Genomic DNA, 57405 nt, shown 5'->3' with positions numbered 1-57405 from the left:
TAGTAGAGTAGCTAGTTTGTGTGGGATAAGACCCTGGTAGGGTCTTATTGATGAGTAAAAGGTGGTTGGATGCGAGGGAATGGTGAGTGCGGGGTGGGATAAGACCCTGCGAGGGTCTTATGTGGAAGTGTAGTAGCTAGTTTTGGGACAATAAGACCCTGGCAGGGTCTTATCAGTGAGCAAAAGGTGGTTGGATGCGAGGAAATGGTGAGTGCGGGGTGGGATAAGACCCTGCGAGGGTCTTATGTGGGAAGAGAGTAGCTAGTTTGTGTGTGATAAGACCCTGGCAGGGTCTTATTGATGAGCAAAAGGTGGTTGGATGCGGGGAAAGGGTGAGTACGGGGCGACATAAGACCCTGCGAGGGTCTTATGTGGGAAGAGAGTAGCTAGTTTGTGTGTGATAAGACCCTGGTAGGGTCTTATCGGCGAGCAAAAGGTGGTTGGATGCGGAGAAATGGTGAGTGCGGGGCGACATAAGACCCTGCGAGGGTCTTATCGTCTGTAAAGAATGGAAACTAGTTCGAGATGGACGTAATGATATGTAGTCTATAAGCCCGGACGCGGTGATCAGTGACTTTTGCAGGCTGCAGATGACGTTGTTCTACCATTTCTATGAGAAGTTTACGGGCATACTTTGTGCTAACGTCCAACAGTAAGCTGATATCTTTAGGAGTAGCCGGCTTTCGAAGGAGTTTCATGTATCGCAGGATCTCCTTCTGCTCCAGAGTAAGGTCGGTGTCGGGCTTTAGGCTGTAGAGCTTGCCAAAGAGCTGTTGGATGAATTGTTGGCATTGGCGCGGTTTGCTCTTGACGTCGTCATAGGAGAAACGGATCACGATCCATCCATCTAGGATTAGATGATTCTGCCTCATCAGGCTGTCTGCGAATTGCCTTCGGTCGGCATCACGGCAATGAGGGCCGTAACCGTCGATCTCGATACAGAGTTTGTAGGGCTCACGTATGTAGGCATAGTCTAGAAAACGTTGACCATCCTTATAGTCACTTGCCTCGTATTCACCGTGCAAATGCTCGAATTGTCCAACTGCCGGCCACCAAACATTTTTGAGGAATAAATCCTCGGCATGACGCTCCTCCTCCAATCTTCGTTTGCGTTCGCTGCTGCTGGATGCAAACTGTGCTTTTAACCATTCTTCGTATTGAGCTTCGAACATAGCTAACTCACTCCTTATAGAAAATAAAAAAAGCACACGGCTCTCCCGTTAGAAATGGGATAAGAGCGGTGTGCTTCACACGCGTTTTTGTATTGTATTTATTTTACATCAGGTGAAATGACCTGTCGATCGCACATTTTGTCCTCCTTGTCCAAATGGCCGGAACCACTGGGCGCATAACGGCATATATTGTCACAAAGAGGAGGTGGCCGACCTGATTGCGATTTTACTTCTTGTGATTGGTTGTTATGCTTTGGCCGCCGCATCGGTGCATGTGGCTTATAGGCTTCGGCGAGGCAAGACCCGTGAAAGTAAGCATTATGTTCTTGTTGCTCATGATCAGCATATGAAGATGGAAATGTTTATTCGCCAGTTTTCAGCGTATTCACGCCGAATGGGGACGGATGTTCATTTAACCGTTGTAGATGGTCACTCTGCAGAACAGACTGCAGAAATCGTCGAGAGGCTCCGTGAAGGTAACCGGAATATAACGGTTTATGCGGATGAAGGTTTAAATGATCGAAAGCGCTCTCAATCGGAGAACCCTTCAGCAGATCTGATGTGGACGTTACGAAGTGAGGGAATTGTGAGCAGGCCTGACCAGGCTATTCTTGTAGATTTGCAGAATCCTTCAGATTTGTCGAAAATGCCATTTTGAGCTATAATGGAAATTAATTGAAAGCACGGAGTGAAGCACACCCCGATGATGCGATAAGCGTCATTGAGGTGTGCTTTTTTGCGTGCGGGAGAGGCGGGGACTGGTGAAGGCTAATGTGTATCTCATCCATATTGCAGGGCAATGGTTTGCTCAGATGACTATTAATCCGGAAGTTGATAGGGAGTTTTGGATGGAGGAGGGGCTGGCAGAAGCGGCTTTGCGAGCTGATAGAGAGCTAGGTATAAAGAGAGAACAGAGAGAACGGAGTAAGGCGGTAGAGTTTAGATTGGGAGGGGTAAAAGCGGAAGCTGGTTTGCTATGGAGAGAAGCTATGCCTTTGGGCGACGCCATACGTAGTGTGCAGCTGTGGGAAGAAGCTGAGGCTGAGTGGGGGAGTACGATGGAAGGGCCGCTCGCTCAGCTTGCGGCCTGCATCGAGCAGGCGCGCCGCGAAGCGGCCGGCGCGCCACTAGGGCGCCCGGGCAAGCAGGCTGCTGGCGATGCCAGCCTGCTTGCCCGGCGCTGGGCGCGAGCCGCCGCTGACGCGGGCGGCTCTAGCCCTAACCCCGCGCGCGCAGCTGCTCGCGCGCGGGAGGCCTTGGCGGCAGCTGCGCTGCTGGCCGCCAAGGCCATGCAGGGCCGTGCGCTGCTTCGCAGCGAAGCGCACGCCCTGCTTGATGGCGCCGCCGCAGACATCGGCGGCGCACTGCAGTTGGCGCAGCTGCTAAGCTGGCTGCGCCTTACAGGCGCTGTTGCCGCCGAAAGCGGCCGGCGGCGACAGCGCGAGTGCCGCTGCAAGCGATGCGGCAGCGGCGAAGCGCACATGCACCGCACGGCTTGCGCAGCGTGCGGGCGCATGTGCGCCTACTGCTCGGCATGCCTCACGATGGGGCGCAGCCGCGAATGCGAGCTGCTGGTGCTGGGCATGCCAGCCCCACAGCTGCCGGCCGGCTCCATCCCGGCCGACCTGCCCAAATGGCAGCTCAGCCCCGCACAAGCTGCCGCCACCGAGTCAGCGCTTCATTTCATCGAAGCGCGACTGCCGCAACAGCGCCAAAGGGAGTTCCTCCTATGGGCGGTCACCGGAGCAGGCAAGACCGAAATGATTTTTCCACTTGTTGAATCCGTCCTCGTACGCGGCGGTAAAGCTTTAATTGCAACTCCACGCCGGGATGTCGTAATCGAGCTTGACCCACGGATAAGACGAGCTTTCCCCAAAGCTAGAGTTGTCACCTTATATGGCGGCAGCGAGCAGCGCTGGGAAGCGGGAGATATTACGCTGGCGACAACCCATCAACTGATGCGATTCTATCAATCTTTTGACTTGGTCATTATAGATGAACTGGATGCCTTTCCTTACCACGGCGATCCGATGCTGCATTATGCAGCAAATAAAAGCTGCGCCCCTCACGGACCAAAGCTGCTGCTCTCTGCCACACCGCCAGTGGAGCTTCAACGCAGAGCGAGAAGAGGCGAACTGCCTCATGCAAGGGTGCCTGTCCGTTATCATCGCCATCCACTGCCGGTGCCAAGACTGCTCCGGACGCCATCAGTCGCCAAACTTTTGCAGACTAAGTCTTTGCCAAAAACACTGCGTACAGCTCTACATCACTCTTTGGAACGTGGTGCCCAACTGTTTATTTTTGTACAGCGTATTGTACAGGTTGAACCAATGGCTAAGCTGCTGCGTGCTGTATTGAAGATCGCGGCTATCGAAGGAACTTCATCGCAAGATCCTTATCGAGCAGATAAGGTAAGCCGATTCCGTACAAGTGAAATTCGAGTTCTGGTAACAACCACCATCCTGGAGCGAGGCGTAACGATACCACGCAGCGATGTGTATATTCTGGATGCGGACGGGCGTTTATTCGACGAAGCTTCCCTTGTCCAGATGGCCGGCAGAGCGGGGAGATCTGGGGATGACCCTAATGGTCATGTCTTCTTTTGCGGCAGGGAACGTACCCGATCCCAAATTGCAGCTGTCCGCCATATTCGTGGAATGAACCGAATCGCGGGCAAACGAGGATATCTGATTCATACCGAGAATTCCCAATCATGGTGGAGCCGCTGGCTCAAGCAGCGAAACCCAATCATCAAAAAGGGATGAGTACACCCCACAATATCACCGCATTATTAATTACATAGCTCTCCTGCCCTACTCAACACAACCAGCTTTCATATCACACATAGTCACTCAACGGCCTGATACTAACTCAACAGCAGTCATCTTCACCATTCATTACAGAAGGAGGCATCCCATGCGACAGTTCTTCAAGCATCTTTTTCAGCGAACTTCCCATGATCTTCATCAAACCATTCGCCTGCTCAGCAGCAGCGCCTCCTCATGCCCTTTCTGCGGGAAAGAAGCAGGGGCGGCGCCTCATTCGAAAAGATCAGCGAACAATAGTCAGCTTCAAACTTACCTATCCTATCTGCCGTCCTCTTTTGCAAAATCAATCTGTTCCTCCTGCCAAGCGGCCATACCATGGCTTACTCCGATCAAATGCCGGATATGCGGTCGAGGGATCACATGCACGGACTGTATCCGCCGTTCAGATGCAAAGTTTATTGCCAATCGCAGTGCTGTGGAATACAGCAGTGAAATGCGAGAGTGGCTGGCCCAGTACAAGTACCGCGGCAATGAGAAGCTGGAGCAGCTGCTAGCCGAAATGATGTTCCCTGCATTTGCCGCACTGACAAAAGAAGCCCTATCGCGAAGCGGAGGCTCTCAAGCTGCCAATCCATCTTATGGATGGGATGCTATAACCTTCGTTCCGGTAAGCATGGAGCGGGCAGAGGAGCGGGGGTTCAATCAAGCGCAGCGGTTTGCATCTATTTTAGCCAGTCAATATCACATTCCCCTCCACGATATGCTGATCCGAGAAAGGCATACCGAGAAGCAAAGCTTTAAGACCCGCCCAGAGCGTATGAAGGATACCCGGCACTTATTTCAGGCAAAACCCGAGGTGATCGCTGGTTTGAGCGCCGCTTCGGCTGCACCCTACGAGTCTAGTATTAGTAAGCCGCATGCCCTTCCACAACCAGCACGATCCATCCGTCTTCTCCTCATCGACGACATCTACACGACGGGCAGTACCATTCAGGCCTGCGCAACAGCACTGCATCAACAATCGCAGATTCCGCTCGAAATCTATGCCCTAACCTGGGCCAGATCCTAGCTTTAATCCTCTTTTACAAGATTACTAGTGAAAAAAATCCCTTAATCCGTTAGAATAACCCTAACTACTTTGATTGCTGGAATGGGGAATCGATGATGAATTTGGACAATTGTCCTCGGTGCGGCAAGTTGTTTGCCAAAAATTTTCGTGATGTCTGCCCAACTTGTATAAAGGATATCGATAAAGAATACGAGTTGTGCTCTACTTTTTTGCGTAAAGAAAAGGGTGCCATTATAACGGAGCTGTCCGATGCAACAGGCGTCTCGATCAAACAGATTACGAAATTTATTAAAGAAGGCCGGATATCGCTGTATAACGCCCCGAATCTCATGTATCCTTGCGAAGTATGTGGTACCCTGATTCGTGAGAATAATATTTGCAACCCTTGCCGTTCCCGCCTCATCAAGGATACTCAGAAAATGCATGAAGACGAAGCCAGGGAAGCATCCAAGAGTGCAGCGGAGAAGGTCTATTATAAAGGGATTGACCAGTATAAAAACCGGTAAAATTAATCTTTTAGCCCATAAGTTGGCCTATTCATTTTCAAACTTGCTAAACCGATAATACTGTTAAAGGTTATCGGTTTTTTTCTATTGTTTAACTAAAGAGGTGATTATCCATGAAGATAAATGAGACGAATCGGATCGGCGCATATAACAACTACCAGAAGCAAATGGATCAACGGGTTGATAGCGCGAATAAGAAGAAGCAGAAGGATATAGTAGAGATCTCCGCGGAGGCGAAGGAAATGCTCTCCACCAGCCAAACGAATAGTCCAGAACGGCAGAAGCGTATCGAAGAACTTAAACAATCCGTATCTGCAGGCACATATAAGGTTGATGCCGGCAAAATCGCTGACAAGCTGCTTCCATACCTGAAGGGATGATGAGTAAATGAACGAACATGTACGGCAGATTTTGCTCACCCTGCAGGAATTGCTTAATGCTCACCAAGAGCTCATCCAGTTCGCTAATGAGAAGACACAGGCTATCCGCACAGAGAATGTAGAGATGGTATCACTCATTACAGGCCGGGAGAAAAAATGCGTGCAGCGCATTGTGGAGCTTGAGCAAACGCGTCTTCTCCAGGTTGGGCGGTACACCGTGGAGCAAGGACTGCGCAATATGCGCTCCTTGAAGATGGAGAAGCTCATCCAGATGGTTTACCATGCCGAGCAGAAGCTGGAGCTTCAGCATATGTGGCGGGAGCTGTCCGCAGCCATTAAGACACTTCAAGACGTTAACACGTTTAATCAGCAGCTTGTTCGGATGAATCTGGACTATCTGCAGTTCACGCAGGACTTGCTTCTTGGTGCCCCGGAGGACGAGGTTACCTATCACCGCGCCGTACAAGGAATGAATGTGCAGCGTGCTAGTCGCTACAATCTCAAGACTTAAGCAGAGAGAGGACAAGATACGATGACATCTACATTCCATGGTCTGGAGACCGCGAAGCGAAGTATATTCACGACACAGACGGCGCTGAACACAACCGGCCATAATATCTCGAATGCCAACACGGTCGGCTACTCCCGTCAACGGGTTAACTTTTCTGCAGCTCGTCCTATTGAAGCCTACGGCTATTCACACTCCACTGCAGCGGGCCAGCTTGGTACCGGCGTAGAAGCAACTTCGATCACACGGGTAAGAGATAAATTCCTGGACAGCCAGTACTACAGTGAGTACAAATGGCTGGGCAATTACACGGTACAGACGGACACGCTGGAAAAGCTGGAGACGATCGTGAACGAGCCAAGTGATACTGGCTTGCAGACGGTTATTTCGAACTTCTGGAACAGCTGGTCTGACTTAAGTAAAACGCCAGAAAGCTCAGATGGCCGCGCAGTATTAGTGGAACAGACGAAGGCGATGATGGATGCTTTTAACTATACATCCAAGCAGCTTAGTGATTTGAAGATGGATTTGACGGAAAATGCGCAAATCAACCTGGATAACCTCAAGTCGATCTCCAGCACAATTGCTAACTTGAACGGGCAGATCCAGCGAATCGAAGGAATTGGCGATGATGCCAATGACCTGCGGGACCAACGTGATGCGCTGGTTGACGAATTATCCGGCCTTGCGAATATCAAGGTGTCGGACTTATCTGACGGATATACGATTACGATGGGCAGTATGACCCTGGTCGCAGGCAAATCCACCGAGGCGTCACAAGGATTGACCCTGGATGATATGACTGCTGCAATTACCAGTGGTGACTTGGATAATGGAGCTATCTACGGCACTATTCAATCCCGTGATAAATATGTCCAAGGCTATGTGGATCAATTGAACCAAATGGCGAATACCATTGCCAATGGAGATATTGAAGTTACGATTCCCAAGGGTTCTGTATTGCCGGATGGAACTGTACTGAATGGTGTTACATACAGCACTGCCAATGGCAACCGTGAAATAACGGAAGATTTGAAAGTAACCGTACAAGGCTTGAACGGTCTGCATCAGTTAGGTTATACGATGAATGGTGAGCAAGGTGAACCTCTATTCACTGATGCTGATGGCAATACAGATAATTTAACAGCGGATAATATTCAGCTTAATCCGAAGATTGTTGCAGACCCTACCCTGCTAGCAACTTCTATGAAAGTGACTTTTAACTCCGATGGTACCGAATCAGTTGTAGCTGGCAATAACTCGATGGCTGTTCTTATGTCTCAAGCACGTGATACGAAATTTGCTTTTGATGGGACGGATAGCAACTCGATCAGCGGCTTTTTCCGCTCGATTGTTGGTCAACTTGGTGTCCAATCTCAGGAAATGCAGCGTCTGCAGTCGAATCAGAAAACCATCGTTGAACAGGTGGATTCTCGCCGGATGTCCGTCAGCGGGGTATCGCTGGACGAAGAGATGTCTGATCTCGTGAAATTCCAGCATGCCTATAACGCATCGGCACGTGTGATGACCGTTATCGACGAGACGCTTGATCGCATTATTAACAGCATGGGCCGCGTCGGCCTATAATCTACTAGATAAAGCCGGAGGTGCAGCCACATGGCATTACGCGTAACGCAAACAATGATGTCTTCCCAGATGATTAGTAATATCACAGGTAATTTGAATAATATGAGCAAGCTGCAAAATCAGATTTCTACAGGTAAAGCAATTAATAAACCTTCAGATGATCCAGTTGGTATTACTTTTGCTTTGCGCTATCGCGGTGAGATAGCTTCTAATGATCAGTATACAGACAATGCAGATGCGGCCTTGTCTTCCCTGGAATATATGGATACAACGATTGGACAAGCTACCGACATTGTTCAACGATTTCGTGAATTGATGGTTAAAGGTGCTAATGGTACGCTCGAACAAACAAGTCTTACAGCTATTCAGACAGAGGTCTCCCAGCTGTACAACCAAATGGTTGAGATAGGAAACAGTCAGTTCAACGGCAAACAGATGTTTAATGGCGAACAGACAGGTGTTAAGCCTTACTCCACTCTTGGTTTGGATCAAGCATCCGATCCCTTGGCAGATCCACCAGTGTTGAAAGCAATCAGCAACCAGACCGACACCGGAAGCATTCAATATGAGCTTTCTCCAGGAATGACAATGGATGTGAATATGACCGGAAATGATGTGTTTGGTGCTAGCAATGAGTCAGATACAACAAGTGATAATTTGTTCCAACTTATGCATCGAGCTTATAATATGTTGGGATCTGGGGATCAAGAAGGTCTTAATGGACTGCTCGGACAGATTGATACTCGAATGAACAACATGCTGACAGCAAGAGCTCAGATTGGTGCGCGAGTTAACCGTGTTGAAATCATACAAAGCAGGCTGTCGGATGTGGATGTTAATCTCCAGCAGATGCAGCAAAAGGTAGAAGATGTCGATATGGCGCAAGCGATTACGAATATGACCACCTTGGAAAACGTTTATCAAGCGTCATTATCCGCAGGCGCTAAAATCATTCAGCCTAGCCTTGTAGACTTCTTGAGATAGGAAGGGATCTAATGGCGATTGGTCAGATTCAAATTCATCAGCAGCCAGCCTTAATTGGTATCCAAGTGAGACCTGCAGAGCAGCGTATTGAGCAGCCGCAGGCCACCATCGATATGCGGCAGATTCCAGCGAAGTTGTCTATTCAGCAGCCTATGGGGGTGCTTGAGGTTAATCAGGACCGGGCATGGGATGCATTGGGACTAGCTAACAACCTGGAAGTATCAAGCAGGATTTATTCGCAAGCCAAAGAAATTGCGCTTCAGGGCGTGGCCCGTCGGATGGAAGAAGGCCGGCAGCTCGCTGATCTTGCGCATGTGAAGAGTAATCCCGTCGCAAGCCTGTCCAAAGACTGGCGGATCGAAGGACCGCCGATGCCCGTTACGGGGATGGCTTCTATCGATAATGTAGATGTATCTTTTACACCAGGCAAGCTGCAGATATCCGTTGAGCAGGGTGGCGTTGAATTGAATGTCACGCCTAATCGTCCGATCCATGAATATACGCCGGGAAAAGCAGAGATTTATATGCGACAATATGCATCCGTGCAGATCACACCGCCAAGTATAGATACTGTTTTGTAGCTGTGATTTTACAAGTCTCATAGAATTAGGTTTAATAAACTATAGGCCAACAACGTATATGCTTTATATATACGAGGTCTGTAGTTTTCTTTTTTATCTTGAGGACGAAGAGGGGATTCGATTGACTACATACCAGTTCGATAATGGAATACCGGGCTTTGAACATTTGCAACAATTTACACTGTCTGAGGTAGAGGGAGAAATGCCGGTAAGGCTAATGCAATCCGTAGAGGATGAGAGTATCACGTTTCTTATTGCTAACCCCTTTTTCTTTTATAGTGACTATGAATGGGATTTGCCAGAATCGGTCATACAAGAATTAAGCCTTATTGGTGAGAAGGATGTAGAGATATGGTCGATCATTACGTTAAATCAGGATCCTATGAAATCGACGATAAACCTGCTAGCACCGATCGTTCTGAACAAGTCGACAAATCGCGGCAAACAGCACATCATACATGATCATACTTTTAGTTCAAGAACGCCTTTATATCAAGCCTAAGGAGGAACGACATGCTTGTATTATCCCGAAAGATAGATGAGTCGATTATGATCGGTGGAAATATTGAAGTCGTTGTGCTTGGTGTCGAAGGTGACAATGTGAAAATTGGTATCAGAGCCCCTAAGGATATAGAAATATTACGCAAAGAGCTCTATGCCAATATTCAATCTTCTAATCGTGAAGCGGTGAGCAGCCTGAAGTCTTTGAATGATGTAGTCCTATTGCTTAAACAAAATCGAAACAAATAAATAAAATTAGAAATTTTTGTTTTTCCTCTATAAAATTCCTCGAATGCTGTCGATATAAATAATAAGCGCGGGGGAGGGGCGGCCGACCCTTTCACCGTAAGCTTCCGCAAGGATGCGGAACTAACAGACATTCAGGGAGGAAATAACAATGCGTATTAATCACAACATTGCAGCTCTTAACACTTTGAGCCAATTGAACAACGCTTCTAGCGCTCAATCCAAATCGATGGAAAAACTGTCTTCCGGTCTTCGTATCAACCGTGCAGGTGACGATGCAGCTGGTCTGGCAATTTCCGAAAAAATGCGTGGTCAAATCCGTGGTTTGGACATGGCTTCCAAAAACGCGCAAGACGGCATCTCTTTGATTCAAACAGCTGAGGGCGCTTTGAACGAAACTCACAGCATTCTGCAACGTATGCGTGAGCTTGCTACACAATCCGCTAACGGCACGAACACGGATACAGACCGTGCAGCTCTGCAAGATGAAATGAACCAACTGACTTCCGAAATTAACCGTGTCGGCAATACAACTGAGTTCAACACTCAAAAATTGCTGAATGGCGGTATTGCTTCTACTGACGGAGTTAAATTAACAAAAGCCGATAGTGCTACACTTACTTCGGATACAGCAGTAACAGCTACAACTATTGCTGCTGGTAAAATCACTGTTGATGGTACTACATTTGACCTTGCGGGAACAGATATTAGTGACGGTCAGGCAACTCCTGCCTTTGATGGTGCTAAAGCTGTAACTAACATTGGAAACACAACATCTGGTGGAGTAAAACTCTCAGATTTGGTTGATATTAAAGAGTCGGGTGGTATTTTCACTTTTACTGCCAAATCTTCCGGATCAACTAGTTCGATCAAATTTGATGCAGCCGGTGCAACTGCTCTCGGAATTACAGGTACAAATCCAACAGAGGATAAGGGTACTCCAGCAACAGTTGAGCGCGCTGGTATCGAAGCTACTACTGAACTAGGGACAAATGGTGGTACTGCTGCGAAATCTATTGCTGCGGACTCTACGTTTAAGATTGCTGTTGGAACTGAAAGTGAAGTTGAAATTAGCTTAGGTCCAGATGCTAAGACTTATGATACAGATAACGCTGATGTAAACGTTGCTAATGCTGCAACGGCTGATCTTGTGAAAGATTTGAACGCAGCATTGCAAAAAGCAGGACTTGATGGTAAAGTGACCGCTTCTGTTTCCAGCGATAACAAAATTCAATTTATCTCCGAGAGCGGAAAAGACATCACTCTGACGGATGCTACTGGTGGACCTCTGACTGCTATCGGTTTTGCTGGTACTGAAACTGTTGGTAACATTGAACAAGTAGTTGGGCCTGGCGCTCAAGGCTCTGGCTTCTCCACGAAATTCCAAATCGGTGCTAACTCGGGTCAATCGATGTCTTTGACAATCGGTGACATGCGTTCAGCTGCACTTGGAATCACTGGTAATGCTGGCCAAGCTGGATTCACAAAAGCGAACTCAGTGACTAACGGTACGAATGATGTTCAATCCGAAGCAGCTCTTGACGTTTCTACTAAAGAAGGTGCTTCCTCCGCTATTAAAGTTCTGGATAAAGCTATCAACACCGTATCCAGCGAGCGTTCCAAACTGGGTGCTGTTCAAAACCGTCTGGAACACACAATTAACAACCTGGGTACAGCTTCCGAGAACCTGACTGCTGCTGAATCCCGTATCCGTGACGTTGATATGGCGAAAGAAATGATGGAGCAAACGAAGAACTCGATCCTTGCACAAGCTGCTCAAGCTATGCTTGCTCAAGCGAACCAACAGCCGCAAGGCGTACTTCAACTTCTCCGTTAATTTTTAACGATTACGGAATAAAGAGAGACCTTAGGCGACTAAGGTCTCTTTTTTAATAGGGTTTACTTGCAATGTACCTATAATAATCGCTTTTTAATATGCCGATATAATAGGTAACATTATTCTGGCAGGAGGAAAATTCGGATGAGTTCAAATCTATCTATCTCAGGATCGAATTTTCCATCGGAACGAAATTCAGCATCTGAATCACCAAAGAGTACTCCAAGCAAAGAAGCGTATGCGGAAACTTCGGTACAGATGGAAACGGCTGTTCAAGGAACACGAACCTATACAAGCTTTGAAGATGTGAAGCTAGCTGAGATCCAGGGTGAGAAAATCAGCATAGGAGAACAGCAGTTATTTAGAAATATTGAGCAGGCTGTTAAAGCTATGCGGGGAAGACCAACAGAACTGCAGTTTGATGTACATAAAAAAACCCATCTTGTCGCAGTGAAAGTGAAGGATAAAGAAACAGGGGAAGTATTAAGAGAAATCCCGCCAGAGAAGTCTCTGGACTTTATCGCAAAGCTATGGGAAATGGCAGGCTTGATTGTTGACGAGAAACGGTAAGCATTAGGAGGGATAAAAGTGAGTACTTTACGAATAACCGGACTTGCTTCGGGTATTGATTATGAGAGCATGATAGCAAAAATGATGGATGCCCAGCGTGTGCCACTAGATAAACTCAACCAGAAGAAACAGCTTAATCAGTGGAAGCAGGACGATTATCGGGCGATAAACAACAAGATACTGGATTTCAAAAATGCTGCATTCGATATGAAGCTGCAATCCGGTTATTTAACGAAAACTACTTCTTCCTCAAATACAAATGTTGCAACGGTAACAGGAACGGCAACGGCAATTGAAGGATCGTACACCTTGCAAGTTCAGCAGCTGGCAAAAGCAGCGACGCTCAAAAGCGGAACTTTAACGGGTACAACCGTTGGCAAGGATACAACGATAAGCGTCAATGGTGTTAATGTTGAGGTTAAGAGCGCGGATACTTATCAGGATCTTGCTAATAAGATTAACGCAGAATCCGTAAAAACGGGAGTAAAGGTAGCTTACGATTCTACTTTGAAGACAATGTTTTTCTCTTCTACCAAAACAGGTGCTAACTCAGATATCGATCTCAGAGGCGCGGATGTAGGCACGATTTTAGGCCTGACTACCAGCACAACTGCTGCAACTACAACAGGAAATGTTAAGCTGGAATCGACTACATCTTTAGCCTCTTTTGCAGGGAAAGCATTCTCCTTAAAAGTTGGCGGGCAAGAGTACAAGGTAGACCTTACTGCGAACTCAACCGTTGGAGATCTGGTTTCCAAGATGAATGATTCGCTTAAGAATACCGGTGTTTCTTTATCTTTGAATTCCACTGGTAATCTGGTTATTGATAACCCTGATAATACTAAAACGATTGATTTCACTACGGTTTCTGATGCTGGTGTAGTAGGTGCTTTGGGTTTGACGAGTGCTACACCTACCAATACAGCACCGTCTATTTATAAACAAGGCCAGAATGCTAAGGTGCTGTTTAACGGTGTAGCTGGCGAGTACGATTCGAACACCTTCACAATAGCCGGTCTTAGTATTACGGCAAAGGCGGAAGGATCCGATGTAACGAATATTGGTGTTACACAGAATGTTGATTCCGTCTTTAATACAATCAAGTCCTTTGTTGATAAGTACAACGACTTGATCGGTTCCATTAACTCGGAATTGACTGAGGAGAAATATCGGGATTATACTCCGCTGACCGACGCACAAAAGAAAGAAATGACCGACGATCAAATTACACAATGGGAAGCAAAGGCAAAAAGTGGTATGCTTGCTAATGATTCCGTTCTTACAAGCAGTCTTTATTCAATGAGGCAAGCTTTATCCTCATCTATTAGTGGCTTGGCATCCGGGCAATTAAAGAGCTTGTCTGATATCGGGATTTCGAGCTCATTAATTAGCGGAACATCGGTTAGCGGAAGCTATTTGGATAAAGGTAAGCTTTACATCGACGAAACGAAGTTAAAACAAATGATTTCTGAGAAGCCGGATGAAGTGATGGCTTTGTTCACCTCGGATGATAAAAATAGTACATCAACTGCAGGAGACGGTGTTGCAACACGGCTTTATAATCAAGCGAGTGCAATATTTAGTCAAATTGTAGATAAAGCAGGAACAAGCACATCCGTTAAAAATACATTTATTCTCGGCAAAGAATCTCTTGATCTTGATACTCAAATCTCACGTCTCCAAACCCGTCTGGACGATATGGAAACCCGTTACTACAACCAGTTCACTCAAATGGAAACCTACATCAGTCAGATGAACTCACGAAGCTCAAGCTTAGCATCATTGCTCGGCTCCTAGGAGGATAAAAATCATGCAATACCAACCGCGCAACCCATACATGCAGACATCGGTTCAAACGGCTAGTCCTGCTTCGCTGCTTATTATGCTCTATGACGGAGCGATTCGCTTCTGCCGTCAAGGCATTGAGGCGATTAGAGAGCAGCGGAATGCGGATGCTCATACGAGTCTCATGAAGACACAGGATATTATTAGTGAGTTCATTATTACGCTGGATCGCTCGAACCCGGTATCGGAAAGCCTGCTGCTGCTTTACGATTACTTCAAAGAACGGCTTATCGAAGCCAATACTAAGAAGAATGCCGAACCGGCCGAAGAGGTGCTTAGTCATCTGCTCGAACTGAAGGCAACATGGGTGGAAGCGGCCAAACAAGTCAATCAGATGGCGGGACAAGCTAATGGAAGCTCTTTTACAGCGACTCATTCAACTGTCGTCTAATTTGGTTGAGCGGTTGGATAACGCTGATCTTGAACAGTTCGACGAATACATGCGGCAGCGAGAAGAACTGTTCAAGGAACTGGAACAAATGGAAGCCCCTGTGGAGAAATTGGCCGTTCTCCGCCTAGAAGCGGACAAGATTATTTCCATTGAGTCCGTCATCATTGCTAGAATGGTAACCCTGCGTGATGAAGCAAGGCAGCAATGGGATAAAATCCAGCAAGGACGCCGTTCTCAGGCGAAATATGACTCTGCTTATGGCGGCGGAGACAGCCTCTTTTTTGATGCAAAAAGGTAGATTTTGAGGGCATCAAAAAATTATGAATTCGCTTACATGGAAATATTGACAATAGTGTGTCAATGATGGTATATTCGACTTGTGGGCCATAACATAACTTAGACGCCTCACAGTATTTGAAGATGAAGGGACTGTTTATGTATGCAAGGTAAAGTTAAATGGTTTAACGCAGAGAAGGGCTATGGATTTATCGAGACTGAACAAGGCGGCGACGTATTCGTTCATTTCTCCGCAATCCAAGCTGAAGGCTTCAAAACGCTCGAAGAAGGCCAAGCGGTCGAATTCGACATCGTAGAAGGCGCTCGCGGTCCACAAGCTGCAAACGTAGTCAAACTGTAATCATTCAGGCTGGTTCATCAGCCACATTATATGGTTCGATTGACAAGTGCCTATTCTTAAGCTCCGGGAAACCGGGGCTTTTCATTTTTTATACGGCTATTTATTTAGCGTTAACTTTGAGTCATGTTATACAGCTTATCCACATATTAATGAAGTAACTTGTTAATGGCCTTCCTTCGAAAATATTATCTGAAAATTCATAATAAACTAAAAACTATTTTGAAATAGGCGATTGCATATGTTATAATAAGAGTACGTAAAGGAGGAATGCCCCATGAAATACATCATTCGAGGTCATCGTTTTCAAGTGACAGAAGCTTTACGAGAGTATGCTGAGAAGAAGATCAGTCGACTGGAAAAGTATTTTGAAGAAGCGCCGGCCTCCGAAACAACGGTTACGCTTTCCGTAACCAAAGGTAAACATGCAGTTGAGGTAACCATCCCGCTGGTTGGCGTTATGCTGAGGGCGGAAGACAAGAGTGAGGATATGTATTCCTCCATTGATGTCGTGGTGGACAAACTTGAACGTCAAATTCGCAAACATAAGACGAAGATCAATCGTAAGTTCCGATATGAAGGCGGCGTTAAGTCGCTATTTAAGGAAGGTGCAGGCGGAACGGCCGTGTCCGTATTGGATGAGGAAGATGATCTTGAGCTTGTTCGTACGAAGAGCTTCTTGCTGAAGCCAATGGACGTAGAGGAAGCGATCTTGCAAATGAATATGATTGGACATACTTTCTTCGTATTTTCCAATGTTGATAACAAGGAAGTGAACGTTGTTTATAAACGCAGCGACGGAAAATATGGCCTAATCGAGCAAGAATAATCTGAAGCCAGCAATTATTCCTTCATTAATACTTACAATAATGCCAATCACGGCCTTTTCTCCGAATGGGGAAGAGGCCTTTTATATGAATGTATACATGCTTATTGCTGGAAATGAACGTGATGCGTTGCGGCGGTCACTACAAACTGTTACAATTTAAGGCAAACAGGCGTATTTACGAAAGGGGAAGACCATGCTCGGACTAGTGAAAAAAATATTTGGTGATGCGAACGAGCGCGAGGTCAAGCGTCTCACGCGAACGGTAGAAGAAATTAACGGACTCGAGTCCACGATCACTCCGCTGTCGGACGAAGAGTTGCGTAACAAAACGGAAGAGTTCAAAGCACGTCTTGAAAAAGGCGAAAGCATTGATGAGATTTTGCCGGAGGCTTTCGCGGTTGTACGTGAAGCATCGAAGCGTACACTTGGCATGCGTCATTTCGACGTACAGCTGATGGGTGGTATGGTTCTGCATGAAGGCAAGATTGCTGAAATGAGAACTGGTGAAGGTAAAACACTCGTTGCTACCCTTCCAACTTACTTGAACGCTTTGCAAGGCAAAGGCGTACACGTTATTACGGTCAATGATTACCTTGCATCACGTGACAGCCAGATCATGGCTGAACTGTACAGCTTCCTCGGGCTGACAGTTGGTTGTAACCTGCACGGTTTGACGCATGAAGAGAAGCAGGAAGCGTATGCCTGCGACATTACTTACGGTACAAATAATGAGTTTGGCTTTGACTATTTGCGTGACAACATGGTGCTCTACAAAGAGCAAATGGTTCAACGTCCGCTTTATTATGCCATTATAGACGAAGTGGACTCCATCCTGGTCGACGAAGCGCGTACACCGCTTATTATTTCCGGACAAGCACAAAAGTCGACGGAGCTGTATTTCGCAGCTGATCGTTTCGTTAGCCGCTTGAAGCAAGAAGAAGACTATACGGTCGACATTAAGCTTCGTAACGTAACACTGACGGAAGCAGGCGTGGATAAAGCAGAGAAAGCGTTCAGCATCGAGAACTTATTTGATCATGCCAACGTAACGCTTAACCACCACGTGCAACAAGCCCTGAAAGCTCATGTGATCATGAAGCGTGACGTTGATTACGTTGTTAATGAGGAAGAAGTCGTTATCGTTGACGAATTCACAGGCCGTCTTATGGCTGGCCGCCGTTACAGCGATGGTCTGCACCAAGCGATTGAAGCGAAAGAGCAGCTGAAGGTTCAGAATGAGAGCATGACGCTTGCAACGATTACATTCCAGAACTACTTCCGTATGTACCGCAAGCTGTCCGGTATGACTGGTACGGCGAAGACAGAGGAAGAAGAGTTCAAACGGATCTACGGTCTTGAAGTTATTCAAATTCCGACGAACCGTTCACTTATTCGTAAAGACTTGCAGGACGTTGTCTACAAATCGGAGAACGGCAAGTTCAAAGCTGTTGTCGAAGAAATTGTGGAGCGTCATCGTAACAACCAACCGGTGCTTGTGGGTACGATCTCGATCGAGAACTCGGAGAGATTGGCTGATATGCTGAAAAAACGCGGCGTACCGCATAAAGTATTGAATGCGAAATTCCATGCGGAAGAAGCAGAAATCATTTCTCACGCAGGTCAAGCGGGTGGAGTTACGATCGCTACGAATATGGCGGGACGTGGTACGGATATCTTGCTCGGCGAAGGTGTAGCGGATCTGGGTGGTCTGCACATTATCGGTACAGAGCGTCATGAGAGCCGTCGTATCGACAACCAGCTTCGTGGTCGTGCCGGTCGTCAAGGTGACCCGGGTTCCTCGCAGTTCTACCTCTCCTTGGAGGATGAGCTGATGCGCCGCTTTGGTGCGGAGAACATTATGGGCATGATGGATCGTCTTGGTCTGGAAGAGGATCAACCGATCGAGAGCCGCCTTATTACACGTGCGGTAGAATCCGCTCAGAAGCGCGTAGAGGGCAGCAACTTTGATACTCGTAAAGTCGTCCTGCAATATGACGATGTCATGAACCAGCAGCGTGAAGTTATTTACAAGCAGCGCCGTGATGTATTGTACTCGGAAAATATCCGTGAAATTGTCATGGAGATGATCGTTCCGGTTATCGAGCATGTGGTTGCCGCGCATACGGAAGGCGATATTCCGGAAGAATGGGAACTGCAAGAAATCGCTGACTATGCCAACTCGAATCTCGTGCAGGAAGATACCTTCACGAAAGAAGATCTGTGGGGCAAAGAGAAGGAAGACATTATCGAGCTCATTAAGGGCAAGGTTGTCGCTTATTATGATGAGCGTGAAGCCGAGCTTGGCGCCGAGACGATGCGTGAATTCGAGAAGGTTGTTGTACTGCGTGCGGTAGACAGCAAATGGATGGATCACATCGATGCGATGGATCAGCTTCGCCAAGGTATTCACCTTCGTGCATACGGCGGTACGGATCCACTTCGTGAGTATCAATTCGAGGGCTTCGAGATGTTCAAGGAAATGATCTACAGCATCCAGGAAGAAGTAGCGAAATACATCATGAAGGCACGCGTGGAGAGCAATCTGGAGCGTCAAGAGGTCGCACAAGGCCAAACGACGACGAACAGTCCTGCTGAAACAGAGAAACGTCCTAAGAAGCGTGAAGAACGTACAGGACGTAACGATCTGTGCCCATGCGGCAGCGGTAAAAAGTATAAAATGTGCCATGGCATGGGTAAGTGACATTAGCCCTGCGATTCGCATAATGTAACATAACGGTTGAACGCGCCGGACTGCCCAACACGGCAGGACGGCGCGTTTTATGCGGTCTAAGCGGATTTACTGTGGATTGGCCGCACATACTTAATTTTGAGGTGAAGCTAAAGCTATGTTAGAACCAAATGTGAAGCAAGATTTGCGTGAAGTAGCTAAGCGGCTCCAAGAACTCAGGGGGTCTCTTTGACTTAGATCTGAAGCTGGAGCATATCGCGAACTTTGAGGAAAAAATGACTGCACCTGATTTCTGGGACGATAATACGAAGGCGCAGGGCTTGATCGCGGAGCTGAATGCCATTAAGTCGGTTGTTGAGCAGTATGATCGGCTGTATGTGGACTCGGAAGATCTGCAGACAATGTTGGAGCTGGCAGAGGAAGAAAGCGATGAATCGCTTGAAGCTGAGCTGATTCAAGGAATTGCTGCACTGGTGGAGAAGGTTAATGGCTTCGAGCTGCAGCTTCTGCTCAACCAGCCATATGATAAGCTGAATGCCATTCTCGAGCTGCATCCTGGTGCAGGCGGTACCGAGTCGCAGGACTGGGCACAAATGCTGTACCGGATGTATACGCGTTGGGCGGAGAAGCGGGGCTTTAAGGTTGAAGTGCTTGACTATCTGGATGGCGATGAAGCAGGTATTAAGAGCGTAACGATTGCAGTAAAAGGTTACAATGCTTACGGCTATCTGAAAGCGGAGAAAGGCGTTCACCGTCTTGTCCGTATCTCGCCGTTTGATTCATCCGGCCGCAGACATACGTCTTTCGTATCCTGTGATGTTGTGCCGGAGATCACCGAAGATATTGAAGTGGAGATCCGTAGTGAGGATCTGAAGGTCGATACGTACCGCGCAAGCGGCGCCGGCGGCCAGCACGTCAATAAGACGGAATCGGCGATCCGGATTACACATATTCCATCAGGAATTGTCGTAGCGTGCCAACAGGAGCGTTCACAGATTCAAAACCGTGAGCGTGCGATGAATATGCTTCGTTCGAAGCTCTATGAGCGCAAGATCGAAGAGCAGCAAAAGCATCTGGCGGAGATTCGCGGCGAACAGTCGGATATCGCATGGGGCAGCCAGATCCGTTCGTATGTTTTCCATCCGTACAGCATGGTGAAGGATCACCGGACATCGGTGGAGACAGGGAACACTGGCGCAGTGATGGACGGCGATCTGGATGCCTTCATTGACGGCTATCTGCGTAACCAGATTCGACACGACTAAAGTTCATATGCATAGCTTTGGGGAAGAGCTCCAACACTTATAAAGGTTGGAGCTCTTCTTTTGTTTATTTTAGGGGTTACATAAGATGGAAGGTCATGTATGGCATGAATATAATTTTTTTTGGCAGACATACGGAAGAGAGGCGGCATGGAGATCCATGAACAGCATGAATAACAACAAGAAAAGTACAAAGCGCAGCAGGCGCCCGTTAGGAAGAAAGGCAACGCCAGTTGCGGTTGTATGGAGCTTTTTGCAGATCATCATTGGTTCGTTTGTTGTAGCGCTAAGCTTTAATCTATTTCTAGCGCCGAATGGAATCGCTTCCGGCGGAGTATCCGGTATTTCTATACTTGTTCACAAATCACTTGGCATTACGCCTGCTTATACGCAATGGGCACTAAATATTCCGCTGTTCTTTGCGGGGTTGTTCCTGCTTGGCAAACGGTTCGCGTTGAAAACATTACTCGGCACGGTTGTGCTTCCTTTGTTCGTGCTGCTGACCGCAGATTGGAAGCCCCCAACCGATAACATGCTGCTTGCGGCGATCTATGGCGGCATTGGTGTAGGCATCGGACTTGGCATTGTGTTCCGAGGACGTGGCTCAACGGGAGGGCTTGATCTGGCAGCACAGATTCTCCATCGTTACACGGGAATTCCGCTGGGGCTAGCGGTAGCCTGCTTTGACGGCTGCGTGATCGCAGCCTCGGGTATTTTGATTTCACCGGAAGCGGCTTTGTATGCGCTTATTGGTTTGTTTGCGACGAGCAAGACGATTGATATTATTCAAAGCGGCATTCCGCTGTCGAAGGTTGCTTTTATCATAAGTGATCATGCGGATCTGCTCGTAGAAGCTATTTTGTATGACCTGGATAGAGGGGTTACAAGACTGGATGCGCATGGCGGATATACGAATGAGAAGCGCCAGGTGCTGATGGTGGTTGTTGGACAGATGGAGGCGGCTAAGCTGAAGCAGCTGGTAAGAGCAGTGGATCCGGGAGCTTTTGTCATCATCAGTAATACGGCGGAGGTTGTTGGGCAGGGGTTCAAATCGGAATAATTTGTACGTAAAATGACATGATTTTAGCGTTGTATTAATATGAATACGACTGTATAATAATACGAAACGACGTAATATTTCCATGTGAACTTGATTCATGTAAAATATAGATTTAGATGATCTACATAAGTTGAATGACTTATTGATTCAACTTATCCAAGGGAGAGAACGGATATGAGTGAGAAACTGAAGGTTGCGATAATCGGCTCTACCGGCTATGGCGGTATTGAGCTTATTCGTTTGTTGGCTACCCACCCATTGGTGGAGATTACATCGGTTATTTCCTCGTCCAGCGCAGGTATGCCGATTGCAGAATGGTTCCCGCATTTGACGAACATTCAGACGGCATTGCTCGACGATGTTAATCCAGAAGCGATTAAAGCAAAGGCTGATCTCGTCTTTACAGCGACTCCGGCTGGTGTTGCGGCTAAGCTTGCTCCACAGCTTATCGACGCTGGTCTGAAAGTAATCGATTTGTCTGGTGACTTCCGTCTGCAGGATACAGCTTTATACGAGAAATGGTATAAAAAAACACCTGCGGATGAGCAATATCTTAAGCAAGCTCTATACGCTCTCCCTGAGATTAACGGTGATAAAGCGCGTGACGCTTCGTTTATCTCGAATCCAGGCTGTTTTGTAACCTCTGCGCTGCTTGGTCTAGTTCCTGCCGTGAAGGCGGGTTGGATCGATCCGGACACGATTATTATTGATTCGAAATCAGGTGTATCTGGCGCAGGACGTGGTGCAAGCCTTGGCACACACTACTCCGAGCTGAATGAGAACTTCAAAGCTTATAAAGTGAACCAGCACCAGCATGTTCCTGAAATTGAGATGGTGCTCTCGGAAGCGGCTGGCCATGAGGTTGTGACGACGTTCACACCACATCTGGTGCCGATGACAAGAGGCATTATGTCGACGATGTATGCAAAGGTGAATGGCGAGCATAACACCGCTGATTTTATTGAACTATATAAGCAATTCTATGAAGGCCGCCAATTCGTCCGCGTCCGCAAGGAAGGCGTTCTGCCGATGACGAAGGAAGTTTGGGGCTCGAATTACTGCGATCTTGGCTTCAACTATGATGCTAGAACAGGTCGTATTACAATTGTCTCGGTTATCGACAACCTGGTTAAAGGCGCCTCGGGACAAGCGATCCAGAATCTCAACCTGATGATGGGCTGGGATGAAGGGCTTGGACTGCAGCTCGTACCGGTATATCCATAAAAGTTTAATTTGTCATTATACTTATTCATTTTTGACTAGAGCAATTATTCGTACAGGTGAAGGAGATACGAGGAGAAATGGGACAGGTGCAAGCTGCTACGCTGTATTCGGTCGTCTCGGACGGGTCGATTACAACTCCTAAAGGATTTAAAGCCGGTGGACTCCACTGCGGCCTGAAAAAGACAACACGCCATGACCTTGGCGCAATCGTATGTGAAGTTCCTGCGGCAGCCGCAGGCGTATACACAACAAATGTGTTTCAAGCGGCACCAATCAAAGTAACACGCGACAGCATCGAATCCGATGGTTATCTGCGTGCGGTTATCGTGAACAGCGGTAATGCGAATGCAGTTACCGGTAAGCAAGGGGAAGCAGACGCTTTCGAGATGCGTTCACGCTTTGCCGAGTCTATTGGTGTGTCTGCCGATCAAGTGGCAGTAGCTTCGACAGGTGTTATCGGTGAGAACCTTAAGATGGATAAGGTGCGTGCCGGTATTGATGCGCTGCCAGCGCAGCTGCAAGCTGACCGAAATGCAGCAGACGGCTTCTGCCAAGCAATCCTGACGACTGACCTTGTACAAAAAATGGTATGTGTAGCGGTTGAAATCGATGGCCAGACGGTACATATTGCTGGTGCAGCAAAAGGCTCCGGTATGATTCATCCGAATATGGCGACTATGCTTGGCTTTGTTACGACGGATGCGGCAATCGGCAGCGAATCGCTGCAGACTTTGCTCCGCGAAGCAACAAACTATACATTTAACATGATTACGGTAGATGGCGATACAAGCACAAATGATATGCTCGTTGCAATGGCAAGTGGGCTTGCAGGCAACAACGAGCTGACACCGGCACATGAAGGCTGGGCAGCCTTCTCAGCAGGTCTTCGTCATGTTTGCGAAGTGCTGGCGAAAGCAATTGCCCGTGATGGTGAAGGCGCAACAAAGCTCGTAGAAGTGCAAGTGCATGGCGCAGTCAATGATGAAGCAGCTAATGCCATCGCGAAGACAGTTATTGGTTCTTCCCTTGTGAAATCCGCGGTGTTTGGTGCAGATGCGAACTGGGGCAGGATTATTGCAGCCGTTGGCCGTGCAGGTCAGCCTGTTAACCCGGATACAGTAGACGTGCGAATCGGTGATATCGTGACGCTTGAAGAGTCCCGTCCGGTCGCGTTCGATGAAGACGCAGCGCTTGAATATTTGAAGGGCGATACGGTTGTGATCCGCGTCGACCTGCATATGGATAACGGCACGGCAACGGCATGGGGCTGTGACCTCACTTATGATTATGTCCGCATTAACGCGGCATATCGTACGTAACGCTAGGGCAGAGGAGAGCAGATTTACATGGCACAACGTTTTGTAATGAAATGCGGCGGCAGCACGCTGGCGGCGCTTCCCGATTCTTTCTTCGGCGAGCTGCGTGAGCTTCAGCAGTCCGGTGTTCACCCGGTTATTGTCCATGGCGGTGGTCCGGCGATCTCTGAGACGCTGACGAAGCTTGGGATTGAGACAGCATTCGTAAACGGTCTGCGCAAGACGAATGAAGATGTACTCGACGTGGTTGAGATGGTGCTTGCGGGCCGAATTAATAAAGAAATTGTTCGAAAAATCCAGACAAACGGTGCGAAGGCACTAGGCTTGTCCGGTGTGGACGGCTTACTGATTCAAGCGAAGCCGGTAGCAAACAGTGCGGAAATCGGCTTTGTTGGTGATGTAACAGACGTGAATGCAGAAGTGATCGAAGGCGTTATGGCGATGGGTTATATGCCGGTTATCGCTCCTATCGGTATTGATGCCAACGGACAGCGCTACAACATTAACGCCGATACAGCTGCTGGTGCAGTCGCTTCTCACCTTGGCGTCGAGCAGATGATCGTAGTAACCGATGTACCAGGCATTATGCGTACAGTTGATGGTGAGAAACTAGTTCTTCCATCAGTGACTGTACCAGAGATCGAAGAGATGATTGCAAGCGGTGAAATTTACGGCGGCATGATTCCGAAAGTACGCGCAGCGGTGCAATGCATTCAAGGACGCGTGCGCGAGGTTGTTATTGTCAGCGGCGAAGTGCCAGGTGTACTGAGTAAAGCGGTGCGCGAAGGCGGCGTCGGAACACGGATCGTACAAGAGTAGAGAAGGGCGGTATGCACGATGAGCGACACGAAAGTAACGGCAGCACCTGAGCAATCCTTGCTGCCAACGTATGCAAGATATCCGATCGCACTTGTGAAAGGCGAAGGAAGCTGGCTTTGGGATGACAAAGGCAATAAATATCTTGATTTCATGAGCGGCATTGCCGTTACGAACCTCGGTCATGCGCCGAAGCAAGTGAAAGAAGCGCTCATCAAGCAGCTTGATGAGCTGTGGCATGTCTCGAACTTGTTCCGGATTCCGAATCAGGAAGAGGCAGCTCACCTGATCACCTCGAACAGCAGCGGTGATGCCGTCTTCTTCTGTAACTCCGGTGCTGAAGCAAATGAAGCGGCAATTAAGATGGCGCGCCGTTACCAGCAGAAGGTGCGAAGCAACGGACGGTATGAGATTATTACGTTTGAACAATCCTTCCACGGCCGTACGCTGGCAACTCTGACAGCGACAGGACAAGAGAAGGTGAAGGAAGGCTTTGCGCCTTTGCCGGAAGGATTTAAATATATTCCTTATAACGATATCGAAGCACTGAAAGCTGCGATCTCCGATAAAACAGCAGCTGTCATGCTTGAGATGATCCAAGCTGAAGGCGGTATTTTCCCAGCTGACCCGGCGTTTGTGCATGCTATGGTGAAGCTTTGTGAAGAGAACGGCATTCTGGTTATCGTGGATGAGATTCAGACGGGGATGGGCCGTACAGGCAAGCTGTTCGCTTATGAGCATTACGGCATTGAACCGGATATTTTCACCCTGGCAAAAGGTCTTGGAAGCGGGTTCCCGGTTGGCGCGGCGGTTGCGAAGGATAAGCTTCGCGAAGCATTTGGACCAGGTAGCCACGGTTCAACCTTTGGTGGTACGCCAATTGCAACTGCAGCTGTGAAAGCAACGGTCGAAACGATCGTTGGCGACAAGTTGCCGGAGCGTGCGGCTGAGATGGGCGCTTACTTGATGGATCAGTTGAAAGAGAATCTGGCTGGTAACTCGTTCGTGAAGGAAGTACGCGGCCAAGGTCTTATCGTTGGCATCGAGTGCGTGGAGCCGATTGGTTCCGTTTTGACAGCAGCACAGGAACAAGGCCTGCTCGTCATTTCGGCTGGACCTAATGTCGTTCGCCTCTTGCCTAATCTTCTGGTGACAAAAGAAGAGATAGACCAGGCAGTAGCAATTTTGAAATCATTGTTAGCTAATGCGGTTAAAGCTTAACGGCTTGAAATAGTTCGTGTGATGTGATCATTCTTAAGCTTATGCTTTCGAAGTATGAATCATCACAATGACCAATCATGGTCATCGTGGTGATAATTCATTGTAGGAGGTAGAGATATGCAAGAGACAGTTAAGGAAGATTTGGCGGCTAGCTTGAAAGGCCGGGACTTTCTCATGCTGGTTGATTATACGCCGGAAGAAATTCGGTATTTGATCGACCTTGCAATTGATTTGAAGAAGAAGCAAAAGGCCGGTGAAGTTTATCAGCCGCTGAAGGGGAAAACACTGGGGATGATCTTCGAAAAGTCTTCCACACGTACCCGTGTATCGTTTGAAGTTGGTATCTACCAATTGGGCGGCCAAGGGCTGTTCCTGAGCGGCAACGATCTGCAAATCGGCCGTGGCGAGCCGATTCTTGATACGGCACAAGTCTTGTCCCGTTACCTCGACGGCATCATGATTCGTACTTTCGCTCACCGTACTGTTGTGGAGCTGGCACGCGGAGCAACGATTCCGGTTATTAACGGCCTTACAGATCTGTCCCACCCATGCCAAGCGCTGGCGGACTACCAAACGATCCTTGAGCACAAAGGACGCCTGCAAGGGCTGAAGCTCGCTTACATCGGTGATGGCAACAATGTGGTGCACTCGCTTATGATGGGCGCTGCGAAGCTGGGTGTTGATATCTCTATCGCGACACCGGAAGGCTATGAGCCGGATCCAGATTTGGTGCAGCAATCGATCGATCATGCGAAGGAAACTGGCGCACGTATTCACCTGTGCCATGATCCGAAGGAAGCAGTCGATAATGCTGACGTTATTTACTCCGACGTATGGGCGAGCATGGGGCAAGAAGCGGAGCAGAAGGAACGTGAGCTTGCATTTGCAGGCTATCAAGTGAACGAAGCTTTGGCGAAATATGCGAAGAAAGATTACCTGTTCATGCACTGCCTGCCTGCTCACCGCGGTGAGGAAGTAAGCGAAGGGGTTATCGACGGCCCGAACTCGATTATTTTCGACCAGGCGGAAAACCGTCTGCATGCGCAAAAAGCGATTATGGCAGCAATCATGTAGCATTTAATATGCTTAAATAAATCAAAGGGGTGCTAGGAGAAATTATGGCGAAGGAAAAAATTGTACTGGCCTATTCCGGCGGACTGGATACGTCCATCATCTTGAAATGGTTGAAAGAAACTTACGACGCAGAAATCATCGCATTCACAGCCGATATCGGTCAAAAAGAAGAGCTTGACGGCCTCGAGGCAAAAGCTCTGGCAACTGGCGCATCAAAAGTATACATCGATGACCTGCGCGCTGAATTCGCAAGTGATTTCATTTTCCCAATGTTCCAAGCGGCTGCGCTGTATGAAGGCCAATACCTGCTTGGCACATCGATTGCACGTCCTCTGATTGCAAAACGTATGGTTGAGATCGCTCGCGCTGAAGGCGCAACGATGATCGCACACGGTGCAACGGGCAAAGGTAATGACCAAGTTCGTTTCGAGCTTGGCGTAGCTGCTCTGGCTCCAGACATTAAAGTGATCGCGCCTTGGCGTGAAGAACGCTTCCGGGAAGAGTTCCCAGGCCGCGCTGAAATGATCGCTTTTGCTGAGAAGCATGGCATTCCGGTTACGGCTTCGGCTTCTAAGCCTTACTCGACAGACCGCAACCTGCTGCACATCAGCTTCGAGTCCGGTATGCTTGAGGATCCTTGGTTTGATCCAAGTGCAGAGTCGAACGAAGAAATGTATGTCCTGAGCGTGTCCCCGGAGAATGCTCCGGATCAAGCGGAATACGTTGAGCTGACGTTTGAAGCTGGCGACTGTATCGCAATTAACGGCGATAAGCTGAGCCCACTTGGCGTTATGGATAAATTGAATGAGCTGGGCGGCAAGCATGGTATCGGCCGTGTAGACATGGTAGAGAACCGCTTCGTTGGCATGAAGAGCCGCGGCGTGTACGAGACACCAGGTGGCACAATCCTGTTCACAGCACACCGTAAAATGGAATCGCTCACGATGGACCGCGAAGTCATGAACCTTCGTGATTCCCTGATCTCGAAATATGCACAACTCGTATACAACGGCTTCTGGTTCGCACCTGAGCGTCTTGCCCTGCAAACCCTTGTAACGGAGTCGCAAAAGAACGTAACAGGCGTTGTTCGCCTGAAACTATATAAAGGTAATGTAATCGGCGCTGGCGTGAAGAGCCCAGTAAGCTTGTACAACCCGGATATTGCAACGATGGAAGCAGATCCTTCGCAAGCGTATGACCAAGGCGATGCAACTGGCTTCATCCGTCTGAACGCGCTTCGTCTGAAAGTATCTTCCGGTGTAGAACAAAGCAAGAAATAATATAAACCGAATAATCATTTAGGCCGTTAAATGTTCATTTCACATCTAGCGGCCTTATGACCATTCGGGAGGGAGTGTAACGAGTGAGCAAATTGTGGGGCGGCCGGTTCACGAAGAAAACCGACCAATTGGTAGAGGAATATACAGCATCGATTATGTTCGATAAAGAGCTTGCTGAAGAGGATATTCAAGGCAGCTTGGCACATGTAACAATGCTTGGCAAGCAAGGCATTCTGCCTGCAGATGACGTAGAGGCAATCAAGGACGGTCTGCATCGTGTACTGCAGCGCATCAAACGCAATGATATCGAGTTCTCCATTTCGGATGAAGACATTCATATGAATATCGAAAAAACACTGATCGACGATGTTGGTCCAGTTGGCGGTAAACTTCATACTGGCCGCAGCCGTAATGACCAAGTGGCAACGGACATGCATTTGTACCTGCGCAAACGTGTTGTTGAATTCGTGGACATGCTGCATAAGCTGCAGTCGTCTCTGATCGAGCAAGCGAAAGCGAACATCGACACGATCGTGCCGGGCTACACGCATTTGCAGCGTGCGCAGCCGATCCTGTTCGCTCACCATCTGATGGCTTACGTTTCGATGTTTGGCCGTGACTTGGAGCGTCTGCAAGACAGCTATAAGCGTATCAACATGCTGCCGCTTGGCGCAGGCGCTTTGGCAGGAACAACGTTCCCGATCGATCGTCATTTTGTCGCTAGCCAGCTGAAGTTTGACCGAGTGTATGAGAACAGTCTGGATGCGGTAAGTGACCGCGACTTTATTCTGGAGTTCCTGTCCCATGCCTCGATCATCATGATGCACTTGTCGCGCCTTAGCGAAGAGCTCATCTTGTGGTCGAGCACGGAGTTCCGTTTTGTTGAGCTGGATGATGCATTCTGCACAGGCAGCAGCATTATGCCGCAGAAGAAGAACCCAGACGTACCAGAGCTTGTACGCGGTAAAACGGGCCGTGTCTACGGCAACCTTGTTGGCCTCTTGACGGTGCTGAAATCACTGCCGCTTGCTTACAACAAGGACATGCAGGAAGACAAAGAAGGCATGTTTGATACTGTGAAAACGATGCAAGGCGCGCTTCAACTGTTCGCACCAATGATCGCAACGATGAAGGTGAACAAAGAGCAGATGCGTCAAGCCGTTAACCAAGACTTCTCGAATGCAACGGACATCGCTGACTTCCTCGTTGGCAAAGGCCTGCCGTTCCGTCAAGCGCATGAAGTGATCGGCAAGACGGTATTGTACTGCATCGAGCAGAACAAATATCTGCTTGATCTGACATTGGAAGAGTTCAAGCAGTTCTCGCAGCTGTTCGACGACCGCATCTACAACGTGCTCCAGCCGGAGCAAGTCGTAAACGCCCGCAACGTGTATGGCGGCACGGCAAAAGTACAAGTAGAAGCAGCTATTGCCCGTGCCGAGCAAGTGCTCGAGCAAACGGCCGCTTGGGTAACCGAATTCGCGGAGAAAAGCCGTTAATTCGTATATGTGACTAAACAAAAGACCATCAACCCCACATTACTGGCGGTGTTGATGGTCTTTTGATATTTTCATTAGTCATATGAAGTACCTTTACTATCAACTATTAAGCTGCCACGTTGGATTTCCTCCAACAGAATTGGGCCAGAAAGCTGTCTGCCACAGCTGCGTTGGAGTTTCTCCAATCTATTTCAGCATAATGAGTCATAATTGACGGATAGAGCTGATTTGACTGTACATTTTCCAATATAGAAAAGTTGCTGGGTTCTTGATCATCAATATGTTGTACGAAATCCAGCCTGCGATGGGGAGCATGGAGGTGGGGAATCAGGAATCAATTCCGGATCATTAAATCCCGTCCTCAACCACTCCACCCGAGTTTTGCGTGCCTGACGAGCCTCCGGAGCCTGGTGCAACATGAATGATCGTTGGCTGTGCGCGGTACGTATCATGCGATACTTTCTCGCGGGAGACGTTTTTGCCGTCTTTCACTAGGGTGCGGAACGTGTCTACGACATAGCCGACAGAACCGTTTTGTACAACGACCTGCTTGCCAGCGGCCAGCGACTTGTCGGTTACCTTTTGCACGGCAGGCTGTACGGTTTTCACGATATTTGATTCGATGTCGTAGCGGATATTTTCAGGCATCGTGCCAAACAGCTTCACTGTCAGCTTGCGGTCTTCAACAACGGTTCGGATGATCAGCTTTTTGCCGGTCGAATTGCGGAAGCGGAAGTCGATGGCGCCGGAGGCGAAGGTGGCATCCTGCCCTTTAGGCAAGTAAGCAACCGGCAGGGAGTGATTACGCCGTTCTACGATATCAATTCCGGAGATGCGGAGAATGGCATTGTACAGGGTGCTCGATACCTGACAGATTCCGCCCCCTATGCCGGGAACCAGCTTGCCGTTCGAAATAACTGGCGCTTCTTTATAGCCGAATTCCTTTTCGGTCTTGGCCACTACATCGCCATAGGAGAACACGTCACCGGGTTCAAGCACCCAATCATTTAACACTTTAGCCGTTGAAGTCACGTTAAAAGCACGACCTTCAGCGCTGGTGGCGAAGCTTGTTGTGAACTCGATGATTTTACGATCAATGCCTTCATCCTTCAGTTTCTCTAATGTGATTTCAGGATGGACGGTCTTCACTTCAAGCTTGGCCGTAAGCGTCTGTTCTGGCTGTCCACCAAGCTGACTATCAGGCACAACAATCCATGAGGCAACCTTTTCTTTCAACGGTTCAACGTCTATCCGATAAGCATCGGTGTGAGGGGTGTAGACGACTTTATCATTACTAGCGATCGTACGAGTCGCATTAACAGGCTCATTCGAGTCGATCCAGTCCCACTCCGCATGAACAAGTTTATCGAAGACGGCAGGATCATAGCTTTGCTTCAGTTCAAAGGTGCTCGGAAAATGATAACGGGACTTCGAACGTATCCAGACGTTCCCCGAACGGAGCTTTTTGAGCTCCTCACGAACCCCGATAAATTCCGCTTTATAGCCGATCTCGGCAGCTGTCCATTGCTTGCTGCCCTCCGCGTCCGCTGCAGTGTTGCCATCGACGGTAATCGTTCGACTCTCCAGCATTTGTTCATATTGGTCCAGCTTTTTCAGCGCGTCATCAATCGGCAGCCCGCTAATATCCACACCACCGGCTGTAACCTGCTCAGGAACGGTGTCCTGCCCGGAGTAATAGGACAGGGCGCCATAGCCGACAGATGCGACCAACAGCAGCGCAAAAACAATAATGATCCATAAGTGCAGTTTCTTCCACATATCCAAGACCACCCTTTCCGTTGAAAATGACAGTGTTTCATGTATATGCAAGGGATTAAACCTACTTGTCAATTGCTTTGCAGACGAGTCTGTCGTCATAAGACGACAAGCACCATTTGTCGAATGAAGGACCCGAAATCGCGGTAAATCATCCTTTACAACTATAATGAGAATTGTGAAAAATGAGGAAATAAGACCCAATGTGAAGGATTTCGTATATCCCTGTCGAATACGTAAGGCTGAGGTGAAATGGCTTCATCCATTCTTTGGTAGTGGAAAGCGGTTCATTTCGGAGGATTCTAAGCTCTATTTATAAGACGAAAACTTATAAATGCTTAGAGTTTGATAAAAAACAGGATGTGATAATGTTGATTGAGATGCAAGACATTTGGAAGACGTACACCGATGGTACTCACGCACTGCGTGGCGTTTCCGTCCGCATAGATCGCAACGAATTTGTATACCTCGTCGGCCCATCCGGCGCTGGTAAATCTACCTTCATGAAACTGATCTACCGTGAGGAAGTTCCAACGAAAGGCCAAATCTCCGTCAACGGCTTCAATATAGGTAAATTAAAGCCACGTAAGATCCCATACGTTAGACGTAATATCGGCGTTATTTTCCAAGATTTCAGACTGCTTCCGAAGCTTACCGTCTACGAAAATGTAGCCTTCGCGATGGAAGTAATCGAAGCGCCTCGTCGCCTGATTAAGAAAAGAACGATGGAAGTGCTCGATCTTGTTGGTCTTAAACATAAACATAACAGCCTGCCAGCCCAGCTGTCCGGCGGTGAACAGCAGCGTGTCGCTATTGCGCGAGCGATCGTGAATAACCCTACCGTTATCGTAGCGGATGAACCAACCGGCAACCTTGATCCCGAGACCTCCTGGGGCATTATGAATCTTCTCGAGGAGATCAACTTCCGCGGTGCAACAATCGTTATGGCAACGCACAACAAAGAGATCGTGAACACGATGCGCAAACGCGTTATTGCCATCGAGAACGGCAACATTGCCCGCGATGAAGCAAGAGGGGAGTACGGGTATGAAGCTTAGTACGCTGCTCCGTCATTTCCGAGAGGGCTTCAAGAACATCATCCGGAATGGATGGATGTCCTTTGCTTCGATCAGCTCGATCTTTTTCTCACTATTCCTGCTTGGTGTATTCGTGCTTCTGGCCCTGAACATCAACAGCATGGCTTCCAATATCGAAAGCCAGGTCCAAATCCGTGTCTACTTGCAAACGGATATTGATCAGCAGAAGGCTAATCAGCTGGAGAACAAAATTCGTAAGCTGGCAGATGTGAGCAAAGTTGAGTTTGTGTCGAAGGAAGAAGGGCTTGAGCTGCTCCGCAAAAATCTCGGCCAAGACGGCGATGCGCTGCTGGATGGTTACGACCAGGAAAGCAACCCGCTGCCGGATTCCTTCACGGTCGAAGTATTTGATCCGCAGAACATTAATGTAACCGCGAATCAGATTAAGGCATTGAACAACGGTGATGAGACAAAGCCGATTACGAGCGTGAAATACGGACAAGGCACAGTCGAGAAAATGTTTAAAATTACGAATGCAATTCGCAACATCGGCCTTATTGTCGTCATTGGCCTTGGCGTAACAGCTATGTTCCTGATTTCCACGACCATTAAGATGACGATCCTGGCAAGACGCCGCGAGATTGGCATTATGAAGCTGGTAGGCGCAACTAATGCATTCATCCGCTGGCCGTTTTTTGTCGAAGGTGCTTTAATCGGTATCGTCGCTTCAGGCATTACAACGGCAGTGGTACTGTTCGCGTACTCGGAGCTTGTGCATCTGAATGAAGCGGAACTGGGACTGCTCATGATTAAGCTGATTCCGGTTCAAGATTGTGGATGGAAAATCGCAACACTGCTTATTGGTCTTGGCACCTTGCTTGGGGTGTGGGGAAGTACAATCTCGGTACGTAAATATTTGAAAGTGTAGGTGACCGCGCAGGTGAAAGTGAAAAAACTATTTATCGTCATAACGATGTTGACTGTATTTATGTTGCAGCCTGTTGGCGGAAATGCCGCATCATCTCTAGATAAAATTAATAAAGATCTTGCTTCGGCCAAGAAACAAATTGAGCAGGCTCAGCAAAACGCTAAAAATGCGGAAGCAAAAAAGAATGACATTTCCGTAAAAAAGGAAGACGCTCAGCAAGCGATTCTGAAACTGAATGATCAGCTCGACAACGTTGTCGATAACCTGAACTATGTACAAGACCAGGTGGATACGAAGGAAGCAGAGCTCCAGAAGGCCGGCAAAGAGCTGGATAAGGCAGAAGAGCAGGTGAAGGAACGGGACGAGCTGCTGCAATCCCGTATGAAGCTGATGTATGAGAATGGCGCGGTATCCTATCTGGAGGTTCTGTTCAGCGCAACAAGCTTCTCTGATTTCATTGACAGGTTTGATTCGCTGCATTCGATCTTAACCCAGGATCGGAGTATCCTAGAGCAGCATAAAAAAGATAAAGTGTTGGTCGCCGAGAAAAAGGCGAACGTCGCATCTGCCTTGGGTGAAGTGAAGACGATGTACACGAAGCTTCAACAGTATAAGTCGGAGCTGGACCAGAAGGAAGAAGAGAAAGAAGTATTAATTGCAAACTACACCAAAGAGATGCAAGAACTCGAGGACATCAGTGAGGAGCAGGAAAAGCAACTGATCGCACTCGCCAAGAAAGTTGCGGATCTGAACAAGAAGAAAAATTCGATCAGAAATCCGTACACTGGCGGCAAGCTAGGTATGCCAATCCGCGGTACATATCGAATCAGTTCAAACTTTGGCTATCGGATTCATCCGATAACAGGTGTCAAGAAACTTCATGCCGGCATCGACTTTGCAGCGAAGCAGGGGACGGATATTTTCGCAGCTGAGTCTGGTGTTGTTCTCGTAGCAAGAGTGACGAGCGGCTATGGTAATACGGTCATCATTGATCATGGTAACGGTCTATGGACCTTATACGGTCATATTCGAAACGGTGGTATTAAGGTGAAAGAAGGCCAGTCGGTGAAGAAAGGCCAGAAAATCGCGGAAGTTGGCAGTACCGGTGATTCTACTGGGCCGCATCTTCACTTCGAGGTTCGGAAAAATCAAACGGCGGTTAATCCGACGAGTTATTTGAAATAGCATCAATTGAAGGCATACCGAGGGATGCGGGATCTTTTCCGTTATTTCACGCGTATGCCTTCTCCTGCATTAGGAAGAAGTTGCAAATAAATATGGACAACTTATCATATACTAGTGAGGTTAACGCAAAATCGGATGGGTCAAGGTGGTGTCGAACGTGTATTTTAAAGGAAGAACCGTATTTGTCCTTCTGCTGATGACGATGGTTGCTTCAGTGCTCGTAACGTTGACCATAGGTGATCAGATTTTTTGGCCGGCAAACGGGAAGCAAGCTTCGGTATCTGCGGCTGCCTCAAGTGATCGCAACGGGCTGAGTGCGAAGGAAGAGTCAAAAATTAATGCGGTTCTAGGGTTAATTGAAACCAAGTATTTCAAAGATATTGATCGGGATGAGCTGGTGGACGGTGCCGTCAGAGGGATGATGGAATCTCTCGACGATCCTTACTCCGTTTATATGGAAAAGGATGTGGCCAAACAGTTTTCCCAATCCATTGAAGGCTCTTTCTCCGGCATTGGTGCAGAGGTAACGCTTGAGAAAGGCAAAGTCGTTGTTGTTGCGCCGATTAAAGGTTCTCCTGCAGAAAAAGCCGGCCTTTTGGCTAAAGACATCGTGTTGTCGGTAAACGGCGAGAAATTAGATGGTCTTACCTTGAATGATGCAGTTGGCAAAATTCGTGGTCCTAAAGGAACAAAAGCGAAGCTCCAAATCGAGCGTTCGGGTAATACGCAGCCTATCGACCTCATTCTCGTAAGAGACGATATTGATGTTGAGACCGTCTTTGCCAATCTTCGTAATGATGGTACTGGCGTCATCGAGATTCGTCAGTTCTCTTTGAATACGGCGGATCGATTCAAGGAGGAGCTTGCTCGTCTCGAGAAACAAGGGATGAAAGGGCTTGTCATTGACGTGCGTAATGACCCGGGCGGTATCTTGCCAGTCGTTGTCGAGATTGCGCAGCAGTTTATTAAGAAGGGCGAGACAATCGTCCAAGTCGAAGATCGTGAAGGTGATCGGGATAAGACCGCTTCGCTAGGCGGAGGCAAGGATTATCCGATTGCAGTTCTGATGAATAAAGGAAGTGCTAGCGCGTCCGAAATTTTGGCAGGTGCGCTGCAGGAGCGGGCAGGAGCGATTCTGGTCGGAGAGACTTCTTATGGTAAAGGTACGGTGCAAGTCAGCTATAACAAGACGCTGGGTGACGGCAGTCTGGTGAAAATGACGATTGCAAAATGGCTCACGCCAGATGGTAATTGGATTCATCAGAAGGGTATTAAGCCAACGATTGAGGTATTGCCGCCGAAGCTGTATACCGTAGCTAGACTTACTTTGACGGAAACGCTGAAGAAGGACATGATTGGTGAGCAGATTCGCAATGCTCAGGTCATGCTGACAGGCCTCGGTTATTCCACACAGCGGGAGGACGGTTACTTCAGTGCTTCAACGGAGCTTGCCGTGAAGAATTTCCAGCAAAGTGCTGGATTGCCGACTACAGGACAGCTTGATACCAAGACAGCAAGCAGCTTGGAGCAAGCTGTTGTAAAGTGGATCAAAGACGAGAATAACGATAAACAGCTTCTGGAAGCAATCCAAGCTGTGAGCAGGAAATAAAGAGGAACTGTCGAATCATTATAAGGTTGACTCTAAACAGAGTCAGCCTTTTATTTTAGTCGAATGGGAGTGTGGCGATTGGATGAAGCCAATGCATTACTAGATCAGTTTGGCCAAGCGTTTGTACATTTGCTGGCACAGCCTTTTTACTATATCGCGGTATTATTTATAATCCTACAATACACACGGCAAGTGAGTCTTGAACGGCGGATGTTCGCTGTACGTTTACATATCTGGCCCCGATTATTAGCAAAAGCCATGCTGGCCGGGCTTGTTGCCGGCGTACTCGCCTCGATTGCAGCAGCCTTTATCGGTATAAGCTTAACTGGAGATGCTGTTTTGTGGCTGTGGGGAACAGCGGTCGTGCTTCTTCTGTTCCGGATTCGTTATTTATGCTTTGCTTATGCAGCTGGTGTAATGGCTCTACTGCAGTGGATTATCGGCTTTACTCCACTCGAGGATAATGGTGGATGGATTGGCGATATTGCGCGTTCCTTGGGAAGTTTGGACATGCCCGGTATCCTCGTGCTTGTAGCTCTTCTTCATTTGGTCGAAGCGTTCCTTGTTCGCAGGCATGGCGATCAGCTTGCTACTCCGTTGTTCCTCGAAGGGAAACGCGGCAAGCTAGTTGGCGGCTATATCCTACAGGGCTTCTGGCCGGTTCCGATGCTGCTGCTTGTGCCGGCAACAGGTGGAGCATCGGTCGTTGACCTGCCATGGACGCCTTTATTTGGCGGAGACTGGACGCAGGGCTGGAGCGTGGTAGCGCTTCCGATGATTATTGGCTTCAGCGAAATGACACGTACAATGCTGCCCCGTGCCAAGGCACGCCATGCCTCGAAAGGTTTGATGTGGTATAGCCTGTTGTTGACGGGGGCTGCGCTGCTTGCATCTTGGCAGCCGGCACTTCTGCCGATTGCTGCCTTATGCGCATTACTGATGCATGAAGCGATTATTTGGCGCAGTCGAATCGTAGAAGCTGCACAAAGTCCGCTATTTGTGAATGATCAGCGCGGCTTGCGTATTCTTGGCATTGTGCCTGGAACACCAGCCGATGAGATGAAGCTGAATGTGGGCGAGATTATTGCGAAGGTGAATGGTACTCGCGTCTACTCGAAAGAGGATCTGCATGAATCGCTGCAGAACAGCTCGGCGATGTATAAGCTTGAAGTATTAAACGCTGATGGCGAGATCAAATTCGCCAAGCGGGCACGCTATGAGGGCGAACATCATCAGCTTGGCGTTATTCTGTCGCCTGATGAGAAAGCGACCTATTATGCATCGGCGGAACCTGCTACACTGTTTGATCTGCTGCGCCGGGCACGGACGGCGAACCGCCGAGGCAGAACTTATGCGAAGGATGAGAATCGTTCCGGTACTCTGGATGTTTAAATGAAGATAAAGGGCTTTTCCTAAGCGAGTGCTTAGGGGAAGCCCTTCGATTTTAAGTAATTCTAAGAATTTATAAGTTTCATCTTATAAATAGGGCATAGAATTCTCCGGAATGAAACGTGCCTCGCCATCGAAGGACGGCGCAGCCGTTTCACCTTGTTGCAACGGCTGTTATAGATGTCTATAATAGAGGGGAACACACATTCGGATATTTGTGCTATATTCTTATATATAAGAATTTTGACTATAATGATTGATGAGTATGGGAAACGGGGTGGATGGCGCAAGTGAGTGAGATTTCAGAGCAATTATTTCAATTAAAGTCCGACTACACGCCGCAGGGCGATCAACCGGGAGCGATCAGAAAACTTGTTGAAGGTGTGCAGAACGGTGAGGTCAAGCAGACCTTGCTTGGTGCGACAGGTACGGGTAAGACCTACACGATTGCGAATATGATCGCGGAGCTTAACCGGCCGACGCTGGTCATTGCACACAACAAGACGCTCGCGGCACAGCTGTGCAGCGAGTTTAAACAGTTTTTCCCGGACAATGCAGTAAGTTACTTTGTCAGCTATTATGATTATTTTCAGCCTGAGGCTTATATCCCGTCTACAGATACCTATATTGAGAAGGATTCCAGCATTAATGATGAGATCGACAAGCTGCGCCACTCCGCGACCAGTTCTTTGTTCGAACGCAGGGACGTCATTATTGTAGCGAGTGTATCCTGTATTTATGGTCTCGGTTCGCCTTCCGAGTACGGCAGCTTAGTTTTGTCGCTGCGGGTAGGCATGGAGAAGCCTAGGGATACAATTCTTCATAAACTGGTTGATATTCAGTACCAGCGCAATGATATTAACTTTATCCGCGGTACGTTCCGTGTCCGCGGTGATATAGTAGAGATTTTCCCGGTTGCCAATAATGAGCGGGCGATCCGGGTCGAGCTGTTTGGCGATGAGATTGAACGGATTACGGAGATCGACGTGCTTACTGGCGAGATCGTAAGCGAACGCGATCATGTAGCCATATTCCCGGCGTCTCACTTCGTTACCCATGAAGAGACAATGAAGGTTGCGCTTGGTAATATCGAGCGTGAGCTGGAGGAACGTCTTGCCGAGTTGCGGGAGAATGGAAAATTGCTCGAAGCGCAGCGTTTGGAGCAGCGAACACGTTATGATCTTGAGATGATGGCGGAGATGGGCTTCTGCTCTGGCATCGAGAACTATTCTGGACCTTTGACATTCCGGGAACGTGGAGCTACGCCGTATACGCTGATGGATTATTTTCCGGAAGATATGCTGATCGTTATTGACGAATCCCACGTAACCCTGCCGCAGATCCGGGCGATGTACAATGGCGACCGTGCGCGGAAGGAAATGCTTGTGAACCATGGCTTCCGTCTGCCGTCGGCGCTTGATAACCGGCCGCTGCGCTTCGAGGAATTCGAGGAGAAGGCTGGCCAGCAAATTTATGTATCGGCTACACCAGGACCTTATGAGCTGGAGCAATGCCCGACGATGATTGAACAGATTATTCGTCCAACAGGTTTGCTTGATCCGATTATTGAGGTGCGTCCGACGAAAGGACAGATTGATGATCTGTTAGTCGAGATTCGTGACCGGATTGCTAAGGATGAGCGTGTCCTTGTGACAACGCTGACGAAGAAGATGGCGGAAGATCTGACGGATTATTTTAAAGAGATCGGCATTAAAGTGCGTTATTTGCACTCGGATATTAAGACCTTAGAGCGGATTGCGATTCTGCGTGACTTGCGTCTTGGTACATTCCATGTTCTTGTGGGTATTAACTTGCTGAGGGAAGGTCTCGATTTACCAGAAGTATCGCTTGTCTCGATTCTGGATGCTGATAAAGAAGGCTTCCTGCGTTCTGAACGCTCACTGATTCAGACAATTGGGCGTGCTGCGCGTAACAGTGAAGGCCGAGTTATCATGTACGGAGATAAGATTACGGATTCCATGGATAAGGCACTTAAGGAGACAGAGCGCCGCCGGACGATCCAGATTGCATATAACGAGAAGCATGGCATAACGCCGCAGACGATTCGTAAGAAGGTTCATGATGATATTAAGGCGACGAAAGTTGCCGAGGAGAAATCGGAATATTTGACGGGCGTAGGCTCGGCGAAGATGTCGAAGAAGGATCGCCAAGCTTTGCTGCAAAGACTGGAAGCAGAGATGAAGGATGCAGCGAAGAACCTGCAGTTCGAGAGAGCAGCAGAGCTGCGTGACGCAGTGCTTGAGCTTCGTGCGGAGCTTGGATAGAGATAAGGAATGGGAGGAACGAAGAAGTGGCTAGTGACAAGATTGTAATTAAAGGGGCAAGAGCCCATAACTTGAAAAATATCGACGTTACGATTCCCCGTGACAAGTTTGTTGTGCTGACAGGTCTAAGCGGCTCGGGGAAATCCTCGCTTGCTTTCGATACGATTTATGCGGAAGGCCAGCGTAGATATGTCGAGTCTTTATCAGCTTATGCTAGGCAGTTTCTAGGTCAAATGGAGAAGCCGGATGTTGATTCCATTGAAGGGCTCTCGCCGGCGATCTCCATCGACCAGAAGACGACAAGCCGCAACCCGCGTTCCACGGTTGGTACGGTAACGGAGATCTACGATTATTTGCGTTTGTTGTATGCGCGTATCGGCAAACCTCATTGTCCTGAACACGGCATTGAGATTACATCGCAGACGGTAGAACAAATGGTCGATCGGATTATGGAATACCCGGAGCGGACCAAGCTGCAAATTCTGGCTCCACTTATTTCTGGACGTAAAGGCGAGCATACGAAGCTGCTTGCTGATACTCAGAAGCAAGGCTATGTACGGGTTCGGGTAAATGGCGAACTTCGTGAGCTTAGTGAGAAGATTGAACTGGAAAAGAACAAGAAGCATAACATTGAGGTTGTCATCGACCGGATCGTTGTGAAGCCGGATATTCAAGGCCGCTTGGCGGATTCTCTCGAGACGGCTCTCAAATTGGCTGATGGCCGCGTTATTGTTGATATTATAGATCAGGAAGAATTGCTGTTCAGCTCCAATCTGGCATGCCCAGAATGCGGCTTTAGTGTCGAGGAGCTTGCACCACGTATGTTCTCATTCAATAGCCCATACGGTGCTTGTCCGGAATGTGATGGACTAGGTGTGAAGATGATCGTTGACCCTGAGCTGCTTGTACCGGATACAAGCAAAGCGATTAATGAAGGGGCATTCGAAGCATGGGCTGGTAGTACGTCTAACTATTACCCGCAATTCCTTAGCGCGGTATGTGAGCATTACGATATTCCGCAGGATGTTCCAGTATCGACTCTGACAGCGGAGCAAATGAAAAAGCTAATGTACGGTACAGGCGGGGAGCGGGTAAAATTCCTATATGAGAATGACTTTGGACATCGTAAGGAAGCTTACGTTCCGTTCGAAGGCATCGTGCATAACCTGGAGCGTCGTTATCGTGAGACGGCGTCAGAGGGCATACGGGAATATATCCAAGCTTATATGAGCGCGAAGCCATGCGGTACCTGTAAAGGTCATCGCTTGAAGAAAGAAAGCTTGGCCGTTACGATTAACGCGAAGAACATCTCGTTTGTCACTTCCTTATCAATTGGTGAAGCGCAGCGTTTCTTCGATTCACTTGAACTAAGCGAGAAAGAGAAGAAGATTGGGCATCTGATTATGAAAGAAATCAACAGCCGTCTTGGTTTCCTCGTTAACGTTGGTTTAGAGTACTTGTCGATGAGCCGTGCAGCGGGAACCTTGTCTGGCGGCGAAGCGCAGCGTATTCGTCTGGCAACGCAGATTGGCTCTAGTCTAATGGGAGTCTTATATATTTTGGACGAGCCAAGCATAGGTCTCCATCAGCGTGATAATGACCGTCTTATTGAGACGCTTGAACATATGCGCAACCTTGGCAATACGCTTATCGTTGTTGAACATGACGAAGATACCATGCTGGCAGCGGACTATATCATCGATATTGGTCCAGGCGCAGGTATTCACGGCGGAATGGTAATGGCTGAAGGGACGCCGGAAGAAATTATGAATGACGATAATTCACTTACTGGCAAATATTTGAGCGGGAAGAAATTTATCGATGTTCCGCTGGAGCGCCGCAGTACCGGCGACAAGTGGCTGGAGATTCGTGGGGCAAAAGAAAATAACCTGCGTGGCGTCAACGTGAAGATTCCGCTTGGTATTTTTACAGCAGTAACTGGTGTATCCGGTTCTGGTAAGTCTACACTTGTGAATGAGATCCTGTACAAGACACTGGCACGCGACTTAAACAAAGCAAAGGTTCGCCCTGGCGATTACAAGGAATTGCGTGGTATCGAGCATCTGGAGAAGGTTATTGATATTGATCAATCGCCAATTGGCCGTACACCTCGCTCCAACCCAGCTACGTATACAGGCGTATTTGATGATGTGCGTGACCTTTATTCGACAACGAATGAAGCGAAGGTACGTGGTTATAAGAAAGGCCGCTTCAGCTTTAACGTGAAGGGTGGCCGCTGCGAAGCCTGCAGAGGCGACGGCATTATCAAGATCGAGATGCACTTCCTGCCGGATGTGTACGTACCTTGTGAGATTTGCAAAGGGAAACGTTATAACCGCGAGACGCTTGAAGTGAAATACAAAGGTAAAAATATCGCGGAAGTGCTGGAAATGACTATAGAAGATGGCACAAAGTTCTTTGAGAACATTCCTCGTATTCATCGGAAGCTGCAGACGCTGCTTGATGTTGGTCTTGGCTACATGACTTTAGGCCAGCCGGCTACAACTTTGTCGGGTGGTGAAGCGCAGCGTGTGAAGCTGGCTTCTGAGTTATATCGCCGCAGCACAGGCAAGACGCTCTACATCCTGGATGAGCCAACAACAGGGCTTCATGTTGATGATATTGACCGTCTTTTAACCGTTCTGCATCGTTTGGTCGATTCAGGTGAATCGGTGCTCGTTATTGAACATAATCTGGATGTCATTAAGACAGCGGATTATTTGATTGATCTTGGTCCAGAAGGCGGCAATGGCGGCGGAACAATTGTTGCAACTGGTGCACCAGAGGATGTTGTGAAGGTCACAGGTTCCTATACCGGCAAGTACTTGAAGCCGATTATGGAGCGGGATCGCGAACGGACCGTTAAGAAGTACCGTGCCGCAGAAGAAAGTGTAGCGGCTGGAGTAGTGGAATAGTTAGAACTTACAGAGGGACTTTCCTTTAAGTATCTTAAAGGAGAGTCCCTTTATGTTATTTTCAATAGGAAAGTAGTTATAAATGATGGAAGAGATGGACATTTTATATTTGCAGGGCATAATGGAGTAGTTACATTTACGATATATAGGTTCAAAATGTGGGAAAAGGTGACAAAGTTGTTACGAAAGCTGAATCGGACTTGCATCATTTGCCACTTGAAGATAACATAGAGGTAATATAGGCTACGTGCGAATAAAAGGGGGTCCACTCGATGTTTTTGGCAGCAGAAGAGGCAGCACAATCGACTAGCAATATCAACACATTCGACTGGTTCATGCTTGCATTTACCATTTTGATCTTGATTGGTTTTGTACGTTTATTGAGAGCTGGTTCTAAGAAAAATGTATTCGCGATCGGATTTACATTCGTATCGCTTGCCTTGTTTGCTTACATTGATTACATCATGATCTTTAAAGTTTGGATGGCTTAAATAGGAAGGCCTGCCGATTTGACGGCAGGCTTTATTATTTTATAGAGAGCGCTGGTCCGATGATCCGAAAGGGTCATAATGGGCTGGCGTTTTTATTTTGTGAGATTGACTTTTTTGGTGTAATCCATTACTATCTGTTTTAACAAGTATCTAATTTGATGGATGTTAAATATAATGATTAACGAGGAGTGAAAACCTGTGCAATTAGATAAAGTCGTCAATTATCATAAAGCGCTGGCTGACCCGACACGAATTCGGCTGTTGATTCTGCTTGCAGAAGGAGAGCTTAACGGACAAGTGCTGGCGGAGAAGCTGGGAGTAACACCAGCAACCGTAACTCATCATGCAGCAAAGCTGCGTGAAGCGAGTTTGATTAATGAGCGCAGAGATAAGAACACCATATATTTCTCCCTGAATGATTACTTCATTAAGAACGGTTCGAATGCAACGGCAAACTTGATTTACAGGCAAACAAATCGGAAAGGAGAGGCAGAGCAAATGAACGAAGATTTAGATCGTATGAAGCAGTCCGTGATCAAGAACTTCTTTACGGCTGCCGGCAAGCTGAAGTCGATCCCAGCGCAGCTCAAGAAAAAGCTCATCGTCTTGGAGTATATCGTCTCACAGCTCGACAAGGATCGTAAATACACCGAAAAAGAGCTTAACGAATTCATCAAAGGTTATCACGAAGATTTCGCAACACTCCGCAGAGAATTTATCATGCATCAATTCATGTTCCGCGAAAACGAAATCTACGAACTCAACCCACAGGAGATGTGGGCGAAGTGGGAGACCCTGTCATAAAGTAACTTTTATTATTGCAGTATCTTTCAGCAATAAAAATAGCCTGCCCGGCATAAAGCCAGGCAGGCTATTTTTCTACTCTCATCTTTAATTCTTTTGGTTGGATGAGTGAGCGGAGCGAGAACATGTTTCTGGAGAAGCGTAGCGTTCGCTTTTGTATGTGGATTTCAACCGCTGGGCGGTTAATTAAAGAAATCCACAGACAACGGTCGATCGGAAGAAACATGCTCTTGCGCAGCGAATGCCCTATCCCACCACTAAAGAATTAAACCCACCACATATCGCCAACAGGCTCTTTAATCAAAACTTGCTGCAAGTTTTGAACAGCTTTCGAGAAGCCTTCTTCAACGGACATCAGGCCGTCTTCATGCTCGATGCTGACAACATAGTCGTAACCAACAAGGCGCAGCGTGCTGATAATATCTGCCCAAGTTTTGAGGTCATGACCAAAGCCAACGGAACGGAACTGCCAAGCACGATCAAGCATCATTGTGTACGATTGCATATCTGTCAGACCATGTTTGTTTACGTTGTTAACGTCGATTGTTGTATCTTTAGCATGGAAGTGATGGATCGCATTTTCGCGGCCCAGAATCTTGATCGCTTCTACAGGGTCAATTCCTTGCCACCACATATGGGATGGGTCAAGGTTAGCACCGATTGCTTTACCTGCAGCTTCACGAAGGCGAAGCAGAGTAGCAGGTGTATGAACGGAGAAGCCGCCATGCAGCTCGAGGCCGATTTTGATACCGCTTTGTTCAGCGATTCCGCCAACTTCAGACCAATATGGAATAACTTTTTCTTCCCATTGCCATTTCAAGATATCTTGGAAATCGTTTGGCCAAGGAGCAACCGGCCAGTTCGGATATTTTGCATCCTCATGGTCGCCAGGGCAGCCGGAGAATGTATTTACCACTGGGACTTCCAGACGGTTAGCAAGCTCGATTGTTTTACGGATAATAGCGTCATCTGCACTGGAGATTGCTTTTTGCGGATGAAGTGGGTTAGCATGACAGCTAAGTGCGCTGATGATCAGGCCACGTGATTCTACCGCTTGTTTAAACGCTTTCAATTTGCCTGCATCAGCAAGCAGAACATCTGGATCGCAGTGTGCGTTGCCAGGGTAACCGCCAGTTCCAAGTTCAACTGCTTCTAGACCTTTAGAAGCGATATAATCGAGTGCTTCTTCAAAAGGTTTTTGTGAGAAAAGTACAGCAAATACGCCTAATTTCATTATAATACCCTCCTATGGTTTGTTTGTCCTCATTATAGCATCCTCCTTCACGGGATACCTCATAATTACAAAAGAAAAACCAAAATCGCATATAAACAAAGCAATTCAAATGAAAGCGTCGTCTCCTTGCTGCAATGTTTTATCCTGCAAAGGACAAGAAACCTCAGAAGCAAGATCTACAAGAGTAAATAATTAAACGATGCTATTGAATCTAGTCGAATTTTTCGCAATAAGGAATGGGAATTATTTTAATAGGCTATTTTCACGATTTTTACCAAATCTATTACAAATTCTTCTTGTTGTGCACTATCTTAGCGTGATACATTTAGGAAAGTGTTTCCTATATATGGGATTCTCTTTTTTGTTGGATCTGGGAGAGTGATAGAGTGAAGCGTAGTATGATTCGGGCAGGAGCCATCGTCCTAACGGGAGGACTATTGGTGACTGGTTCTGCGTTTGCAGCGGGAACGGCAGCAAGTCCCGGAACAATGAAAATGAGTGCAACCAAAATTAATGGAGAAGTGTATGTAAAAGCTTCATCTCTCACGGGGACGTTGGGAGGCGCAGGGACTTATGATGCATCATCCAAGACCTATTCGTACACACCGCCTGCCGATATTCCAACTATTATCAGCAAGGTGTCGCCTTCCGTTGTCGGAATCATTGGCAAGCCAGTAAATGGAGGCGATCAGCGGTATGCTTTAGCACATGGGACAGGCGTCATTATGAAATCAGATGGATGGATTTTGACAAACGCTCATGTCGTGAAAGACATGACCAATATTACTGTTGTTACAGCGGATGGTAAGCAGTACAGCGGGAAGACAAGCAATGTTGACGAGGTAAGCGATCTAGCGCTTGTCAAAATTAATGCGACCAAGCTGCCGGTTGCTAAGTTTGCTGCCTCACCTCTGCAAGCGAAAGTTGGAGAGACGGTTATTGCAATCGGAACTCCAGTATCTTTCTCGCTTCGCAACACGGCTACTACAGGTATTCTTAGCGGTATGAACCGTTCGGTCTCGTCGTTCTACAGGCTGCTGCAGACCGATGCGGCTATTAATCCTGGTAACAGCGGCGGTCCACTCGTGAATATGAAAGGCGAAGTGATCGGAATTAATTCCATGAAGTTTGTGGATGAAGGTATCGATAACATGGGCTTTTCGATTCCAATTGATACCGTTTCCTATGTAACCGGACAATTCTTCAAGTACGATTATGTAAAACGTGCATCCTTGGGAGTAGGATTGGAAGAAAGCTATGCAGCTATTGTTGGTCTGCCGACTGATGATGGCCTGACGGTGACTTCTGTTAAATCGGAATCTGCCAAGAAACTAGGAGTTCAAATTGGGGATGTTTTATACTCCGTTGCAGGTCATCAGATTTCATCTATCGTAGAGCTGAATGAGCTCTTGAAATCGTATCTACCTGGGCAGCAGATTGAAATTATGATGATGATTGATGGCGATTTGGTTACCCGTAAACTAACGCTGACTACGGCATAATAATTCTATTTATTTATAATAGGGAGAGTAGAGAGAATGAAAGCATTAAGAATGAAGCGATTTGTATTTATGTTATTAGCTGTTTTTCTGGTTGCAACAATCGTACCAGCAGCGGCTTATGCAGCTGATTCAACAAGTGGTGCGGTCGAAGTCCGCCTGAAGGCAGGCAGTACAAATGTTGCGATTAACGGAAAACAATCGTCTGTATTGACGGCTCCATTTGAGAAAAGTGGAACAACGATGGTACCGCTTAGTGTAATTACGAAAGCATTTGGCGCTAAGTTGAAGCTGCAAGACAACAAGATTATTACGCTTACTTACAATGACAAGACTGTCGTTGTAACGATCGGCAGCAAGACTGTGAAGGTAAACGGTAAAAATCAAACCGTTGCTGTTGCGCCAGTTATTATCAAGGGAACAACGATGGTACCTGTTCGAGTAATCGTTGAGGCTTTTGGAGCTAAGATCGGTAGAGATAAGAAAACCAATGAAATCGTTATTACAGGTGCACTTGCACAGTCAGGCAGCAGTAACTCAGGTGGAGGCTCGACAAACCTGGATCCTGACTACGGCAAAACCAAATTTGGCGACAGCTACCTGGGATGGACGATGAACTACCCTCCAGGGCTTTTATTGGTTGCACAAAGTGATGATGGAACCTATGCGGAGTGGGGCAGCACAACCAGCGAATCGAGTGTAATCGTATCGACTGAACATGCGACAGATGTTCTGACCAGCACCGAGATCCGTGATAAGATTTCTGTGGATTGGCTGCCAAGTGATGAGGTAGTCATCGATAAACGTACGATTACGGTTAACGGCCAAAGCTTTGAGAAAATGGTAACAAGATCATCTGAACAAGGAATGCTGTTTGAATATCGCGCTACTCAAAAAGGCGAAACGCTCTATTTCGTGATGGTAGGTGTAGTTGGGAAAGAAAAAACATCTCTTGATCCATACCAGTCCTTGTTAGACAGCTTTGTTCCTTCCTTCGATAAGTCGGATAGTACAATTAAGGACATTACCAAAGTAAAAGATGGTCTCATGTCGATCAATAATGAAGAGTTTGGTCTTTCTCTTAAACTGCCTGCCGGCTGGTATGGTGTAAAGAACAGCCCGAACCCTATGTATGTAAGTGAGAACGGGTTCTTCTCCTTCGGGATCTCATCATTGCAGGCACAGGACACGGCAGAGCAATGGCTCGCTCGCGTACAAAAGCAGCTTCATGAGGATTTCCTGCCTAATTATATTAAAAATGAAAAAACCTCTTCTATTGTTATGAAGGATGGCAACGCTCTTGTTCTTACTTATGAGTTTTCCTATGACCAAAAAACATGGTACACAGCTAATGAAGTGTTCTTGGTCGTAGGTAACTATCGTTATGCGCTTGAATTCAACTATGATTCGAAGCTTGGTACCCAAGGCGATACGTTGTTTAAATCCACATTGGCAACAGTAGATATCGATACGGCTTATATTGACAAGAATTATGGCCAGATCGAAGATGATACTGATAACATTGACCGTACAAAAGTCAACACGAAGAGAAGTACTAAATATGGCTACTCTATCGATCTTCCTGCCCATTGGCTGGGTGTGAACACTGATTTTGAACAAGATGCTGTAGCTTATATCAGTGATTACGGTCAGTTGATTATCCAAACGATTGAAGATGCTGATGTTGCAAGTGTATCTAATGCTGTTCAACAAGGCTTACGAGAAGATGGTCTTTCAGTCACTAGAGGTAATGTCTTCTCTGTAGGCAATACGTCTGTCAGCAGTTTCTCAGTTCAAGAGGATATAGACGGAATTCCGACTACGGAAATCTTCTACCTTGTTGAACACAACGGCAACACACTGGCGTTTATCTTTACTATTAATAACGCCAATGCAACAACTACGGCTCTTAACGGTTTTGATACTATTGTAAAATCGATCAAGTTCCAATAATCGCAACATCATTTCACAGAGGAGCCGGTTCTCAACTAAGAGAATCGGCTTCTTTTCTCTGCCCTGCCAGTATTGGGTGGTGGCATCTAGTGCCGTGGTTTGTTAAACTAGCAATAGCAGGTTTACAATTGGAGGAATGAATGTCGAATGACGATTAATATAAAGCGAGAGGATATCGAGCTGCTGGCTCCGGCCGGCGACTGGGAATGCATGCGTGCAGCAGTAGCTAACGGCGCGGATGCCATTTTTTTTGGCGTAGAGAAGTTTAATGCCCGGGCTCGTGCGAACAATTTCCGAAGTGAGGAACTGCCTGAGATTATGGCTTTTCTTCATACGTATGGGGTAAAAGGTTTTCTGACCTTTAATATTCTCGTATTCGAGGATGAACTTCGTGATGCTAAGCAATTAATTGAGATGTGTATTAATGCCGGTGTCGATGCGGTTATCGTTCAGGATTTAGGTCTTGTGAAAATGATTCGTGAATTGTCTCCGGATTTCCCGATTCATGGCTCTACTCAAATGACCATTACTTCGCCAGAAGCAGTGGAGTTCACGAAGCCATTTGGTATGGAACGTGTCGTGCTTGGGCGCGAGAATAACTTGAAGCAAATTCAAAAGATTGGTGAGCAAGCGAAGCTTCCAATGGAAGTATTCGTACACGGTGCGCTTTGCGTATCCTACTCGGGCCAATGTTTAACATCAGAAATGTGGGGCGGACGTTCTGCGAACCGCGGTGAATGCGCGCAGGCATGCCGACTCCCGTACGATCTAATGGTTGATGGGGAGCATAAGCCGATGGGCGATGTCGCTTATTTATTATCTCCTAAGGATCTTGCGGCTATTGATCTGATTCCTGAATTGATTCAAGCGGGTGTTACTTCCTTCAAAATTGAAGGCCGCCTGAAAAGCCCGGAATATGTGGCGAACGTAGTAAGTAAATACCGCAAAGCGATCGACAGCTATTTTGCTGGTGACCTTACAGGTCCTTCGAAGGAAGAGATCCGTGAGCTGCAGCAAAGCTTCTCCCGCGGCTTTACACATGGCTTCCTGACAGGAACAAACAATAAACAACTGGTAGACGGGACCTTCCCGAAAAGCCGCGGCGTATATCTTGGCCGTGTTGAACGTATTCTTCGTGATGCAGTAACGATCCGCCTTGAAGCTCCGCTCAAACGCGGCGACGGTATCGTATTTGACGCTGGGGATCCAACGAAGAAGGAAGAAGGCGGACGTGTCTATGATCTTCGCCGTCATGGTCAGAAGATTGAAGGCGAAGCACAGGAAGGAACTCTTCTTGAGCTTGTAGCCGGACGTAATGACGTAGACCTTCGCAAAGTGCATGTTGGGGATAAGATTTGGAAGACCAATGACCCTGCATTAGATAGACGCCTACGTACAACTTTCGAGACTGAGAAGCCGTACCGTGTATTCCCTCTGCATTTGAAGGTATCCGGTGCAGCAGGCGAGCCGCTTCGTACTTGGTGGACGGATGTTCAGAAGGGTGTTACGGTTGCGGTTGAATCTGAGCTTATGCTTGAGCAAGCGAATAAGCGCCCGATGGATGCAGCATTGCTTGAAGATCAGCTTGGTCGTCTTGGTGGTACCTTGTATCAGCTGGACCAGATTGAAGTTGCACTCGAGGGTGAACTAATCGTACCGGTTCGTGAACTGAACAGGATGCGTCGTGAAGCTGTTGAGAAGCTGACGGGCGAGCGTCCGAAGCCGCCGATCTATGTGAAGTACTTGATTGATCCTTTGGATGATGTTCCTAACACGGCAGCAGCACAACAAGCCAAACAACAGGTGGCGGAACCCCAATTGACGGCTCTTTGCCGTAATTTGGAGCAGGTCGAAGCGGCCGTTCAAATGAACGTAGAGATGATCTATGCCGACTTTGAATTCATTAAGCAGTTCCCTGCTGCTATTGAAGTAGCAAGACGCGCTGGAAAACCGATTGCACTTGCTACGCCTCGCATTCATATGCCTGGAGAGAACGGCTACCATGCGAATATATTGAAGCTTCAACCGGATGCGGTGCTTGTGCGCAATACGGGTGCATTGTATTACTACCTGCGTGCGCGTGCAGAGAATCCCGATAAACCGTTCCCGAGATTGATCGGTGATTTCTCACTTAACGTGGCGAATCATAAAGCAGTTGAAGTATTTGCTGATGCGGGTCTTGATCTCATTACGCCGTCGTATGACCTGAACATTCAGCAGATGGTCGATATGCTGGAGAAATCGGATACTTCCCGTCTGGAGGTCGTTATCCAGCAGCACATGCCGATGTTCCATACAGAGCATTGCGTTTATTGTACCTTCATGAGCGAAGGAACGGACTATACGAACTGTGGCCGTCCTTGTGAAGATCATCGTGCATCCCTTCAGGACCGTATTGGTATGTCGCATCCCGTACGTGTAGACGAAGGCTGCCGTAATACGGTGTACAATGCAATTGAGCAATCGGGCTCCGAATATATCCGCAACTTCCTTGAGCTTGGCGTACCATCCTTCCGCGTTGAATTCTTGGAAGAAACGCCGGACAAAGTACGTGAAGTGCTTGGATTATACCGGGATGCACTAGATGGCCGTATTAGCGGTACGAAAGTATGGAAAACGTTAAAAGCAACGAACCAGCTCGGTGTAACACGCGGGCAGCTCGTGAAATAAGGAGAACCATCGCATGAATGGAGCATGGTACAGCAACTGGAGACATGTGTTCAAATTAGATCCGGAGAAGGAAATTTCAGATGATGCACTGGATGCCATCTGTATGTCCGGAACCGATGCTATTATTGTTGGCGGCTCCAGCGGCGTTACGTTTGAAAATACGGTTGATCTCATGGCGCGCATTCGCCGCTATGAGGTTGACTGTGCCCTCGAGGTATCGACAATTGACGGTGCGGTACCTGGTTTTGACGGCTATTTCGTCCCAATTGTCCTCAATACGGACAAGGCGGAATGGATTATCGGCCGCCAAATTGAAGGGCTGAAGGAATATGGTTCCTTTGTTCCATGGGAAGAGACGGCTTCGCAGGGGTATATTATCCTTAACAGCGAAGCGACAGCTGCAGCAGTCACTGGTGCTAGAACAGAACTGGACGAAGCGGCGCTGGTTGCTCATGTTCGTATGGGAGCAAGACTCATGCGTCTGCCGGTCATCTATATCGAGTACAGCGGGCGTTTTGGCGACATGGCACTTGTTCGTGCAGCGAAGGAAGCTGCTCATGAAACGCAGTTGTTTTATGGCGGAGGCATTCATAATGCGGATACGGCCCGTCTTGCTGCCGAACATGCAGATACCATTGTCGTTGGAAATATCATCTACACCGATCTGACGGTCGCATTGTCGACGGTCGAGGCTGTTCGTGCAGTTATCCGGTAACAAGATGTGTTTGATGAAGTAAGCTTAAGATTAAGGTTATACTACGTAATATGAAGCAGCACAGAGCTATTCCGAGAGCGTTTTTGAAAGCTTTAGGAATAGCTTTTTATTTGTAAATTGACACTTTAGAAGCCGTTGTCTACACTAACAATAAAGAGCGAACAAATACGAACAGTTCTATACTTAAATTAAAAATTTATACCAAAGATTAAGGAGTACATTCATGTTTAATCCGATTAATATCGATCAAGCCGTACAGAAGCTGAACCCTCCGCAGCGAGATGCCGTTCAGGCAACGGATGGACCTTTACTTATTATGGCGGGAGCAGGCAGCGGCAAGACGCGCGTGCTTACCCATCGTATCGCTTATTTAATTGAGAAGAAGCGGGTTGCTCCTTGGAGCATATTAGCCATTACCTTTACAAATAAAGCAGCAAGAGAGATGCAGGCTAGGGTTGCCGCGTTGATTGGGCCGTCTGGTCAAGATATATGGGTATCGACTTTCCACTCCATGTGTGTACGGATTCTCAGAAAAGATATCAGCCGAATTGGCTTTACCTCTAATTTCTCGATTCTTGATTCCGCAGATCAGCTGTCAGTTATCCGCAATTGTATGAAGGAACTTAATATCGATGTGAAAAAGATAGAGCCTAAATCTGTGCAGGCTGCGATGAGTGGAGCAAAGAATGAACTGCTGTCGCCGGAACGTTACGAGCAAAAGACAGGCGACTATTTCACTGATATTGTGGCGAAGGTATATAAGATGTATCAGAAGCGGCTGAAGAGCAATAACTCGCTTGACTTCGATGATCTGATCATGACGACGATTGAGTTATTTAAGGAAATGCCGGAAGTGCTGGAATTCTATCAGAACAAATTCCGTTTTATCCACGTCGATGAGTATCAGGATACGAACCGTGCCCAGTATATGCTCTGCCGTATGCTGGCGGACAAACATCATAATATTTGCGTTGTTGGTGACAGTGACCAGTCGATCTATCGCTGGCGTGGAGCAGACATTTCGAACATTCTGAACTTTGAAGATGACTATCCGGAAGCTCGGACGATCATGCTCGAGCAGAACTATCGTTCAACCTCGAATATCCTTGATGCGGCGAATGCTGTTATTAAGCTGAATACGGGTCGTAAAGCGAAAAAGCTGTGGACCGATCAAGGGGAAGGCGATCTGATTACGTTATACCAGGCGGATTCTGAACATGATGAAGGCTATTTCGTAACCGGCACAATCAGTAAGAATGTGAAAAACGGACGTAAATACGAGGATCATGCGATTTTGTACCGGACGAACGCCCAGTCTCGTGTAATAGAGGAAATTCTCATCAAGTCCGATATTCCTTATCAGATCGTTGGCGGTATCAAGTTCTATGATCGGAAAGAGATTAAGGACTTGCTTGCTTACCTTAGACTAATCTCGAATCCAGACGATGATATCAGCTTGCAGCGGATCATTAATGTTCCGAAGCGGGGGATTGGCGATACAACAGTTGCGAAGCTTGCTGAAGAAGCTGTACGCCAAGGAACATCCATCTATAACGTACTCGGCAATTTGCAAGGGATCGATCTGAATGCACGTGCGCAAGGGCTGCTTCATGAGTTCCGGGATATGATCGATAACTTGACGCAAATGGTTGATTACTTGTCAGTGACTGAGTTGACCGAAAAGGTGCTGGAAATGTCGCAGTACCGCATAGAGCTGCAGCGTGAGAAGACACTTGAATCGACGGCTCGACTCGAGAATATTGACGAGTTCCTCTCCGTTACGCAGGATTTCGAAAAACGGAACGATGACAAGACGTTAGTAGCGTTCTTGACCGATCTGGCTCTTATTGCTGATATCGATTCGATGGATAAAGACGAGGAAGGCCAAGTGGTAGACAATAACGCGGTCGTTCTAATGACAATGCATAGTGCCAAAGGTCTTGAGTTCCCGGTTGTATTCATTATCGGGATGGAGGAAAGTATCTTCCCGCACAGCCGTGCGCTTAATGACAATGAGGAGCTGGAGGAAGAGCGACGACTTGCTTATGTAGGGATCACTCGTGCAGAGAAGCAGCTTTATATGACCAGTGCGCGCATGCGGACCTTATTCGGTCGTACCAGCTCCAATATGCCTTCTCGTTTCCTGCAGGAATTGCCGGACCATGTCAAGACACTGGCATCACCGGGCGGTACCATTGGCCGTTCTGGAAGCAGCTTTGGCGGAGGCAGTCGCCCGAGCTTTGGCTCAAGCAGCAGCACCGCTGGCTTTGGAGCAGGACGCACACCATCCTTTGGCGGTGCAGCTAGCGCGGGAGCACGTACCTCTGGTCCATCGGGAGCGGGAGTACGCGTAAGTACACCGCTTGACGCAGCAGCGAAAGCCGTACAAGGTGGCGCTGCCGCTAGCGGCAGTGCTGACCGACTGTTTACTGCTGGTGACAGAGTTGCACATGGTAAATGGGGCGAAGGTGTAGTTGTTTCCGTCAAAGGAACGGGCAATGACATGGAACTCCAAATCGCTTTCCCAGCGCCAGTAGGTGTCAAACGGCTATTGGCCGGTTTTGCACCAATAACGAAAGTTTAATGAATGGAAGGATGGGACCCTCCCATGGACAATCAGACGGCTACGCCTGAGCAAGTGACCCGTATGCAAGAGCTTGCAGCGGAAATTTCCGCTCATAACTATCAATACTACACACTTGATCGGCCTTCTATTAATGATGCTGACTACGATAAACTGTACGATGAGCTGGTAGCACTTGAGACAGCAACAGGTGTTGTGCTGCCGGACTCTCCGACACAGCGGGTAGGCGGAGAGCTGCTAAAAGGCTTTGAGCCTCACCGTCATCGGGCTCGTTTATGGAGCCTTGATAAGGCGCAGGACATAGAGGATCTGCTCGCTTGGAATCAGCGGGTACTTAAAGGCATTAATGATTATAATGCAAAGCATCCAGAGGAAGAGCCACTTCCACAACCGAGTTATGTCATTGAGCTGAAGTTCGACGGTCTTACCCTAAACCTGACTTATGAGAATGGACAGCTCATCCAAGCTTCTACACGGGGGAATGGCACAGTAGGCGAGGGGATATTGGCGCAGGTGCGCACGATCCGTTCTGTTCCGTTAACTATTCCTTTCCGAGATGGGATCATTGAAGTGCAAGGCGAGGGCATTATGAACCTGTCAGTCTTGGAGAGCTATAACCAAACGGCAGTGGATCCGCTTAAGAATGCACGTAATGCCGCAGCAGGTGCACTTCGCAACCTGAATCCGAAAGTAACGGCAGAGAGAAAGCTGAATGCTTTCTTCTATAATGTTGGACACGCGGAAGGAATCTCGTTTACGAATCATCGTGAAATGCAGCAATTCCTGAAAGATAACTTATTTAAAGTAAATCCGTATGCTTCCTATTTCGATACGATTGAAGAAGTACAGGCGGAGTTAGTGCATATAACTGAAATGCGTACCAGTCTCGACTTTTTAATCGATGGTGCCGTCGTGAAGCTCGTAGATATGCGTACGAGGGAAGCGCTTGGCTATACGGACAAATTCCCGCGGTGGGCTGTCGCCTTTAAGTTTGAGGCGGAAGAAGCGGCAACGGTGCTGGAGTCTGTATCTTGGGAAGTTGGCCGTACTGGAAAAATCACACCGGTAGCACGAGTTGAAGCCGTGGAACTTGCAGGCGTAACCGTTCAAAACTGTACGCTGAACAATATTGGAGATATTGAGCGGAAGAATTTGAAATATGCTCTTGGCACGCTTGTATCTATCCGCAGGTCCAATGATGTTATTCCAGAGATACTAGGCAAAGTAGATGACGAGCCAGGGCAAGAGATCGTGTTCCCAACCGAATGTCCTTCTTGCGGAACTGGGCTTGAGCAGCGCGGCGCCCATCTATTCTGTAACAATAAGCTCGGCTGCCGTCCGCAAATTATTGGACGTATTACTCATTTTGCATCCCGCGACGCGATGGATATCGAGGCTTTCAGCATCATGACAGCGGAGCAGCTGTATGCGGACTGTAATGTTCATGATCCGGCAGACCTCTATGCCCTTGGCTACGATGATTTGATCAAGCTGGATCGTTTCGGTGATAAAAAAGCACGTAAGCTGTTAGATGCACTTGAGAAGTCCAAAGATCGCGATTTGGCCGCTTTCTTGTTCGCACTTGGCATTCCTAACACCGGTAAGGCTACGACTAAAATGCTGGCCGATCATTATGGAAGCCTGGATGGTGTGATGACAGCAACAGCTGATGAGCTTGTTGGTCTTCAGGATGTAGGCGCGATCGTAGCAGACAGCATAGTCAACTATTTTGCGGATCCCATTATTGCGGCAAGTATAGCTCGTATGCGAGAGCTTGGTGTAAAAGCGGAAGCCGATCAGCCTGCCGTTGTACGCCAAGACAGCATTTTTAGCGGCAAGACCGTTGTTCTGACCGGAACATTGTCGAAGATGTCGAGAGATGAAGCGGCTAAGAAACTCGAGGCATGTGGTGCGAAAGTAAGCGGCAGCGTCTCCAAGAAGACGGACTTCGTCATTGCTGGTGAAAGTGCAGGCAGTAAACTGACTAAAGCACGGGATCTTGGGATTACCGTTATCGAAGACGAGGATGAACTGATTCGTTTGTTAGGCGAAGACTAGAATGGATAAGCGCTGTATGCCTTAAAAGGCATGCGGCGCTTTTTTAATGCAACTAAATGTAAATGTCATTTATTACAAGTTGTAATTCAAAATCGGACATGGTATATTATTTCTTGTCGCTTCGGAAGACACGGCGCAGACAACTGAAACACACGAGTTGAAAAACAAATGTGAAACAAGCTGTTGACAACGAGTTGAGAAGCTGATAATATAACATCTTGTCACCGACAAAATGTGACAAACAAACAAGTTCTTTGAAAACTGAACAAATGAATCACGTCGATTCAAACAAGTTTTAAAATAGCTAGTCAAGTTTGAGCAAGTCAAACAACCATTTCATGGAGAGTTTGATCCTGGCTCAGGACGAACGCTGGCGGCGTGCCTAATACATGCAAGTCGAGCGGATCTTTTCCTTCGGGAAAAG

General features: G+C 47.7%; 46 protein-coding genes and 1 rRNA gene. 44 read left to right on the top strand and 3 right to left on the bottom strand.

The window, feature by feature from the left end:
• Positions 1 to 515 precede the first annotated feature (515 nt).
• Positions 516 to 1172 (bottom strand): DNA-binding response regulator, encoded by a 657-nt coding sequence (locus FHS17_RS23730; protein WP_167280949.1) that lies wholly within the window; start codon positions 1170 to 1172, stop codon positions 516 to 518.
• Between the two features lie 205 nt (positions 1173 to 1377).
• Here FHS17_RS23730 and FHS17_RS23725 point away from each other — a divergent pair, with 205 nt between their 5' ends.
• The 28 genes from FHS17_RS23725 to argH all read left to right on the top strand — a co-directional run bounded on the left by FHS17_RS23725 (position 1378) and on the right by argH (position 29849).
• Positions 1378 to 1830: a hypothetical protein gene (locus FHS17_RS23725; RefSeq protein ID WP_167280948.1), complete on the top strand. Its 453-nt coding sequence runs from the start codon at positions 1378 to 1380 to the stop codon at positions 1828 to 1830.
• Positions 1831 to 1933: 103 nt separating this feature from the next.
• Complete coding sequence (locus FHS17_RS23720; protein ID WP_167280947.1) at positions 1934 to 3937, top strand: helicase-related protein; 2004 nt, start codon at positions 1934 to 1936, stop codon at positions 3935 to 3937.
• A gap of 151 nt (positions 3938 to 4088) precedes the next feature.
• Positions 4089 to 5009 carry a ComF family protein gene (locus FHS17_RS23715; protein ID WP_167280946.1) on the top strand — a complete coding sequence of 307 codons (921 nt, stop codon included), beginning with the start codon at positions 4089 to 4091 and terminating at the stop codon, positions 5007 to 5009.
• A gap of 95 nt (positions 5010 to 5104) precedes the next feature.
• The gene (locus tag FHS17_RS23710) at positions 5105 to 5515 is read left to right on the top strand and encodes a TIGR03826 family flagellar region protein (protein ID WP_167281185.1); all 411 of its coding nucleotides are present in this window, start codon (positions 5105 to 5107) and stop codon (positions 5513 to 5515) included.
• Positions 5516 to 5628: 113 nt separating this feature from the next.
• Positions 5629 to 5895 (top strand): flagellar biosynthesis anti-sigma factor FlgM, encoded by a 267-nt coding sequence (flgM, locus tag FHS17_RS23705; RefSeq protein ID WP_167280945.1) that lies wholly within the window; start codon positions 5629 to 5631, stop codon positions 5893 to 5895.
• A 7-nt stretch (positions 5896 to 5902) separates the two neighbouring features.
• Positions 5903 to 6406 (top strand): flagellar protein FlgN, encoded by a 504-nt coding sequence (locus FHS17_RS23700; protein WP_167280944.1) that lies wholly within the window; start codon positions 5903 to 5905, stop codon positions 6404 to 6406.
• 21 nt (positions 6407 to 6427) lie between these two features.
• On the top strand, positions 6428 to 7990 hold the full coding sequence (gene flgK, locus FHS17_RS23695; protein ID WP_167280943.1) for a flagellar hook-associated protein FlgK: 1563 nt from the start codon (positions 6428 to 6430) through the stop codon (positions 7988 to 7990).
• Between the two features lie 30 nt (positions 7991 to 8020).
• Positions 8021 to 8974, top strand: coding sequence for a flagellar hook-associated protein FlgL (gene flgL / locus FHS17_RS23690; protein WP_167280942.1), 954 nt, complete (start codon positions 8021 to 8023; stop codon positions 8972 to 8974).
• 11 nt (positions 8975 to 8985) lie between these two features.
• Positions 8986 to 9555 carry a DUF6470 family protein gene (locus tag FHS17_RS23685; protein ID WP_167280941.1) on the top strand — a complete coding sequence of 190 codons (570 nt, stop codon included), beginning with the start codon at positions 8986 to 8988 and terminating at the stop codon, positions 9553 to 9555.
• 121 nt (positions 9556 to 9676) lie between these two features.
• A complete protein-coding gene (locus FHS17_RS23680) occupies positions 9677 to 10057 on the top strand; it encodes a flagellar assembly protein FliW (RefSeq protein WP_167280940.1) in 381 nt (126 codons plus the stop codon).
• 11 nt (positions 10058 to 10068) lie between these two features.
• The gene (gene csrA, locus FHS17_RS23675; protein WP_167280939.1) at positions 10069 to 10305 is read left to right on the top strand and encodes a carbon storage regulator CsrA; all 237 of its coding nucleotides are present in this window, start codon (positions 10069 to 10071) and stop codon (positions 10303 to 10305) included.
• 148 nt (positions 10306 to 10453) lie between these two features.
• On the top strand, positions 10454 to 12139 hold the full coding sequence (locus FHS17_RS23670; RefSeq protein WP_167280938.1) for a flagellin N-terminal helical domain-containing protein: 1686 nt from the start codon (positions 10454 to 10456) through the stop codon (positions 12137 to 12139).
• 144 nt (positions 12140 to 12283) lie between these two features.
• Positions 12284 to 12709 (top strand): flagellar protein FlaG, encoded by a 426-nt coding sequence (locus tag FHS17_RS23665; RefSeq protein WP_167280937.1) that lies wholly within the window; start codon positions 12284 to 12286, stop codon positions 12707 to 12709.
• An 18-nt stretch (positions 12710 to 12727) separates the two neighbouring features.
• On the top strand, positions 12728 to 14506 hold the full coding sequence (gene fliD, locus FHS17_RS23660) for a flagellar filament capping protein FliD (protein WP_167280936.1): 1779 nt from the start codon (positions 12728 to 12730) through the stop codon (positions 14504 to 14506).
• Positions 14507 to 14519: 13 nt separating this feature from the next.
• The gene (fliS, locus tag FHS17_RS23655) at positions 14520 to 14945 is read left to right on the top strand and encodes a flagellar export chaperone FliS (RefSeq protein WP_167280935.1); all 426 of its coding nucleotides are present in this window, start codon (positions 14520 to 14522) and stop codon (positions 14943 to 14945) included.
• On the top strand, positions 14905 to 15243 hold the full coding sequence (locus FHS17_RS23650) for a hypothetical protein (protein WP_167280934.1): 339 nt from the start codon (positions 14905 to 14907) through the stop codon (positions 15241 to 15243). The genes fliS and FHS17_RS23650 overlap by 41 nt, the downstream gene beginning before the upstream one ends.
• A 141-nt stretch (positions 15244 to 15384) precedes the next feature.
• A complete protein-coding gene (locus tag FHS17_RS23645; RefSeq protein ID WP_015847290.1) occupies positions 15385 to 15582 on the top strand; it encodes a cold-shock protein in 198 nt (65 codons plus the stop codon).
• Positions 15583 to 15856: 274 nt separating this feature from the next.
• Positions 15857 to 16408 (top strand): ribosome hibernation-promoting factor, HPF/YfiA family, encoded by a 552-nt coding sequence (gene hpf / locus FHS17_RS23640; protein WP_167280933.1) that lies wholly within the window; start codon positions 15857 to 15859, stop codon positions 16406 to 16408.
• Between the two features lie 193 nt (positions 16409 to 16601).
• The gene (gene secA, locus FHS17_RS23635; RefSeq protein ID WP_167280932.1) at positions 16602 to 19109 is read left to right on the top strand and encodes a preprotein translocase subunit SecA; all 2508 of its coding nucleotides are present in this window, start codon (positions 16602 to 16604) and stop codon (positions 19107 to 19109) included.
• A 145-nt stretch (positions 19110 to 19254) separates the two neighbouring features.
• Positions 19255 to 20362, top strand: a protein-coding gene (gene prfB, locus FHS17_RS23630) for a peptide chain release factor 2 (RefSeq protein ID WP_167280931.1) whose coding sequence is annotated in 2 segments (ribosomal slippage) — positions 19255 to 19326 and positions 19328 to 20362 — 1107 coding nt in all. Because the reading frame shifts where the segments join, the coding sequence is not laid out codon by codon here.
• A gap of 157 nt (positions 20363 to 20519) precedes the next feature.
• Complete coding sequence (locus tag FHS17_RS23625) at positions 20520 to 21419, top strand: YitT family protein (protein ID WP_167280930.1); 900 nt, start codon at positions 20520 to 20522, stop codon at positions 21417 to 21419.
• Between the two features lie 174 nt (positions 21420 to 21593).
• A complete protein-coding gene (gene argC / locus FHS17_RS23620) occupies positions 21594 to 22643 on the top strand; it encodes an N-acetyl-gamma-glutamyl-phosphate reductase (RefSeq protein ID WP_167280929.1) in 1050 nt (349 codons plus the stop codon).
• 77 nt (positions 22644 to 22720) lie between these two features.
• Entirely contained in the window at positions 22721 to 23962 is a 1242-nt protein-coding gene (argJ, locus tag FHS17_RS23615; RefSeq protein WP_167280928.1) for a bifunctional ornithine acetyltransferase/N-acetylglutamate synthase, read from the top strand.
• A 27-nt stretch (positions 23963 to 23989) separates the two neighbouring features.
• On the top strand, positions 23990 to 24778 hold the full coding sequence (gene argB / locus FHS17_RS23610; protein ID WP_167280927.1) for an acetylglutamate kinase: 789 nt from the start codon (positions 23990 to 23992) through the stop codon (positions 24776 to 24778).
• A gap of 18 nt (positions 24779 to 24796) precedes the next feature.
• Positions 24797 to 25996, top strand: a complete 1200-nt coding sequence (locus FHS17_RS23605) for an acetylornithine transaminase (protein WP_167280926.1) — start codon at positions 24797 to 24799, stop codon at positions 25994 to 25996.
• 117 nt (positions 25997 to 26113) lie between these two features.
• Positions 26114 to 27070 (top strand): ornithine carbamoyltransferase, encoded by a 957-nt coding sequence (gene argF / locus FHS17_RS23600; protein WP_167280925.1) that lies wholly within the window; start codon positions 26114 to 26116, stop codon positions 27068 to 27070.
• A 44-nt stretch (positions 27071 to 27114) separates the two neighbouring features.
• Positions 27115 to 28350 carry an argininosuccinate synthase gene (locus tag FHS17_RS23595; RefSeq protein ID WP_167280924.1) on the top strand — a complete coding sequence of 412 codons (1236 nt, stop codon included), beginning with the start codon at positions 27115 to 27117 and terminating at the stop codon, positions 28348 to 28350.
• 83 nt (positions 28351 to 28433) lie between these two features.
• Complete coding sequence (gene argH, locus FHS17_RS23590) at positions 28434 to 29849, top strand: argininosuccinate lyase (RefSeq protein WP_167280923.1); 1416 nt, start codon at positions 28434 to 28436, stop codon at positions 29847 to 29849.
• Positions 29850 to 30197: 348 nt separating this feature from the next.
• On the opposite strand, the gene FHS17_RS23585 is transcribed toward argH, so the two are convergent.
• Positions 30198 to 31628, bottom strand: coding sequence for a VanW family protein (locus FHS17_RS23585; RefSeq protein ID WP_167280922.1), 1431 nt, complete (start codon positions 31626 to 31628; stop codon positions 30198 to 30200).
• A gap of 368 nt (positions 31629 to 31996) precedes the next feature.
• Between FHS17_RS23585 and ftsE the strand changes: the two genes are divergently transcribed.
• From ftsE to FHS17_RS23540, 9 genes are all read left to right on the top strand, one after another.
• Positions 31997 to 32683, top strand: coding sequence for a cell division ATP-binding protein FtsE (gene ftsE, locus FHS17_RS23580; protein ID WP_167281184.1), 687 nt, complete (start codon positions 31997 to 31999; stop codon positions 32681 to 32683).
• Positions 32673 to 33590, top strand: a complete 918-nt coding sequence (gene ftsX, locus FHS17_RS23575; RefSeq protein ID WP_167280921.1) for a permease-like cell division protein FtsX — start codon at positions 32673 to 32675, stop codon at positions 33588 to 33590. The genes ftsE and ftsX overlap by 11 nt, the downstream gene beginning before the upstream one ends.
• A 12-nt stretch (positions 33591 to 33602) precedes the next feature.
• Positions 33603 to 34775 (top strand): peptidoglycan DD-metalloendopeptidase family protein, encoded by a 1173-nt coding sequence (locus tag FHS17_RS23570; protein ID WP_167280920.1) that lies wholly within the window; start codon positions 33603 to 33605, stop codon positions 34773 to 34775.
• Between the two features lie 157 nt (positions 34776 to 34932).
• Positions 34933 to 36384 carry a S41 family peptidase gene (locus tag FHS17_RS23565; RefSeq protein ID WP_167280919.1) on the top strand — a complete coding sequence of 484 codons (1452 nt, stop codon included), beginning with the start codon at positions 34933 to 34935 and terminating at the stop codon, positions 36382 to 36384.
• A gap of 78 nt (positions 36385 to 36462) precedes the next feature.
• Positions 36463 to 37776, top strand: a complete 1314-nt coding sequence (locus FHS17_RS23560; protein ID WP_167280918.1) for a PDZ domain-containing protein — start codon at positions 36463 to 36465, stop codon at positions 37774 to 37776.
• A gap of 278 nt (positions 37777 to 38054) precedes the next feature.
• Positions 38055 to 40058 (top strand): excinuclease ABC subunit UvrB, encoded by a 2004-nt coding sequence (gene uvrB, locus FHS17_RS23555; protein ID WP_167280917.1) that lies wholly within the window; start codon positions 38055 to 38057, stop codon positions 40056 to 40058.
• A 26-nt stretch (positions 40059 to 40084) separates the two neighbouring features.
• The gene (gene uvrA / locus FHS17_RS23550; RefSeq protein ID WP_167280916.1) at positions 40085 to 42973 is read left to right on the top strand and encodes an excinuclease ABC subunit UvrA; all 2889 of its coding nucleotides are present in this window, start codon (positions 40085 to 40087) and stop codon (positions 42971 to 42973) included.
• A 272-nt stretch (positions 42974 to 43245) separates the two neighbouring features.
• The gene (locus tag FHS17_RS23545; protein WP_167280915.1) at positions 43246 to 43464 is read left to right on the top strand and encodes a hypothetical protein; all 219 of its coding nucleotides are present in this window, start codon (positions 43246 to 43248) and stop codon (positions 43462 to 43464) included.
• Positions 43465 to 43662: 198 nt separating this feature from the next.
• Positions 43663 to 44268 (top strand): metalloregulator ArsR/SmtB family transcription factor, encoded by a 606-nt coding sequence (locus FHS17_RS23540; protein WP_167280914.1) that lies wholly within the window; start codon positions 43663 to 43665, stop codon positions 44266 to 44268.
• Positions 44269 to 44533: 265 nt separating this feature from the next.
• Here the strand turns inward: FHS17_RS23540 and FHS17_RS23535 are convergent, their stop codons facing one another.
• The gene (locus FHS17_RS23535; protein WP_167280913.1) at positions 44534 to 45502 is read right to left on the bottom strand and encodes a sugar phosphate isomerase/epimerase family protein; all 969 of its coding nucleotides are present in this window, start codon (positions 45500 to 45502) and stop codon (positions 44534 to 44536) included.
• 386 nt (positions 45503 to 45888) lie between these two features.
• On the opposite strand from FHS17_RS23535, the gene FHS17_RS23530 reads away from it, so the two are divergent.
• The 7 genes from FHS17_RS23530 to FHS17_RS23500 all read left to right on the top strand — a co-directional run.
• Positions 45889 to 47004 (top strand): S1C family serine protease, encoded by a 1116-nt coding sequence (locus tag FHS17_RS23530; RefSeq protein ID WP_341805906.1) that lies wholly within the window; start codon positions 45889 to 45891, stop codon positions 47002 to 47004.
• A 36-nt stretch (positions 47005 to 47040) separates the two neighbouring features.
• On the top strand, positions 47041 to 48954 hold the full coding sequence (locus tag FHS17_RS23525) for a copper amine oxidase N-terminal domain-containing protein (RefSeq protein WP_167280912.1): 1914 nt from the start codon (positions 47041 to 47043) through the stop codon (positions 48952 to 48954).
• A gap of 147 nt (positions 48955 to 49101) precedes the next feature.
• Positions 49102 to 51624, top strand: a complete 2523-nt coding sequence (locus tag FHS17_RS23520; RefSeq protein WP_167280911.1) for a U32 family peptidase — start codon at positions 49102 to 49104, stop codon at positions 51622 to 51624.
• A 13-nt stretch (positions 51625 to 51637) separates the two neighbouring features.
• Positions 51638 to 52339 (top strand): heptaprenylglyceryl phosphate synthase, encoded by a 702-nt coding sequence (gene pcrB, locus FHS17_RS23515; RefSeq protein ID WP_167280910.1) that lies wholly within the window; start codon positions 51638 to 51640, stop codon positions 52337 to 52339.
• A 223-nt stretch (positions 52340 to 52562) separates the two neighbouring features.
• The gene (pcrA, locus tag FHS17_RS23510; RefSeq protein WP_167280909.1) at positions 52563 to 54923 is read left to right on the top strand and encodes a DNA helicase PcrA; all 2361 of its coding nucleotides are present in this window, start codon (positions 52563 to 52565) and stop codon (positions 54921 to 54923) included.
• Between the two features lie 24 nt (positions 54924 to 54947).
• The gene (gene ligA, locus FHS17_RS23505; RefSeq protein ID WP_167280908.1) at positions 54948 to 56981 is read left to right on the top strand and encodes an NAD-dependent DNA ligase LigA; all 2034 of its coding nucleotides are present in this window, start codon (positions 54948 to 54950) and stop codon (positions 56979 to 56981) included.
• A gap of 335 nt (positions 56982 to 57316) precedes the next feature.
• Positions 57317 to 57405, top strand: a 16S ribosomal RNA gene (locus FHS17_RS23500); the annotation flags it as partial.

Origin of the sequence: Paenibacillus lupini (assembly GCF_011761355.1) — a bacterium.
Taxonomy (GTDB): domain Bacteria; phylum Bacillota; class Bacilli; order Paenibacillales; family Paenibacillaceae; genus Pristimantibacillus; species Pristimantibacillus lupini.
The sequence above is the reverse complement of the archived record's forward strand: the minus strand, read 5'-3'. Positions and strand labels throughout refer to the sequence as shown.

What these genes read in the sequence shown, in the direction of transcription:
- hpf (WP_167280933.1), top strand. Translation starts at nt 15,857, where the DNA reads ATGAAATACATCATTCGAGGTCATCGTTTTCAAGTGACAGAAGCTTTA.
- FHS17_RS23730 (WP_167280949.1), bottom strand. Translation starts at nt 1,172, where the DNA reads ATGTTCGAAGCTCAATACGAAGAATGGTTAAAAGCACAGTTTGCATCC.
- FHS17_RS23520 (WP_167280911.1), top strand. Translation starts at nt 49,102, where the DNA reads ATGACGATTAATATAAAGCGAGAGGATATCGAGCTGCTGGCTCCGGCC.
- FHS17_RS23715 (WP_167280946.1), top strand. Translation starts at nt 4,089, where the DNA reads ATGCGACAGTTCTTCAAGCATCTTTTTCAGCGAACTTCCCATGATCTT.
- FHS17_RS23650 (WP_167280934.1), top strand. Translation starts at nt 14,905, where the DNA reads ATGGAAGCTCTTTTACAGCGACTCATTCAACTGTCGTCTAATTTGGTT.
- FHS17_RS23665 (WP_167280937.1), top strand. Translation starts at nt 12,284, where the DNA reads ATGAGTTCAAATCTATCTATCTCAGGATCGAATTTTCCATCGGAACGA.
- secA (WP_167280932.1), top strand. Translation starts at nt 16,602, where the DNA reads ATGCTCGGACTAGTGAAAAAAATATTTGGTGATGCGAACGAGCGCGAG.
- uvrB (WP_167280917.1), top strand. Translation starts at nt 38,055, where the DNA reads ATGGCGCAAGTGAGTGAGATTTCAGAGCAATTATTTCAATTAAAGTCC.
- ftsX (WP_167280921.1), top strand. Translation starts at nt 32,673, where the DNA reads ATGAAGCTTAGTACGCTGCTCCGTCATTTCCGAGAGGGCTTCAAGAAC.
- pcrB (WP_167280910.1), top strand. Translation starts at nt 51,638, where the DNA reads ATGAATGGAGCATGGTACAGCAACTGGAGACATGTGTTCAAATTAGAT.
- argF (WP_167280925.1), top strand. Translation starts at nt 26,114, where the DNA reads ATGCAAGAGACAGTTAAGGAAGATTTGGCGGCTAGCTTGAAAGGCCGG.
- argC (WP_167280929.1), top strand. Translation starts at nt 21,594, where the DNA reads ATGAGTGAGAAACTGAAGGTTGCGATAATCGGCTCTACCGGCTATGGC.
- FHS17_RS23685 (WP_167280941.1), top strand. Translation starts at nt 8,986, where the DNA reads ATGGCGATTGGTCAGATTCAAATTCATCAGCAGCCAGCCTTAATTGGT.
- FHS17_RS23625 (WP_167280930.1), top strand. Translation starts at nt 20,520, where the DNA reads ATGAACAGCATGAATAACAACAAGAAAAGTACAAAGCGCAGCAGGCGC.
- FHS17_RS23670 (WP_167280938.1), top strand. Translation starts at nt 10,454, where the DNA reads ATGCGTATTAATCACAACATTGCAGCTCTTAACACTTTGAGCCAATTG.
- flgL (WP_167280942.1), top strand. Translation starts at nt 8,021, where the DNA reads ATGGCATTACGCGTAACGCAAACAATGATGTCTTCCCAGATGATTAGT.
- FHS17_RS23605 (WP_167280926.1), top strand. Translation starts at nt 24,797, where the DNA reads ATGAGCGACACGAAAGTAACGGCAGCACCTGAGCAATCCTTGCTGCCA.
- argB (WP_167280927.1), top strand. Translation starts at nt 23,990, where the DNA reads ATGGCACAACGTTTTGTAATGAAATGCGGCGGCAGCACGCTGGCGGCG.
- FHS17_RS23710 (WP_167281185.1), top strand. Translation starts at nt 5,105, where the DNA reads ATGAATTTGGACAATTGTCCTCGGTGCGGCAAGTTGTTTGCCAAAAAT.
- FHS17_RS23595 (WP_167280924.1), top strand. Translation starts at nt 27,115, where the DNA reads ATGGCGAAGGAAAAAATTGTACTGGCCTATTCCGGCGGACTGGATACG.
- pcrA (WP_167280909.1), top strand. Translation starts at nt 52,563, where the DNA reads ATGTTTAATCCGATTAATATCGATCAAGCCGTACAGAAGCTGAACCCT.
- FHS17_RS23525 (WP_167280912.1), top strand. Translation starts at nt 47,041, where the DNA reads ATGAAAGCATTAAGAATGAAGCGATTTGTATTTATGTTATTAGCTGTT.
- FHS17_RS23585 (WP_167280922.1), bottom strand. Translation starts at nt 31,628, where the DNA reads ATGTGGAAGAAACTGCACTTATGGATCATTATTGTTTTTGCGCTGCTG.
- fliS (WP_167280935.1), top strand. Translation starts at nt 14,520, where the DNA reads ATGCAATACCAACCGCGCAACCCATACATGCAGACATCGGTTCAAACG.
- flgM (WP_167280945.1), top strand. Translation starts at nt 5,629, where the DNA reads ATGAAGATAAATGAGACGAATCGGATCGGCGCATATAACAACTACCAG.
- csrA (WP_167280939.1), top strand. Translation starts at nt 10,069, where the DNA reads ATGCTTGTATTATCCCGAAAGATAGATGAGTCGATTATGATCGGTGGA.
- ligA (WP_167280908.1), top strand. Translation starts at nt 54,948, where the DNA reads ATGGACAATCAGACGGCTACGCCTGAGCAAGTGACCCGTATGCAAGAG.
- flgK (WP_167280943.1), top strand. Translation starts at nt 6,428, where the DNA reads ATGACATCTACATTCCATGGTCTGGAGACCGCGAAGCGAAGTATATTC.
- FHS17_RS23700 (WP_167280944.1), top strand. Translation starts at nt 5,903, where the DNA reads ATGAACGAACATGTACGGCAGATTTTGCTCACCCTGCAGGAATTGCTT.
- FHS17_RS23545 (WP_167280915.1), top strand. Translation starts at nt 43,246, where the DNA reads ATGTTTTTGGCAGCAGAAGAGGCAGCACAATCGACTAGCAATATCAAC.
- FHS17_RS23645 (WP_015847290.1), top strand. Translation starts at nt 15,385, where the DNA reads ATGCAAGGTAAAGTTAAATGGTTTAACGCAGAGAAGGGCTATGGATTT.
- argJ (WP_167280928.1), top strand. Translation starts at nt 22,721, where the DNA reads ATGGGACAGGTGCAAGCTGCTACGCTGTATTCGGTCGTCTCGGACGGG.
- FHS17_RS23535 (WP_167280913.1), bottom strand. Translation starts at nt 45,502, where the DNA reads ATGAAATTAGGCGTATTTGCTGTACTTTTCTCACAAAAACCTTTTGAA.